Below are 46,921 nucleotides of genomic sequence, written 5' to 3' on the forward strand. Positions count from 1 at the left end.
CTGCAGGCCCTGGCCGACTGGGCACCGGGCGCAGGCCATGCCACGCTGGCAGCCACCTGCAAGGCCTTGGCCGATGCCGCGGTGGCCGGCCTGGCTTGCACCCTGCCGGGTCCCACGGGCGAGCGCAACCAGTACACACTGGCGCCCCGCGCCCGCACGCTCTGCCTGGCCGACAACGACAGCGATCGCCTGATCCAGCTGGCGGCGGTGTTGGCGGTCGGGGGCAGCGCGGTGTGGCCGGCGGCCGAAGCCAGCGCCCTGCATGCCCGGCTGCCCGCCAGCGTGCAAACACGCGTGGCCTTGGTGAACGACTGGCGCAGTCCCGGCGTGGCGCTGGACGCCGTGCTGCACCAGGGGAGCGCCGAAGCACTGGCGGCACTGTGCCAGCAGATGGCACAGCGGCCGGGCCCCATCGTGGGCATTACCACGCTGGCAGCGGGAACCACGGTGGTGCCGCTGGAGCGGCTGGTGATTGAACGCGCCCTGAGCGTGAACACCGCAGCGGCGGGCGGCAATGCCAGCCTGATGACCATGGCCTGACGCGCGGCAAAGGGGCCCATGGTCAAAATGGCCTCCAGAGCATGATCGACTAGGGCATATTGCTATAAATTTAATAGCAATCGATTGTCAGCCGCTAATGGCCACGCGCGGTCGAAGCCCGCGGTGCGCGGGCTGCCGGCCTACCGCTGCGGCACAGGCTCATCCTGCGGATGCGCCAGCCCTCGCATGATCTGAACGACCTGTGGCTGGTCCACCAGCACGCACGGTTTGCCCGTGCGCTTGCAGTGGTCCTGCACCCGCCAATAGTCGTCATGGCCGACGCAGCCGGTCTGGCAGATGACGAAGTCGGCGGCGATCAGGCTGGCTTCCAGCGCCGCATTTCCGCCGGACAATGCGGCGGCGCTTTCTTCCACCGCCGCTTCCGGCTTGCGGCCCACCGGCTGCGCGATCAGGCTGCCCGCGGCATCCGGCGCAATGCAGACCACGGACCGCATGGCCCCTGGCGGGGCCGATAGCGTTTCACTCGCCACCGCCCGCAACGCCATGGCAGGCACAGGCATGGTGTGATGGGAGCGTGCGGCCCGCCACTGCCAGTGCAGCACCTCGCGCATCAGCTCATGAATGCGCTGCCCCAGGGCTTCGATCTGCCGGCCCATGGCGCGCCGCCGAGCCGGGCATTGGAGCGCAGCGGCGTTCCCTTCGGCGGCTTCCTCGCGGGCGAATGCCAGCGCCGTCTCGGCCACGATGGCCCGTGCCCGCAGGCGGATGGCCTGGGCCTGCAGACGCTCGATCTCGGTGGCCTGCATGGCCAGCAGGCGGCTGCAGCGAATCTGCGCCCGCCCATACCCGTCCAGAAGGACCCGGTGTTTCTCAATGAGATCTTCCAACGGCGTGGCGGTCATCTGCGCTCCCTTTTTCAAACCGATGCGGGACGAGCCCGATGTCCAGCGCGGCGCATCGGGCTGCGCCCCTGCTCGACCCGCAGTGAACTGCTGAGGTGCCGCTGCGATCGCGGCATATTTGATTGATAACCATTCTCATTTAATGATACACTGGCGTCAATCGTTGACCAGGGCCTTCGGTGGCTTCTTCTCAGAATCCACCGCCAAGCCCGGTCAGCCCCCAACCGGTTTCATCGTGGGGCGACTCCCGGACTCTCCGTCCGACGGGTCGTTTTTTGCCAGCCAACGGGCGTGCTCGCGTAGCCAGGCTTTTTTTGCGATGAATGCATCCGTTCGAACGAATGAACGGCGTCCTTTGCAGACTGCAAATGCCGCGCGGCCTTCACCGGCGTGTGAGCGCCTGCCGCCAGCATCATTCCCTCGCCCTTGCCGGCAGCCCTGGGGCCGGCGCCAGCCTCCATGGCCCCTGCGCCAGGGGCCATGGATCGTCGGCATCAACCGAACACGATCTCGAAATCGCTGTCCGATGCGCTGAGCTGGATCTGGCGGATCACGTGCGCGTCCACGGACGATTGCAGGAACTGCATGGCCAGGCGCGGCAGCAGGTTCTGCGTGATGATGCCGTCCACCATGCGCGCGCCGGATTCGACCTCGCTGCAACGCTGGCGAATCAGCTGCACCGCGGCCTCGTCGAACGTGAACTGCGCGTTGTGCCGCTCCAGGATGCGCGTCTGGATGCGCTGCAGCTGCAGGCGGATGATCTGGTCCAGCATCGCGTCGGAGATGGGGAAGTACGGCACCACCACCAGCCGGCCCAGTAGCGCGGCCGGAAACTTTTCGAGCAGCGGCTGGCGCACGGCCTTGGCAAGCGCCTCGGGCGGCGGCACCAGATCGGGGTCGCGGCACATGCCGGCGATCAGTTCCGAACCCACGTTGGAGGTCAGGATGATCACCGTGTTCTTGAAGTCGATGTAGCGACCTTCCCCGTCTTCCATCCAACCCTTGTCGAACACCTGGAAGAACAGCTCGTGCACGTCGGGGTGGGCCTTCTCGATCTCATCGAGCAGCACCACGCTGTAGGGGCGGCGGCGCACGGCCTCGGTCAGCACACCGCCTTCGCCGTAGCCCACGTAGCCGGGCGGCGCCCCCTTCAGGGTCGAGACCGTGTGCGCTTCCTGGAACTCGCTCATGTTGATGGTGATGAGGTTCTGCTCGCCACCATACAGCGCCTCGGCGAGCGAAAGCGCGGTCTCGGTCTTGCCGACGCCCGACGGACCTGCCAGCAGGAACACGCCGATGGGCTTGCCCGGGTTGTCCAGCTGCGCGCGGGCGGTCTGGATGCGCCGCGTGATGGCCTCCAGGCCGTGCCGCTGGCCGATCACCCGCTTTTCCAGCGTGTCCGCCAGGGTGAGCACCGATTTGACTTCGTCGCGCACCATGCGGCCCACCGGAATGCCGGTCCACTCCGCCACCACGGCGGCCACCACGCTGGCATCGACCACGGGCTGCAGCAGTGGGTCCTCGCCCTGCATGCGCAGCAGTTCACCGCGCAGGCCGCTCAACTGGTGGACAGCCGCGGGGTCCGCCCCATCGCCCTGCGCTGGCGCAGGTGCCGAATCGGCCGGCCCCTGCGCATCGGCGGGTGCCACGGTGCCGCCCTGCGCGGCGCTTTCGGCGGGCGGCGCAGCTTGTGCCGCGGCCTCCTTGGCCACGCGGCGGGACAGCACGGCAGCCTCCGCGTCCACGATCTGCTGCACCATGGCCTTTTCGCTTTCGAAGCGGGCCTTGAGCACCTCATGCTCCGCCTCCAGCCGCGCCAGCGACGCATTGATTTCATCGAAGCGTTCGGTCTCGCCCACGCCCAGGTCCAGTTCGCGCTGCACGATGTCCTTTTCGACCGCCAGCGACTCCAGTTGCCGGATCACGGCCTCCAGGCGCGCCGGGGTGGCATGCAGGCCCATCGCCACGCGCGAGCAGGCGGTGTCCAGCAGGCTCACCGCCTTGTCGGGCAATTGCCGCGAGGGAATGTAGCGGTGCGACAAGCTGACCGCGGCGGCCACCGCGTCGTCGCCGATGCGCACGCGGTGGTGGCCTTCCAGCTTGGCGGCCACGCCACGCAGCATGAGCACGGCCTTGGCTTCGTCCGGCTCGTGGATCTGCACGAGCTGGAAGCGCCGGGTGAGCGCCGGGTCTTTCTCGATGTACTTTTTGTACTCGGCCCAGGTGGTGGCGCCGATGGTGCGCAGCACGCCGCGCGCAAGCGCCGGCTTGAGCAGGTTGGCCGCATCGCCCGTGCCGGCCTGCCCCCCCGCGCCGATCAGCGTATGGACCTCGTCAATGAAGAGCACGATGGGCGCCGTGCTGGCCTGCACCTCGTCCAGCAGGGCCCGCAGGCGGTTCTCGAACTCGCCCTTCATGCTGGCGCCGGCCTGCAGCAGGCCGATGTCCACGACGCGCAGCTGCACGTCCTTGAGCGGCGGCGGTACATCGCCCGCCGCGATGCGCAGCGCCAGGCCTTCGACCACGGCCGTCTTGCCCACGCCAGCCTCACCGACGAGGATCGGGTTGTTCTGGCGGCGGCGCATCAGGATGTCGACCATCTGGCGGACTTCTTCGTCGCGCCCGGTGACGGGGTCCAGCTCTTGCTGGCGCGCGCGCTCGGTCAGATCGACCGTGTATTTCTGCAACGCCTCGCCACGCCCCGTGCCGGCCGGGCCTGTGGCACCACTGGCCTCGCCGGGCACGCCCGAGAGGCCGGAACCGTCTGCCGCGCCCAGGCGCGATTCCGGCGAATCGGGCAGCAGCCGCGCGAACGCGTCGCTCAAGGCCGGCTCCGTCAAGCGGCCCAGTTCGCTGGAGATGGCCCGCAATTCATTGGCCAGGGCACGCGTGCGCACCATGCCGGAGAGCCAGTAGGCACTGCGGATCTGGGACTCGCCGAACATCAGCGTGGCATAGACCCAGCCGCGCTCGATGGCGGTCTCGATCTGGGCCGAGAAATCGCTGATCGAGGTGGCCCCGCGAGGAAGACGGTCCAGGCTCTGCAGCACGTCGGCCGCGAGCTTTTCGGCATCGATCTCGAAGTGCCGGAACACGCGCACCAGATCGGAATCGGTTTCCTGCAGCAGTTGGTGCAGCCAGTGCACCAGCTCGACATACGGGTTGCCGCGCAGCTTGCAGAACACCGTAGCGCTTTCCAGCGACTTGAACAGCAGGGGATTCAATTTTCCGAAAAGGGCTTGCCGGCTAATTTCAGACATGGGACCTCGGTGAGTCAGTTTTTAAAAAGGGAGCGCATCAGGCGTGCGCGGATGTGGGTGGCGAGGTGGCGCGGCGGGCAGCGCCCTTGCGCAGGGTCAGCCAGTGCTCGGGGTCCAGGCGGAAGTCGTCCGGATCGCGGGTGGCGGGCGCCGACAGGGACCATGTCGTCCACCCCAGCCGCGTGGCGCCGCCGAGCTGGCAGGGGGGCACGTCTTCGCGGCGCAGCACCAGCTCGAAGTCCCACGCGAACTCGATACCCAGGTAGTTGCGCACCCAGTCCACCAGCGCCTGGAAGTCTTCGCCTGAAGGCAGGAAGCGTTCGTACTGCGCCAGCGTGAGCGGCCCGATCCGCAACCGGAATTTGCTCTGTGCATCGGGCACCCGGCTTCCGACCACGGTGTCCACGCCCAGTTGTGAATTGCAGGCATTGCGCGACAGCCGCGTCTGCTGGCGGGGTTCGAGTTCCAGGTAGTGCAGCGCGTATTCGATCAACTCCACCGGCACGCCGAAATACAGGCGAATGGCCGCCGTCAGGCCTTCCGGGTTGCGCGTCCAGCGGGTGAGGTGGCCCGCCATGTACTGCTTGGCGTGGTCCGGCACCGCGTCGCGGGACCGCTGTGTGGGCTCGCCCAGCCCCACCAGGCTGCGCACGTGCCGGCCGAAGGAATCGTCGCCCGCCCGGTCCAGCGAGGTGGTCGGCTGCGGGTCCGACCAGGCCCGAAAGAACAACAGCAAGAGCCGGTGGTGGAAGATGTCCGAGAAGCGCGCCAGCGTCGGGTCGTCGTACTGCCTCAGGCGCTCGCGCACGTATTCCGTGAGGTGTGTGGGCATCGGCCCGTTGGGCCCGTAGAGCCCGAAATTCCACACCATCAGCCGCTCTGGCTGGCCCGCCACAGCGGGCAGGACCTCCGCGAGGGTCGCCGGCGCAAAGGCCAGAGACGGGTCCTGGCCCAGGCGCAGGGACTCGCCCTGGGGCCGCAGTGCCCGGCCGAACCGGGGAAACTCGGGCTGGCGGGCCTGCAGCAGCCGCAACGTGAAGAACAGATCGAATTCGTGCGGGTTATCTTTCAGCTTCTGCCAAAAGAGCGCCACCCCGGCCTCGCTCGCCGGCCGTGCAATCCGCGCCTGCCGGGCGTCGCCCGCGTCGAGCGTGGGCAAACGGCTCATGTGCAGGGCCTTTGGCCAGGCCGCACGCGCCACTGCGCGATGCGGCCGCGCTGGCGCGAATCGAGGGCCAGTTCGGTGTAGCTGTTCACTCCCACGTGCCGCGCGAAGAAGCGCTCCAGGACGGCCATCAGCGGCCAGGGGCTGACACCGGCCAGGGAGCTTTCGTCCACGCCGACCGAGACCCCCACGCCACGGCCATAGACCAGTTGCCCATGCTGAGGCAGGCGGCGGGTGATGGCGGAAATGCCCACGCCCTTGATGCTGGAGACCTGGCCGGACAGGTCCTTGTCGCCCAGGTCGAGGTACAGCCGCAGCAGATCGCGCAGCGTGGCCGCGCCCTCTTCTTCCGACAGGTCGGTCATCGCCAGGTAGTTCAGGGACAGGTGCGAGATGAGGCGCCAGGTGATCTCGTTCTCGGCCACGCTGGACGTGGGCCGCGTGGGGCCCGCGACAGTGCGAACGCGGTCCACCGGCACGGATTCCACCGTGGTGAAGTCGCCCTCGCTGCTGCGCCCGCCCATCAGCAACGGCAGGTCGCGGTTGGTGCACAGGGTGCGCACGCTCAGCTGCTTGAGATCGTCCGAAAACGGGGCTTCCCGCTGATCCACGAGGGAGATGAACACCTCGCTGCCCAGGTACTGTGTTCGGGGGCCGAAGCGCGCCGCATGCTCCGAAAACAGGCGAGGCTCCCTGCGCGCGGCAAAGTAGGCCTGGTCGCTGGACCGGATGCCATGGATGGAAGAAAACAACGGCACGAACTCGCGGTCGTTGAGCTGACCCTCGCGGTGGCCGGTCACGCCCAGAACGCTGTAGACCTCGAAATCGCGAGGGCGGGTGCGATCGGGCACCACGTGGTATTCGTTGACGTTCGGCGCCACATGGATGCGGTCGGCCGGGCGTTCGAACAGGTTGATCGCGGGCACGCAGTGCAGCAGGAACTTGTGCCGATCCACCTGGGCTTCCAGCGCAGGCTGGGCACGGCGCAGCAGCAAGGTGATCGCAACGGCCTTGGTCTCGGCCTTGGCCAGTGCGGTTTGCAGCCCGCGAATCGAGAAGAACCGGAACCGCGCCGGGAACGCGAAATACTCATGGAGCAGCCGGTGCCCCTGGAAGCTGCGGTGCGAGTACGGCAGCAGGGCCTGCGACTGCTCGTAGCCTTCTGCCTGCAGGGCGTCGGCCGGCAGGTGGGCCCAGACCCGCGAGGGGTCCTGCGCATCGTGCACCACGATGCCGATCAGCGACTCGTGGATCAGCTCCTGCAGATGCGATGCCACCGCATCGCCTGCCGAGATGTGCACCTCCAGCCGGTCCAGGCGCAGGTCGCAAAACCGCAGCGCTCCACGGGTGGACAAGTCGATGCGCAGGTGTGCCGCTGGCTCTTCGGGCAGGCGCAGCCGCGACAGCGGCAGATCCAGCGGCGGGCCGCCGAGACGGGCCTGGGTGAGATCGATTGGCCACAAAGTAAGCTCGTGCCCGGTGCGGAAGTCGCACGGCGTCTGCTCCTCCGCCGTCTTGCGCGCCCTCAGCACGCTGCCCACCGGCAGCGTGTAGCCATCGGCCAGGCTCCCTTCGCTCGCGCTGGGGTCCATCTGCACCACCACCATCGACGGCGTGGGGGCCAGATAGTGCGGGCAAACCATTTCCAGAATGCGCTGGGAGAGCCGGGGAAACTCCGCATCCATCTTCATCTGGATGCGGGCGGTCAGGAAGCTGAACCCCTCCAGCAGGCGCTCCACATAAGGGTCGGCCACCTCCAGTTCGCGCAGCGACAGGCGCCCCGCCACCTTGGGAAAGGCGGCCGCGAATTCGGCACCCAGTTCCCGCAGATAGCTGAGTTCTCGGTTGTAGTACTCGACCAGGCGAGGATTCATCGGGACATGCCCTCCGGCACATGGAGGACCGGTCGGATGGCGCAAATATGCATGGCCTGGATCACTTCACCGTAAATCAGAGACGACCACCTGCCCGGTTTCCAGGTCCAGGCTGGTCTTGAGCAGCAATTCCATCGGATAAGGCGCGGACCAGAACTGGCAGCGGATTTCGAACTGCAGCGTGTTGTGGTGGCTGAACAGCTTGCTGGAGGGGGCCAGGGCCACCGTCAGCGTGTCGCGAAGGATGCGGGGCTCGTGGGCCAGGATGGACTTGCGGATGGCTTTCTCGATGTCCTTCCAGTCCAGCTCGGACAGCAACTGGCCTGCCAGTGGCGTCATGCCGAAGTTGATCACCGACCGTTCTGCCTCGGGAAGGCCTTCGAAGTCGATGTGCGAGGTCGCATCCGAAGCGTTGAGCAACCAGTTCAGATCCCGCAACAAGGCCTGGCGCAGGCGGGCCTCGGTGACATAGACGGCATCGGCACGCTCGGTGCGCTTGCTGGGCTCGTGGTCCGTCAGGCGGTCCAGCAGGGCCGGCTGCAGGCGGTCCTTTCCGTTGCCGAAGTTGTCATTGGGGCGCGTGGTCGCCATGGATCGGATCAGCCCTGGGTCGATTCGGCCGTGAACTTGATGCGGCGCACGTCCAGCAGCGCATGGTCTGCCTGCTCGGAAATCCACACGCGCTGGCCGAGGCCAGCCACCTGTTCCTGCCCCAGATCGCTCCACTCGGTGGTGCGGGACAAGCGCACGCCATCGAACGCCACGCTTTCCGAGCCCGGGTACCGGGTGGGAATGAAGCCGAGCATCTGCCCGCCGTTGACCAGCGTCACCTCGCAGGCTGACCAGACCAGATCGCGCAAGTCCTGCGGTTTTTCGAAGTTGATCTGCTGGATCGCGGTGAAAGGAACCCAGTAGTACCCGCCGTTGGCATACAACTCGCAGACCGGGCCCAGCCGCGCATCGGAATCCGCCAGCCACTCGAAGGGGGTTCCGTCCAGTTCACCCGGCGAAGCAGGCGCCTCGTCGAAGGCACTGCTGCGCAATTCGGCGGCCTTTTCGGCCTGCCCGTCCGCCGCGCACTGGAGCGCCTCGACCATCCAGCCCAGCCAGGCCGGTGGGTCCCCCAGAATCTGCGGCGTGCGCCGGCCGGCGAACACGTCCCGCCGAGCCACTTCGCAAAGAATCACCTCGCGATAGGCCTTGGCCATCGGCGCCGTCTTGCTGTCCAGTTGCGCGCAGATCTGCAACTGGTCGAGCGCCTTCTGCCACTCGCCGAACAGCACCAGCATCTGGAAGTAGTAAACGCGCAGAGACGCATCCGCCGGATCCTTGCGAATCGCCTCCTTCAAAGAACTTAGCTGCGTATCCAACGGAAGCTTGGAATCAAAGATCATGGGATGGGTGGGACCTTGGAACGAAAGGGGGCATGAAGACAGCGCCGCCGATGCACCCTCCCTGCAGGATGCCAGCGCAAGACCAAGGCAGATGCCATGACAGGCACCCCTTGGTTTGCGCCCTTCGAAAGTCAGCGCTGCGATGGTTCGACAGGCGAGGGAGTCATGACCCCCGACGCCTGCCCTCTACAGCGCTGGATCAGTTGCCGGCTTGCTTGACCGACGGCAGCTTGGAAACCAGGCGCAGCGAAACGGTCAGGCCTTCGAGCTGATAGTGCGGGCGCAGGAAGAACTTGGAGGTGTAGTACCCCGGGTTGCCCTCAACCTCTTCCACTTGCACTTCGGCAGCCGCCAGCGGCTTGCGGGCCTTGGTTTCCTGCGAAGAATTGGCGGGATCGCCATCGACGTAATTCATGATCCAGTCGTTCAGCCACAGCTCCATGTCGGAACGCTCCTTGAACGAGCCGATCTTGTCGCGCACGATGCACTTGAGGTAGTGCGCAAAGCGGCAGCAGGCGAACATGTAGGGCAGGCGCGCGGACAGATTGGCATTGGCCGTGGCATCGGCGTCGTAGTACTCGGCCGGCTTGTTCAGCGACTGCGCACCGATGAATGCGGCCACATCGGAGTTCTTGCGGTGCACCAGGGGCATGAAGCCGTTCTTGGCGAGTTCCGCTTCGCGGCGGTCGCTGATGGCGATTTCGGTCGGGCACTTCATGTCCACGCCACCATCATCCGTCGGGAAGGTGTGGGCAGGCAGGTTGTCCACCGCGCCGCCGGACTCGACTCCGCGGATGGATGTGCACCAGCCGTAGTACTTGAACGAGCGGTTGATGTTCACGGCCATCGCATAGGCCGAGTTGGCCCAGCAATACTTGCTGTGATCGCCGCTGGCTGTTTCCTCTTCGAAATCGAATTCGTCCACCGGGTTGGTCTTGGCGCCGTACGGAAGCCGCGCCAGGAAACGCGGCATGGCCAAGCCGATGTATTTCGAATCATCGGACTCGCGCAGGCTGCGCCAGGCGGCGTACTCGGTGTTGGTGAAGATCTTCGTCAGGTCGCGGGGATTGGCCAGTTCCTGCCAGGATTCCATCTGCATCATGGCGGGCGAGGCGCCGGAAATGAAGGGGCAATGCGCCGCGGCAGACACCTTGGCCAGTTCGCCCAGCAATTCCACATCGGTCGGGCTGTGGTCGAAGTGGTAGTCGCCCACCAGGCAGCCGAAGGGCTCGCCACCGAACTGACCGTACTCCTCTTCGTACACCTTCTTGAAGATGGGACTCTGATCCCAGCCCACCCCCTTGTAGCGCCGCATGTTGCGATGCAGTTCCTTCTTGGAGATGTTCATCACGCGGATCTTGAGCATCTCGTCCACTTCGGTGTTGTGGACCAGATGGTGCAGACCGCGCCATGCCCCTTCCAGTTGCTGGAATTCGCTGTGGTGAATGATCTGGTTCACCTGTTCGGACAGCTTGCGGTCGATTTCCGCAATGATCGCCTGCACCGTTTGATAGGCGTCATCCGACAGCGTGGCGGAGGCCGCCAGGGCCTGCTGGGCCAAGGTCTGTACCGCGGCTTCGACGGCCTCGCGTGCCTGATCGGTCTTGGGCTTGAATTCTTTTTGCAGCAACGACGCGAATTCGTTGCCTTCGAGTGTCTGGGCGGCTGGTGCCGCTTCCATTTGGCGTGCGTTCATGGTCGGGTCACTCCTCGCTTATTTCACGTCCGTCGATGGTTCAGCGCTGTCGGCCGGCTTGGGCATGGCAGCGAGCGATTTGAGCAATGCCGGATCCTTCAAGACCTTGCTGATCAATTCTTCGGCCCCTTGCTTGCCGTCCATGTACGAAAGCAGGTTGTGCAACTGAGTGCGAGCCTCCAGCATGGAGTTGAGTGCACCGACCTTGCGGGCGATGGCCGCGGGCGAAAAATCCTCCATGCTGTCGAACGTGAGCTCGATGTGCAGGCGGCCATCGCCAGTCAGGGTGTTGGGCACGTTGAAAGAGACGCGGGGCTTAATGGACTTCATCCGCGCATCGAAATTATCGATGTCGATTTCCAGGAATTTGCGGTCGGCAATCTCCGGCAAAGCTTCGACAGGCTTGCCGGACAAGTCGGCCATCACGCCCATCACAAACGGGATCTGCACTTTCTTTTCAGAGCCGTAGATTTCCACGTCGTATTCGATCTGGACCCGGGGCGCGCGATTGCGAGCGATGAATTTCTGACCACTCTTGCCCGTTTTGCTCAGTGTCATGATGTAACTTCTCTTTTCCTAGGATTTATAAAACGTGAGCGTAGGGTCTTGTGAAGGCATCGCAATTACAACGACTTCGCAACAACACCAACTTACAAATTCATAACAAAATGGAACGCCCATTTCTTTAGGCACGCCGCATCACCGTTCTTGGTCGGCTGGATCACCACCCCGCTACCGGAACATACCGCAGAGATGGTGCGCAGATTCAGGCTCAAACCCATGAATGGAACTTTGGACAGGCTGCAGTATCCGCACGACTCACCGTCCCGCAAGTATCTCCAGCCCTTCGCGCTTAGATGCTACAAAACGTTTACAGAGGGCTCTTCACGCCAGTGATATTTTCTACTTGGGCCACGCTGTCTGGAGACAGTTCACGAAGAATGTCAAGAAAGTCCAGGCCCATCAGTCGCACGGCCCTTCGGATCAGCAAGGGAGCAGGATTGGTGGGCTCCGTGCGTTCCAGAAATTCAGCAATCTCCATCAGGCGCGACACGGCATCGGACCGCGTGCGCAGCGCAAATCCCTGGTTGGATGCAGTAGCCAGAGGAGTTTCAACAGGTACGCCCCCCGCCTCTTCCACCGCGTCCGACACCGGCGCGGCAGCATCGGCATCCTTGGGAATCAGATCGCGAAGCACGCTGAACACGCCGCGAATCTGCTCCAGATCAGGTCGTTGATCCGCGTCGAGCCGATCACGGAAGATGGCTTGCATCGACTCGAAAGCCTCGCTGGCCACAACCCATGCGCGAAGCGTTTCGTTGCCCTGCCGCCACGCATCGAACACGGCGCCACGCAACTGATCCAGCGACATCTTGATGGTGCCGTCGGCTGCCGTGCCGCGTGCCAGTGCTTCCGCGTCCCGGACATTGATCGCACCCGCAGCAGACCGCAAGAAATCTTGTTGGCGAATATCCCGCAGTTGTCCGGTCACGTCGTTCAGCGAAGCCACCGCATTCATCCGCATGAAGTGATCGCCGTCTTCCGGCAGCGGATGGAGGTGATCCCAATGCTGGCTGAACATGGCCGACATCAACTGCACGCCCTGGGACATGCCGCGCACGCCCTGTGTGTTGGTCAAGGCATGGGACAGCTTCGCCACCACCCGGATGTCTTTGGTGCGGGACAGAAGCGCAGTGGAGCGTTTCTCCACTTCACGCCAGTCCGGCGGTTCCGCCGGGATCACGGTCTCGCCAAATTGCTGCTCCGGCTTGCCGTTCGCGGCGTTTTCCAAGGCGAGAAACTCGGCGTCGTACGTCAGATCCTCACCGCACGGTGGGGCATCGCTGGTGGGCGCCAGCAGGGCGTCAAGATCAATCATTCAAATACCTGTCTGTTCGCATCGAAGAGGCTCGCTCGGGCTCAACAAAAGAAGAACGAAGGGCACCGACACGGCTAGGAAGCCTTTCTGAAAAGCCGAGAGAACAGATGGCCATCAAAGGCGCCGCCGTGCTCCACCATTTCGTGCCCCCCAGCCGCATCGGACCACCAGACGCTGCGCGCCTGTTGCGATCGCAGGATATCGCGCCCGGCGCTCCAGGGCCGGCCATTGACTGTGCTGCCACTGGACGATGGACTCAGCCCCAGGTCCGCCAGGATGCCCGCCATCGAAGGTGCAGCCGCTGGTGCCGACTGGTCTGCGTGAAACGGCCATGGCAATACGGAAAGCCTTGCATCCAACTCTTCCGCAGGCAGGGCCAGCCTGCGGGCCTCGATGATGGCGTCCCGCGTGCCGAAGAAGAACCGTTCCAGCGTCGGGTCGGATACCAAAGCGCTGGTCCGATCGGTGGCGATGGCCACTGCCGTGATGGGATAGCACCGCCCGATGCGGTCCGCACTGGGGGCCAGCACGCCGCACACTGGCGAAGTTTTCCCGCCCAGGCTGGCAATGAAGAACCACAGTGGCGACTGAATAAAGCCAGGCTCCCATTGCCCGGGTCCCTGCGCACGCAGTTGGTCCAGCCCACGGCTCACCCAAGCGTCCCATTCGTCACCGATGGCGCGGGGCATCCTGCGTCCCACGAAATCGCCCTGCCCCGGCAGCTTTCCAAACCAGGAGATGCGGGACTGCACTTGTGGCGATGCTTGACTCACAGGTTGCCAGGACACTCGAACTCCTCCATGGCTTTGAGACGGAAAGGATTCAGCACACTGCCTGTGGTGATTTCGAATCGCAGGCGCCGTCCGTCGATGTTGAAAGCGGCAATGAAGCGCTCGGGTGCGTTGCCGGGAAGAATCTGCGCCCGGTCGAAGAACCGGTGCAATGCCCAGGGCCCCTCGGTGACCAAGCCAGTGTTTTCAGCCCCCGATCCGGTCAATTGCAACCGGACCTGCCCCGTGCCACGAGCTCCCGGCCAGTTCACCGACTTCGGAATCTGAGGTCCATGCTGGTAGCGCAGGACTTCGCCATCAACATCCAGCACCATTTGCGTGATGGCAGCATCCATCTCCAAGGGCTTGATGTCCAGCCGGATCGACGGTGCCTTGCCCCCGGCCCGGAAATAGACATCCCGAATGACGGAGGCACGCTGGAACGAAGCCAGCGCAGCAGAGCCGCCCACGGGCGAACCGTCCACACCCTGCTTGAAGCTCCAGGGATTGGTGGAGATATCGACCATTGGCTGCAGCGTAGTCCGGAAAAATTCATCCATGGTGCCGCCCACGGAGAACAGGCGGGCGAAGTCATCCGTCGTCACATCGCGGCCAGCGCTGCGCGTGAAGGGATAGCGACCCAGGATCGCGCGCCGGCAAAAGGCACCGATCGTGGCGTTGAGATTTCCGCCCACAGCGGCCCGCACGTCGCGCCCCACGAAAGCCGAAGTGGCTCCCGCCAGATCTTCGTACATGACGTTCAGGGGCGGCGGCACGCGCTTGGCTTCCGTGCGCACCCGCTCCAGCGTGGCGGACAGCGAAGGCGGCACGGTTCCACCGGCACTGACCTGCTGCCGTGCCGATGCGATCACTGCGGCCGCCTCGTTCAGCACCTGCAGGCTGGCGGTCATGGGAGAAGGGCCCGAACCGTTCGAGGTGGCCAGCCGCCGATATTCGCGGAAGCGGAAATCGACCAGATCCGCCTCCAGCGTACCGCTGGAGGTAAGCCCCCCCACATTCACCTGCTTGCCCGTCAGGCGGCTCAACTGCTCCTGCTCTTCCTTGATGCGGTTGATTTTCTCTCCCAGCCAACTGCTGGTTCCTCCCCCTGCAGACGGACGCTGGCCAAGGGTGGTTTCCTTAGCGACGGCGCGAATGAACTGCTCCAGGCTGGAATTGGCGGCAGAGTACAGGCGAGCCTGCTCTCCCGCCTGATCGAGGGAGGCGATGCGCACCGGTCGCACATCGGCCAGGAAGTCCTCCCATAGCTTGGCGTACTCCATCAGGTAAAGCCGCTTGACCTCGAGCGCCAGCTGGCCGGTCAGCACTTCGTTGGCCGTGCTGCGCCGCCCATCGGCCTTGCCCAGCACCCAGCTCTCCTCCTGGGACAACAAGGCCGTGACCTTGGGCAGTTCCTGCGCGAACGCCCCGTAGTACCCGTCATAGGTGAAGAGGCCGGAAATACCCTGGGTCAGCGGACGGCCACTGCGGCGGGAGAATACCTGCGGCGCCTCGGGCCCGCTGGCGCGAACCACCGTGAATTCAGGCGGCAAGGAATTGCCCGTCAGCAGCAGTTGCTTGAGCCGGCTGTAGGCCCGTTGGGCTGGTGACATCTGGGCCAGCCGCTGGCGCACTTCGGCCACCAGTTGCTGATCCATCGGCACCGGTGCCACCAGCGCGCGGTCCTGCATCAGATTGTCGAGGTGGTGGGCCAACTGGTTGACCACGCCAGATTGCACCAAGCCAGGCGGAAGAGACGTTTCCCAATCGTTGACCATCCATGCGCGGATGGCCTTGGGATTGAAGCGCTCGGGCTCGTACAGCATCAGGTAGACCTTCAGCGCTTCGAAGCTCGCCTCCGGGTTGCTGGTGGACGTCTGCTGCAGTGACCGGCGCAAATGCCGGGACAGGCGCGGAAGCCAGGCATCTTCGAGCAGGCGCATGTAGGTGGCGTCCGCAGCCGTCTGGACCTTGGGCACCTGCAGCAGGCCCTGGCGCCAGCTCAACGGGGCAGAGTCGCCCTCGTAGCGCTGGCTCACGGCCAGGGTCTCCGCATTGTTCAACAGCGGCAGCAAGCTCACCATGTCTTCCGGGTCGGCGTCGCGGGCGTCGTTGACCGCCTGCTTGAGTGCCGGAACCCGGTCTTTCACTTCTCCGATGTAGGCGACGTTGTTGTCGTGGCTGACGGTCCATGCGACGGTCACGCCGACCAGGGCCAGAACCAGGGCAATCAGCCCTCCGGCCTGGGCAAGGCGCAACTGACGTTCTTTCTTGGCATTGCGGCCGGTCAAACCCGCTTCATTGAACATCACGCCTTTGAGCAGCGTTTCAATGAAATAGCTTTTCCCGCTCTTGGCTCCCACCGAAGCCCCTGCGGGCGAGGGAACCGCGAACCGGCGCGAGAGTGCTGAAAGCACCCGGTCGAACGGCATGCCCTCTTGCGTTCCGCTGGTGAAATACACGCCGCGGAAAAGCGGCTTTTCCTTGAACCGGGACGATGCGAAGATGGTGGAAAGCGTTTCCTGCAACACATCGCGCAAACCGACGAATTGCTGAGGAAGGCCGTAGATCAGCCCCCGTCGCGACAAGTCAGGCTCGGAAAGCAGGCGCTGCGGCAAGAGGCGGTTGATCTGCCCCGCCAGTTCGTCGAACTCAGCACGGAAGCGGGCTGCCGGTTCCTCTTGCACGCCCCCTTCGTTGTACGGGCTGGTGAAGCCCCAGACCTGGGCCCGCTCCTCTCGGTTCATGTTGCCGAAGAACTCGTTGAACCCCGCCAGCAAGTCGGTCTTGGTGACCAGCACATACACGGGGAACTTGATGGCCAGCTCTTCGCACAGCTCGCCCAGGCGCATACCAATCAGCCGCGCAAGGCGTTCACGCTCCGCGTCGGTGCTGCTCAGCAACTCCTGAACACTCAACGTGACCAGCACGCCATTGACAGGCTGCCGCCCCCGGAATCTGCGCAGCAAAGACAAGAATCCGCCCCAGGCGGCCTTGTCTTGCGTCTCATCGCTTTCCTGGGTCGTGTAACGTCCTGCGGTGTCCAGAAGCACCGCCTGATCGGTGAACCACCAGTCGCAATTGCGCGTGCCACCCACGCCCCGAATCGAAGCCTTTCCGAACTGCGCCTCCAGCGGAAAATCCAGACCGGAATTGACCAGCGCCGTGGTCTTGCCGGAGCCGGGCGAGCCGATGATCAGATACCAGGGCAACTGGTAGATGTAGCGGCGATTCAGCCGTCCGAACCAGCCTTGTTCCGTTTGTCCAAAGCGCGTCTTGCTCAAAACGCTGATTGCTTCCTTGAAGCGGGTTTCGAGTTCGGCGACTTCTTCTTCCCCTGGACCGGCTTTTTCAGCCGGCCGGTCACCCGTGCCGAACCGGGCCAGTTGGGACAGCAGGCGAGCGTTCATCTGCTTCGCACGCCACCACTGGACCAAAAGCTTCAAGAACCAGAACGCGAAGATCGCAAAGATCAACCAGCCACGGACCTGAGGGCTTTCCAGTGGTTGGTATGGCTTGATGTAGATGAGCGGTCCGATGAACCAGATGACCAAGCTCAAGAGCACCAGCCCCAGCAGGACCAGCGTGAACCGGTTGAACAGGAAATCGAATATCTTGCGGAACATGCTTATTTTTGATTGGTGGCGCCGCCCTGGGGATTTGCACCCGGGGTGAGTTGCAGCTCGCTGTCACGAGTCTGCGGGGCAACATGCAAAACGATCTCCACGCGGCGGTTGAGCGCCCTGCCTTCCGGCGTAGTGTTCGGCGCTACCGGATCGCTTTCTGCACGGCCTTCAGCATGCAACCTGCGCCCATCGGAGACGCTCTTCGTCAGCATCGTGGTGACAGCCTGCGCACGCTCCTGGGACAAATGCCAGTTGGAAGGAAACCGGGCGGTGCGGATGGGAGAGTTGTCGGTGTAGCCATTGACCACGACCTTCCCGGACACCTCGTTCAACGCAGCCGCAATGCGCTCGATCACGCCGACGTACCGAGGCTTGACCACCGTGGCCCCGGCATCGAACAACCCATCGCCGCGCAGGATGATGATGCTTCGATCCGCCAGGTCGTTCACCTCCACCAGACCCTCTCGAATTTCGGGCTCCAGGAACTGGCGCAACCTGGGCTTGGGCGCGGCGGCGATGACGGCAGGGGCCTGCGGAAGCCGGATACCGTTGATTGATGCGAACAGATCGTCGGATCGCGATGCGAGGCGGTAGTTGAACCAGAGAAAGATCAGAAACGCGATCAGCAAGGCCAGTGCGGCCGCCACCCAAAAGGGAATCAAGGTCCACGGCGGCACCGCCGCGCGCTGAACGCCACGCCAATGCAGCGACAAGGCGCCGCTGCGGTCCCCCCTCGCCCCTTCGATGACTTGAAGCAGACGGGCCTTGAGGCTCTCCAACTGGCTCTTGCCGTTTTCGACGACGTGGTAGCGGCCTTCGAAACCCAGCATCAGGCAGAAATACATCAACTCGATGAGGTCGATGTGCTGGTTGGGCGTCTGCACCAGCTTGGAGAGCAACTGGAAAAACTTCTCGCCTCCCCAGGTTTCGTTGTGCAACGCGACCAGCAGGCTGTATTTGGGCCAGACACCCGAGCCACCCCAAGGGGTCTGCGCCGCCGCTTCGTCGATCGCCGTGCAGATGCAGTACCGGGCACCGATGATGGTCTCCATTGGCACGCCGGTGTTGCCGGCCCGGCTTTCGAATTGCCGGATGTTTTCCAGCAGAAACTGCTGAAATCCACCAGGGTCGCCATTGGTGGCCATGGCCCGGATCTGCGGGATCAGATTGAGCAGCGTGTTGGAGGCAGCCACCAGCGGATTACCGCCGCTGACCACATCTGGAAGCGCTGTTTCGCGCACCGCGCCGCCAGGGGTGTGAGGTGCCGTGGTCCCGGCCCGTGGCGCAGCGGCTCCAGTGCCCGTATCGAAGGCAAATACATTGCCAGAGGTTTGAATGGACATATCGGTTCTTAACGGCGAATGGCCCACATCTCAAGCTGCAGTTCAGGAAACTCGCCGGAGACGTGCAAGGCCAGGCCGCCGGAGTTTTGAAGTTGGCGCCACAGGTCGTGCGCTGTATCCAACTCGAAATACGAGTAGCCGGCGTGGTAAGGAATTTCGCGGGGAGCGACCGGCAGGGACCGCAGAGTGACGCCAGGCAAATGCAGATTGACCAAGTCCCGAATGCGCTCCACCGGGCCCAGTTTGATCTGGGTCGGAAAGTGCGCCCGCAGAAACTCCACCGTCGCCTGCGAATGGACCGCCAGCACGAAGTCGCAACTGGTCAGGAGTTCGGTGCTCGGGATCAGTGCGACATGCACGCCATACTGGCGTTCCTGCAGTTCGATCTGGATGGCGTTTTGTTCCAGCACTGAAGACAAGCCACGCCGCAGCTCCAGCATCAATGGCAGGAAAGAGCTTCGCAAATCGTCATGGTCATAGGCAGGCATGGGCGCAGGACGCCGCTGGTCGCGCGTGAAGGTGGCCAGTTCGCCCGCCATTTTGAGCAGGTCATCGAACAGCCGCTCAGGATGGATGGCGCGGATCCGAACCCAGTGCTCCACCGCCGGCTCCCAGCGGTTCAGGAACTGGAGCATCAGGAAGTCGCCGACCTCCCCCACGCCGCCGCGCCCCGGCTGGGTCAAGCGCTCCTCCAACGCAGCGCCACGCTGGCGCAGCAGGCCAAACAGCTCACGGCAGAACACCGCAAGGTTGGACATATCGGCATTGGTGACGACCGTGGGTATGAAGGTGGGATCCAACAGCAGCGAGCCATCTGCGCGGCGCTCCACCACCTGCACCAATGGCAGACTGACCCAGCCATCGGCAATGTCGTGCGATGCACGCAGCGCGAGCTTGATCTGCCCGACCTGCACCTCGGCAGCCTGCGCTCCAACGTCGTTGGAATCCGCCACTTCGATCACTTCTGCAGCGTAGCGCACGAGTGCGCTCGGCTCGGATCCCAGAGACACTTCAGCAGCCATGCGCCTGCGCATCGGCAAAGCCAGATGAATGACCGTGTCTTTGACGTCTTTGCCGATGCTCAACGCAGGCGGGGGCTCGTCGTGGTGGGGAAAGCTGAAAGGCGTACCGTCCGGCAACACCCCTTCGGCAGAGATCAAGCCGATCTTGCCCAACGCGAGAAGCTCCGTGTCCAGGACGAGGCTCGAAAACCCCCAGAAGAAGAACTGCGTGGGCAGCGTACGTGCCTGCACCAGAAAATCGGTGAATCGATCTTGCTGCTGAAAATGCTGAGGGCGCAAGAACATGCCCTCCGCCCATACGACCTTGCGCTGCCAGACCATGATAGTTACTGCGTTTTTTCTTGGATTTGAACTTTGACGGCATCTTGGGAGACGGTGACCAGATAGCGCACGGGCTTCAGGCGTTCAGTCTCACCCAGACCCCACCAGCGCCGGCGCATCTCCACCGAATTGGGTGCCGGCGCAGTGGCGCGCCAAGTGCTTTTCTCCAGGTCACGATAGCCCGCGAAGAATGCAAAGGCACGGACCTCGGCACTTCCTTTTCGCTCAAAGACGCGCCGCTCCCCTGGGACCACCAGAAACTCTTCACGGCGCACGAAGTCGCTTGCCAACTGCGCTTCGTCTTTTTCTTGAAGGTCCAGAAAACTGGCTTTGTCGAACGCAGCGGTGGCACGCAATTCGTACATTCGAAGCAAGATGGGCTTGGGAGCGCCATGCACATCGGGATTGAGCTTGGCGTCGGCAACCACTTCGAACACGGCTGGAGGAACGGCCGTAGGGGCTTCCTGAGGACGGTTCATCGAACTGATGACTCCGCACCCAGCGAGACCCAATACGCCAACACCCACGGCCCCTCCGAGCAAAGCACGGCGCAATCCATAAACCCGATCAAGCATCGTCGATTCCTTTGTTGGTAGAACTGGTTTCACAGCCCGTCTTCACTGGGTGACACCCAAATGGCGAATGCGCTGAAGTTGTCCTGGTGCGGCTTCCCCTGCGCGCGCAGCGTGGTCTCCATGTGCTCCAGCCAATCTTCCGGGTTCTGGCTGAGCCGCAGTGCCTCTTCCATATCGTCTTCATGAATGCCTTCCCAAAGTCCATCCGAACACAGCAGGAAGGCATCTCCCGCCACCAGATCGACGGCTTTGGAAAGCACGGTGGGAGGAATCTGCGATTCGGCCCCGACAGCGCCCGCAAGAACGCTTCGATTGGGAAGGTCCCGGGGGTCCTCGTTGCGATAGACCCCCGCATGCAGCAGTTGCTGCACTACGCTGTGGTCTTCCGTCATGCGATGCACTCGCTGGTCCCTGAACCAATACAGCCGTGAATCGCCCCAATGCGCCCAGAGCGCCCGACCCTTGGCCAAGTCCAGGCACAGCAGGACCACCGTGGCACTCATGTGCCTGCGGGAAACCGACAACGGTTGCTCCACCGCGACCGTATGCTCGGCCATCGAAATCAACGAGGCCAGGCCTGCGGGGGCGAACAGCGGGTTGTGGCGAAACCCATCAAGGACCGCGTTGACCGTCAGCCGCGCAGCCAATCCGCCGTGACCGTGGCCACCAGCCCCATCAGCCAATGCGCAACAAAACCCGCGGCCTCCTACATCCACCATTCCCAGGAAATCGTCGTTGGTCGCGCGCGAGCCCCTGTCCGAGAGCGACGCTGCGGTGAGACGGAACCGGTACTGATCGCCAACAACATGTGCAATCACAACTTGGCCTTTGCAGCGGCTTCCGCGTTCTCATAGGCTTCCAGAAAGGCCTGGCCAGAGAAGGCAGTGAGATCGTCCTCCGCGTCCCGACGGATGGCATCGAAGTTTTTCTTGTATTCGTCCCACAAAGCCGCCTTGCGGCCGATGGAGGAAACCTTTCCAAGCATCCCGCCAATGGAAGCGGCCTGCTTTTCCAGCTCGACCGGGTCAAAGCGTGCCAGCGCCTCGGCATAGGCCGCCCGAATACCGGCCATCAATGCCAACTGGTGCACACACAGGTCCTGGTAGGCGTCCTTCATGGCCGGAACTGGCTGCATGAACCCCGGAAAATTCTGTCCGATCATCTGCATGATGACGCCATCCGGTGTGGGCAAGAACTTCAAGGGGTTGTTGGCACCGGAGGCGATCACCGTGACGCCCGCGCGGAACTCCCGCTTGATCTCGGAGCGGGCTGCCAGCAAGTCAATGGTTCCCTGCACCGCGACACGGAACGCCTCGCCAAAAGATCGCATGAATTCCGGCGTGAGCGTGGGTTCCAGCTTTTTGGGCAGCACCCCGGCGCCGTCCAGAAAAGCGGTGACCAACGCGCTCAACTCCGCGGGAGGCATGCCCGCCAGGCCTGGCAAAGTAGCCGGTGCAGGAAAGTCGGAAGAAGGCGAAGGCGAAGGCGAAGGCGAAGGCGAGAGTGCAGGTGCAGGTGCAGGTGCAGGTGCAGGTGCAGGTGCAGGTGCAGGTGCAGGTGCAGGTGCAGGTGCAGACAAATTGGACGGTGGAAGCGGCTCCAAAGGTGCCGCAAAGGACATGATTTCGTCCCGGTGTTGCACTGTCCGATCCTCCAGGAACGCCGGCGGGACTGCACTTTTTTCCAGGACCGGAGACACCGGCTCAATGGGAGGCAGCCAATCGGAATCCGCTGCAGGCAATCCACTTCCGAAACTGTCCAGGTTCAGCCCCTCCACCTTACGAAGGCCTGGCAAAGGCGCTATCACAGGCTCGTTCGGTAACGGTATCGCCAGATCGGGGGGCACGACCTTGGCCTTCGTGGAAGACACCGCCGCATCGACGCTGATGGCCTCGATGCCCAGCGCCCCCACAGGGAGACGCTCGTCCGTACCGCTTCCAGCAGCCGTACTCTTCGGCATGCTGAAAGCCTGCGATAGATCGCATCCAGGCACTGCAAGTGAAGTGTCTTGAAGGGCTGGCGATTCGCGGTCCTGCTGAAACAAACGCAACGGGTCCAACTCGTTGCGGGGATCCAGCGCCTTGGGCAGGCCTGCATGGGCAGGATTGTCCATCTGATGCTCGAAGCGTCCGGAAACCGGCAACGCTTTCAGCAACTCGTCATGACGAAGATTGGCGACGTCCGTCAGACTCTTCGTCTGCAAGCCACCGGCCCAGGGGTCGCCCTTTTGCGCCTGCTTCTTCGGGTCCTGTGCAAACAGATCGAAATCGTCCGGGATGACCAGTGCCCGATGCGCAGCTGCCGGCGCGTTCCGAGGCATTGGGGTATCGTCCCATCCGGAAGGCAGCGGCGCAGTGGCAACACCTGCAGTTGGAGATAGGTCTGCCGGCAGCACAGGCACTTGCAAACGGGTGTCCCAGGACGAATCGGAGACCAGAGGCTCGGCCGGCACACCAGGAGGCACCCCGGCAGCGGCCACCTCTTCGTGAGGCATCGCCATGAACGCAGGCACGGTCGGCGGTTCCGCGTCGGAGGATGCCTCGATGGGGTCTGAAACCAGGCCCAGGATGGCAAAAGGATTGGTGTCGCCCGCATCAGCCGGGGCTTGCAACTCCTCCAGGAGGTCGCTTGCCGGCGTTTGCGGAGCGGCAGCGGGTGCGACCTCCAGAGGAGCGACCGGCGCAACATCTGCTTTAACGGCAGGTGCCACTGGAGCAGGCAAGGCCTGCCCCGGCAGCAACGCGTACAAGCGATAAGGGCCGATGACCACTTCATCACCGATCGCCAGCGGCACCTCTTCACCAGAGCGTACCTCCTGTCCGGCTACGGTGATGGAGCGGCGTTCGCAAAGGTTGGCGATGAAAGCCGCCTCGGACTCCATGCGGACCATCGCATGCACGCGGGCCACACTGGCATCGGAGTCGGGCAGCACCAACTTGTTCTGCCCTCCTCGGCCGATGGTGCCTCCGGCAACGCCGAAAACTGCAGACCAAGTCCGATCTACTGCAAGATCGGCCTGTTGAGCGACTCTGAGTTCGACTTTATCCATGGACGGTGCCTGACTGATCCGCTTTGCTTAAGGGGCTTTTCGATTGCTGCGCTGCTTTGCACGGGCTGCCGCAGCGCGCGCCGCATTGAACTCCCGGCCCCAAACGGGGTGCCCCTTTTCCGCCTCGGTCAGCTGAAAGGTGGGATCCTGTTCGAGCGCCAGATCGAAATGCTGGCGACATTGCCTGAGCCGGCCCATCGCACAGTGGCTGAAGGCGATGAACTTGAGCACTTTTACCTGAGAGGCCAGCGGAAGTTCAGCAGCGCCGATCAAAGGGGTCAACGCAGCAATCGCATCGTCGTAACGACCATCTGCATACACATCCAAGGCACGCGCCAGCGCTTGCTCCTTGGCAGCCACAGGATCCTGCTTGGCAGGTTCAGGCACGGCCGGCTGCTGACTTGCGGCATCCGCTCCCGGCGTTGCCGTGGCCTGAGGGGGCGTCTGGCAGGCAGTCAGCAACAGGCCGAGCATGCACTGGCCAACGATCAAAGGAAATCTGTATTTCATGCTACCTCGCATCAAAATCATGTTCGATGGTGAACGTCTCACCATCGATGACCGTGATCACTTTCTTAACGGTTTCAAAGCCTGGATTAGACAACTCCAGCGAATGGGAGCCAGCCGGCAACTTCAACTGGGTCAATGGAGGACTCACCCCCATCGCCTTGCCATCGACTTGCACGTGCCCCCAGGGCGACAGCCGAATGCGGACATTGAATGCAGCGTCTTTCTCTGCAGTCTTGAACAGCGCGCTGACCGGCACGGAATTCGATGTCTGAGCGGCAGTCACCCGGGATGCGGGAACCGCAGCTGCAGTGACCGCCTCCGCCGCACGGGCAGCACCCGGGGTTTTCCCAGGGTCTACAGAGGCATCCAGCACCGGTTTACCGCAGCGGGTGGCCCATCGTGCCTGCGAACGGAAGTAAGCGCTGCGCCAGGGCGTGTTGTTGAGTTCATAACCATCGATCTTGAACGAGGGACGTACAGCGAAAGCCGCGTCGAATTCCGATTCGCAGCGCTTTCCCTCTCCGTTCGTGCAATAGATGAATGCCAAATACTTATGCGCTGATGCGCGCTCCTGTCCATCCGGCAGGCCGGCGAACAAGGCCGATTGAAACGCGCGCTCGGCGGTCTGAAAATCTTTGGCGTCAAACAACGCAATGCCTTGACCCAGATATTGCCGGCCGGTGTTGACCGGGGCCGTCTCAGACCTGCCGGGTGCGGGTTTTTCGTCGCAATCTGCAGCGGCGTGAAGCAACGGCGCGTGACTCAGCGCCACCAGACAAGCAACGCGTCCAAGCGCAATGAATGGCCTGAAATGCATCATTCGAACTTGTGCGTTAAAACGACCGACTCGCCCTTTTTCACCAACACCATCTGTGTCACGGTAGGCGCAACCGGGTTGGAGATATCGATGCGGTGAAGCCCCTCGGACAAGGTCAACTGGGTCAATGGCGGAGTCGTTCCTGCCGGCACCCTGTCGACCGATACGTTCCCCCATGGCATGACGCGCAAAATAATCTTGCCTTTGTTTTCGGCATCTGCCGTGCGGGTTACCTGCGCAGGTACCCGCACGGCCTCCTCAGACGTGGGCAGAGCACTCGGCGCTGCAGGAACCGAAGCCGCCGGCGTCGGCACGGATGCGGGAGGCAGCTTCGCGGGTGCAACATCCGCCACCACCGTGGGTGCCGATGCCGCCATCACAGGAGCCGAAGCCGGGGCCTGCTGCGTTACGGGAACCGAGGCCGGCGCCATGGCCGACGTCAGCGCAGCAATTCGTTCTTCGGCTTCAACACGGTGCACACCATTGGGGAAAAGACTCAAATAAGTCCGCAATGAATCGGGCGTATTGATGCGGGCCGCCAGCATCCATTGGTCCGATTCCTGGGCATCTTGGGCCACGGCCGCTGTCTTCGCAGCGTCATCACCACTGGTGATCCACCATGCGCCACCTGCCGCAACAATCAATGCAGCGAAGCCCAATGCAGGGATCAGCCACACGGGGCGCTTGGTTGGCGGGGCATGTGCGGCACCTTGTTGGTTGGCCGCAGGTTTGGTTTTCCGGGACTGCGCTTTCGCAGATGACTCTGCAGAGGGCGATGGCGGCGCATGCACCGGCGCACTGGCAGCCTTGGAGGGCCGAACGTCAGTGGATGGGCGTTGCTGGTGTGCGGTGTCCAAGCCAGACACAACGGGGGCATAAGCCTCGCTGGGCACGGCGCCATGCCGCGCATCGGGGTGAGGAGCGATTGGCGCAACGGCCTCTGCAGGAAGCTGCGGTGCAGTAAATGCCGCTGGAGCCGCAACCGCCGATGGGACGTGCACGGGCTCATCCATTGAAGGATCACTTTCTTCGGCCACACTGAGACCCATCAAACCGGAACTGGGCCATGACAAGGTGACCGTCTTCAACCCCAGGAGGTGCCGCAGATCGCCGATGGATTGCGGGCGTCCTGGGGTTTGATCGCCAAAGCGTGATGCACGCCACTGAGGAATCTGGCACTGAACCCCGGACAATTTTCAGGCACGAGGGTGGACACTGGATCGTTGATCATCCGAGCCACCGACGTCGCAGGCGGACGACCGGTGATCGAGAGATAAAGCAACGCGCCCAACTGGTAGATGTCCGTCCAGGCGCCTTGGGGCATGGCGCCGTCATCGACGTACTGTTCAATGGGTGCAAAGCCCGGCTTCAAGACCATGGTCAGGGCCTGGGTCATGTCCCCGATGATTCGCCGCGCTGCGCCGAAATCCAGCAGCACCGGCATGCCGGAAGATTGCAGGAAGATGTTGTCCGGCGCGATGTCCCGGTGGTAGCAGTCCGCAGCGTGCAGCATCTCCAGCACATCGAGGATGGGAGCGATGATGGTCGACAGCCATTGTTCGTCCATGGCCTTCGGCTGCTGATTCAAAAACGTCCGGAAAGTCTGACCTTCGTAATACTGCATGACCATGTATGCAGTACCGTTTGCCTCAAAGAAGCGATAGACATGCACCAGCGCAGGATGCGAGAACTTCGCCAACAGACGCGCTTCGTTGATGAAACTGCGCAAACCTGCGTCGAAAGCGCCACGGTGCTGGGAGCGGACGTGGATCTGATTGGACTCCTTTCGGCCCGCCAACGTCGATGGCATGTACTCCTTGATCGCCACGATGCGATCAAGACTCAAGTCTCTGGCCCGGTAGACGATGCCAAAGCCGCCCTCTCCAATGACATCGCTCAGTCGGTATTCACCAACCTGGACACCGGGAGCCAGGCAGTTCGCCGAACCACTTATTTCCTTGTGCATGTTTTCACGCTTTTGCGCATCTATGTCGTGGAAGTTGAAGAACGAATCAAGTCAACTCTGAGTGCCCTGCGCACCGAGCCCCAAGGCAGAGATGAAAAGCAGGGGCACTTGCCGCCAAACAGGCCAAGTGGGATTGTGGACGGGGTTCCTGCACGCACGACCCGGGTCTAGCCCTGGCGTGCTGCCGCAGCATCATAGAACAGCGACAGGCCCGGGACGCTGTAGACCCCTCAGATCGCAGCATCCAAACAAGACCCCTTGCCATCACGCCATTTTTTTTGGAAGTGGCGAGTCTACCTTCACATGCGGTAAACCCGTTACCTATGGAAGCCAATTCAAACTGCAAAACAAATTGTTTCTTCTGTTTCTTTGGGGCGCCAATTAGTCCGAACTTGCATCACCGAAATGACATGCGGCACTCTTATGATCGCCGGCAGATAAACAGATCACGGATCGGCATCGCAATCGCGGTCCAGAGGGAGATCGCCGCACAGGCATTTATTTTTCCTCTTGCTGCCTTTCTACACAGTGACTGTTTCTTCAGGTCAGCGCGTCCCGTCTGTTGAAGGGCCCGCAGACTTTTCATTGACTTTGCGTACCAAACATCGCAACTACAGGAGAAGCAATAATGTCAGTCGATATGTTCATGAAGGTCGAAGGCGCCAGCGGTGAGTCGCAAGACTCCAACCACAAGGGCTGGACTGACATCAACTCGTTCACCTGGGGTGCCACCCAGCCGAACTCCATGGCCAGCGGCGGTGGTGCCGGCGCCGGCAAGGTCACCTTCCATGACCTGAACATCGTGGCCGCCATCGACAAGTGCTATCCGGCCGTGCTCAAGCACTGCTCCACCGGCAAGCACTTGGGCCAAGTGGAAATCTCTCTTTGCAAGGCCGGTGGCACGCAAATCGAATTCGGTAAGATCACCCTGACCGACGTGATGGTGACCAGCGTGACCGTCAGCGGCACCGACGGCAGCGACTCTGTCCTGGTGAACTATGCCTTCCAGGCAGCCAAGGTCAAGACCCAGTACTGGGAACAAACCAACCAAGGCGGCAAGGGTGCGGAAAGCCAAATGGGCTTCAACATCAAGGAAAACAAGGAAGCCTAATACGCTTCTTGGCCAACAAAAAAGCCACATTCGTGTGGCTTTTTTTATGGCTTAATTTTTTCTTCGACGATCCATTATTTGGAGTCGGACCCACCTTATCGCGGGCTATATCCATCCGCGGCCGACCGGTATAAATTGTTCCCTGAATAAAAGTCAAAGCCGCAAATCGGAACCAAACGCCAGCGGTTCAGATGCCCCCGGCAATGGGACATCCGCTCCATCTGCCATCGAGGAGACGCCAGTTCATTCCCACTCCATCATCAACAGGCCGTCCAAACCCGCATGGTTAAAGGGAATGGCTGGGATCGACATGGGGCCTTACCGTCGCTTTTACCGTCAGAAGCGCACATCTTTTTGCTGGCGCGGGAAATGGAGCGATTTGCGAGGAAGCGACTTTCTCGACTTCATTGTCAATCATCTTCAATCTTACCCGCCCCCACCGATTCGAACCAGCCGTCTCCCGACAGGTTGGGCAGTCCTCCGATATTGCCATGCTCATGGCGTCTCAGAAAACGCTCTCAGGAGAGCCTTCCATGAGCAAGGCCCACGCAACTCGCAAACCCTTTGAAACGCCACAAAAGTCGGCGCTGGGCGGCCGCGTCTTCAAGATCTCGCTCAAAGGGATTCCACCGGTCAATGCCAAGATGTGGGCACAGATGGTCTCCCACATTTTCTATTTTCAGCCCCACAACATGCCCGCGTTTTTATCATCGCAGAGTGTTGAGCCTGGCCGGATCTCGGCCCAATGAAAAGCCATCTGGGCTGGATACCAATGGGATGAATTTCCTATGACGCAGAACAATGGTGCAACTCCATTTAACCTGTCTCTGCTTCAGGCAGTTAGTGATTGGCAACGTGGCGGCGACGCGAAACAGAATCTGCGCCGTGGTCAGGTGTTGAAGGACGCATGCTCTTACCTCCCGGATCGCTACCGTACTGGCGCTTTGGTTTGCTTTAGGCAGATTGCTTTGAAGAAGGGTGGCGTTTGGGACCTCATCGGGGAAGATCGCCTCCCTGAAAAGGTCTCTTCGTGGACTTTCGACATTGAGGTCGCCAAGCAGTTTAAGAATGGCGTGCCGCCAGAAGGCCAGGGGTATCAGGGTGTCATCTTGTGCATCGCGCCCCCGTTCCAAAGTCCAGTCATCGTCAATCTGCGGGAGCTATACAAGGACCAAGCGTTCTGCGACGCGATGGAGCGAAACAAATCAGCGATTACAGGCTTTTCGGATGGAGCGGGTCGTTACTGGGGTAGTCAAAGCGAGGTTGTACTGGAGATCGACGCAGTCTCCCAAGACGATATCTACTCGGTGGGCGGTCACTCAAGCCCGTTCGAACAACTTGTAGACATGGCGGCTGAAGTGATCTACGGGCCCGAGGCGACGCCTGCGGAGCGGGCGGCCTTGTTGCTGGAAGCGGAGCAAATCCGGTTTCACGCAGGCCCAAGTTGGTTGACTCCTGACGCTACCAAGCGCGTTCTTGCTAGGACTAAGCCTAAGGCTGAAGCGTTAGTCGGGATCAAGCGCACTCAAGATGCTCTGGGGCTCGATATTGTCGGCAGGCGCTGAAAACAAGAAACCCGCCATCACTGGCGGGTTTTGGGTCTTAGGTGAGGCCGCTCAGATCGAAGCGTCGGGCACTTCGGCGATCTCTGGATAGCGCCGGTCCTTACTATGCGTGCGTGCGGCAACCTTCACCTTCGAACGCATGGAAGAACAGAAGGATTCGGCAATGAATGCGACCGCGTTCACCGTCGACTTCCTGCGCCGCAAGGAGACGCAAGCGTTTTCGCCGGCCATGTGCATCAGCAAACGCGAAGGCGAAGGCGACATCTTCCCGGTGCAGGCCGAACGCGCGCAGGAATTCCTGAGCTCGCCCCATTTCGAGCAAGTCATCGTGGGGCTGAACGGCCGCACGTCGGTGCTGCGCACGATTGATCCCAAGACCTTCGTCGAGTTCAAGCACTGGATGAGCAGCCTGCCCACCAGAGATCCGCTCAAGCGGCACCGCGACCAGCGCCAGGCGCTGGCCGTGGAGGAACTGCTCTCGCTGGGAAAGCTGCTGTCCAAGCGGTAGCAGTCCTCGGCGCCACCGTCGCGCCCCGTCCCCTGAAGACAAAGCCCACCGGCGAAGCGCCCTCACCGCTGGACCAGGACTTCATTCGCGCGCGCGGTAGCCGTCCACGTAGTGGTCGTGGTGCTCGCTGCAGAGAAATCCGAGTTCGACCTCGAACTCGGCCGGCTCGTTGCAGAACTCGCACCGCGCACAGCGCAGGCGCACCGCCTGTTGGCAGGCCGGGCACCGCGGCGCTGCCTCTTCGAAGACGTCATCCACCAATTGAAAATCGGCGAGGCCTGTCACCACACCACAGTCGAGACAGGCGGCCTGGGATTCTTCGTCGGTGTCCAAGTCATCCGCTTCAGGATGGGGCCCGCTCAGAGGCACTGCCGGGGCGCCCCACAAGAATATGCGCAGCGGATCAGACATGACCACAGCTCCGCCGTTGCAGCATCGCCAACATCTCCCGGTCACGCTCCTCGGGTGTGGGAATGCGCCACTGCGGGCGGTGTTTCATCGCGAGCGCGTGGAAATCGGGAGCGATGACCTCGTGCACGAGCGCGTACATAAGCGGACGCACTGGCCCCTGGTCGATGACGACCATGCCGGTAGTGAACTGGGTGATGCGGTCGATGAGGTCATCGGCCCAGTCGGCACCCGCATCCAGCGCCAGCAGCGCCGTCTCAAGCGCCTGGGCGAAGTAGCGCTCCACGAGCATCAGCTCTGCCAGCGTTGCCAACGCGTGCGGGAAGCGGCCTTCGTGCGCGGCGAGCAGGTGCTCGACCGCGGCCTCCGTAAGCGGCTTCTCCGAGGTCAGCAAGAGCGCGGCGATCCAATGGGCATAGACATGCCCCTCGTTGGCGATCGCCACCATCTCGGCCACTGTGCTTTCGTTGGCCCAAGAATCGAGCGCTGGGAACGCCTGCCGCTCCAGCGACGTGCGAGCACTATGAGCAGGGTGGATCGACAGCACCTGGTCGAACGCAGCGACGAAGCGACGCACTAGGCCCGCCTTCAGGTCCGCCACGAGGTCGGTGTAGGGACACCCGAAGTGGGCCCTGGCGTACGCGTGGTAGCGCTTGCTCAAGGAGCCGATGTCGGCGAAGGCCAGGCTGGCCTGCTGCTTGAGCTCGCCGATGGTGCGGGCCGGCGAGGTCGCACTCTCGGGCAGGCGCAGGTGCTGCTCCATGACGATCTGCGAGGCCCGCTTAAACTCCTCGGCCATGGACATGACCTCCAACTCGTAGGCGCTTCTGGGCAGCAGTGCGTTGAAGACGTGAGTCACGGGCGCACAGCCCGCCTGTTCGGGCGGACGCATGAAAGTGCGCTGGAACGCCGGCGCGTCGAACCGTCGGCGGAAGACGGCGTGGCGCCTGGACAGCGCCGTGATGGTGAAAGTGCTTGATTTGGCCATGGGCCCTCCTGGAAACGATGCGTAGCCCCAACCACTCGACAGAGATCGAGCGGACGCGTTCAAGATGCTGGGGGCCGAACTTTTCGACAGGGGGCGCGCTAGCGTTGCTGGCAAGGGACTGGCGAGGACCGGCTACCAATGTAGCACAGCGGCAGTACCAGTAACAGAGCGAAGGCCACTCATTTCAGCGCTGGCGCCTGAGCCAGCGCGCTGCGCGACCGGCCTCCTCCTACGCGCATTTCGGGGTGGCCTGCGCGCCCGCAGCCGGTTTTGGTCTTACGGCAGCCGCCCGTCCCCCACCATACTGGCCACGCCGCCGCAGACATCGCGTCTGCACCGCCACCGTCGACACGCCCCCGGCACATCCGGTGCCCAACCTTCGCTGGCGTTGCGCACATCACGCGCCTTCTGATCCTTGCGCTTGCAGCGCCCTCCCCGGCGGATGGCGCTGTGCGGGGCCCGGCTTGGGTCCTGGCTGCGCTGGACACGCTGCTGCCGCGGCCCCCCAGCGACGACGAAGTCCGCTTCTTCCACCGCGAGTGCGGTGATCGAGGACTGCGCGCGGTCAACCTAGCCGAGAGCGGCCATCTGCACCTCCAGATGCAGGTAACCGACCTGTCCGCGGAGTTCGAATCGGTGGTCGACTTTTGCCGGCACGCCCTACATACAGCGGGCCAGCATCCAGTCCTAGATTTGCGTGCGGGGCGAGTACAGTGCGATCCCGTGCGTATTCGCCAAGCAATGCTCGCGCTACTGGAAAACGTCCGGAAGTACGCGGTGCCTGGCTGGATTCTGATCCAGACGCGACAGGACAATGAATGGTGTTATCTGAGCGTAGAAGATGATGGGCCAAGCCGACCTGACCTATGACACCCGCAAGCTGATTCCAGACCTGATCGGTGACAGCAGCGATCTGCCTGCCAGTCGCAGCCAGGCCGGTAAATGGACGCAGACCGTGCGCAGTCGCCTTCCCGAATGGATCGCGCAGCACGTGCAGCCATTGGTCCAAGAAGCTCTGAACCGGGAGCGCCTGGACGCGCGGCTCGAACTCGGTGGGCCGGAAAAGGACAAGCTGTTCTTGCACTACCTTGCCCTGGCCCAAGGCACTGGCTATGTGGCTCTTGCCGTCACGCTGGAATTCGGTGGCTGCGCGACTGGAGAGCCGCATCAGGTCTTTCAAGTGGACTGTGACATCGCCGCGCACCTGCCCGATGTGTCTTTCCCGACTGTCGCGCCGGTGGTCATGAGCATCGCACGCACCTTCTGGGAGAAAGCCACGGCCACGCACGTGTTCTGCGCGCAGGGCCGCATCCGCGGGGATCGCTATGCAAGGCACTGGCACGATCTGGCCGCGATCGCACGAAGTCCGCATTTCGCGGCCGTAATGGCCGATCGTGCAGTGGCAGGCGTTGTCGCCCGCCACAAATCCTTTTTCTTCATCGAAAAGAACACGGACGGTCAGGTCATCGACTACGCGGCGGCCACAACGGGGCACCTGAGGATCGTTCCTGAAGGCGAGGCCAGGGCCGCGCTCGCCAAGGACTATGCGGGCATGCTCGCCGATGAAGTAATGGTAGGCAGTGCCCTATCCTTCGACGAACTGCTAGAGGCATGCGCCGGACTCGAAGCCAAGGTGAACCAGACCGCTGTGTGAGCACAAGATCGACAACGTTCTCTTGTGGAAGCCCGGCGCATCGGTCTCTGCCTGGCCATGGCGCATGGCCTGAACACCAACGCAGTGCACACGTGGCTCGCGGGCGGCAGCCTCAAGCGTATGGGCGACGCAACTGCTGCGGCCGGTGGCTGCGTGCCTGGCCTGGCGTTCGTCCTTGTTGAGTTGCCGCGCCCCGCGCTCGTGGCAATCGCTCCCGAACCCCAGGCCGAGATCCGCATCGAAATTCAGTACGGCGGCCTGCACGTGACGCTCCAGTGTGCCGCCCGTACGGGCGCTGTGTACGCTGCGCAGTTGCAAGCGCTGGCCGATGCACTGTGTGCCGCCTGAGGAGCCGCTCCATTGATCTACATTGACACCCTGTGGCTATGTACCCAGCCGCAAGACATGCCTTCACCCGCTGACACGGCGGTCAGAGTTCCCTGACGCTCGAGCTTGCGTCCCTGGAACGGCAGCCCCGCCGAGACACCTTCCTGGCGGGCCATCAGCGACACGCTCATGCCTGGTTCATGCATGCCTAGTCATGTGCATAGTCCTGTTCCTATCTCCACAGACAAGCGACAGGACGGGGCCGGGGAATCAGAGGGCTATCTCACCAGGCGCTTTCTTGCATGGGCTTGCACGTGCCGATTCCGGTGCAGATGTAAGCTACGATAGGTCATCCATAAAACGATTGAGGGTGACGATGGCGACGAGTAATGACACGCCTGCGAGCCGTGAACAGGCTGTCCAGGTGCTTGAGCTCATGGCAACCCGTATGTCATGGTCTACAGCGCGATCGATCATTGCCAGCACGAGTCTGCATACGAGTCGGGGTTGGGGTGAGACCATAGCCAGCGCAAAGGAGGCTACGTACAGCGATGCAATCTGGGCGTCGGCCTACAAGATCCTTGCCAGCGCGGCTCGGCTGCACACGTATGTCGGCAATAAGCACGTAAGCATGTTCGATCTGCGCGCTCTAGCCGATGACTCTCGCGAACGGATACTCAATTGGGCATGCAAAGATGCTGTGAGAGACCTCGCAACCGTACTACAGCGTAGACCATTTCGCGTTGTCGAAGCGCCGACCTCTGAAGCGTCTCTGGAACCCTACAAATCTCAGAAGCCCAAACTGATTGAGATGGGAATGCACGGGAAGCAGCTGCATATGCAGTTCTTCAGCGTCCGCACCTATGTCCACCGTGAGCCCATCTCCATATCGGAAATGACCGCCTCTCAGCGACGTGTCTTCGCCGAATACGACGAACTGATTGGAGTCAAGACGCGTGCCGTGCCGTGTTTCGATACCGTCGTTATAGATCCAGAGACTGAGCTAGTCCAGATCCGTGTGGATTTCAAGCCAGGCATGACCGAAGACAAGGAAACCCCCGCGTTCCAACGCACCGTTGGCGAACTGAATCGTATAGCTGAAAAGCATATCGGGCATTTTGCTGCGAGCGCAGGCTTAATGGACCTTCATCCCGCCATTAGCCCGCTGTACAAAGATGACCGTTGCGGCCGTGTGACTACGCTTGGTTTCGTCGCAACAGGAAAGTCCACATCGTCGAACAACCAAGGGCAGCTTCATCGCAATAGAACAAAGGATTTCCGTAAGGACGAGTTCCACTCGGGTGGCAAGGCGAACGTGAACCGTATCGATCCTTACACAATTGGCGTCACCTGGGACGCAAAGCCTCCGAAGAGCGATCTATACCTTGAGATTCACGGGAACGCCCGTGCGATCTACAAGAGTACGCTGCGTTCGGTCACGGTTGCGACCATCGTCGGATGCACCGACGTCGCTGACTTTGACTTTGTTGCTGGCCAAGTGCTGAGCCGCCTCAAGCGCGCGCCCAAAAAAATGACCGTGGAAGACCTCATCCGTGGCGATTGGGCTTCGGAGCCCAGCGTCATGGATGCATGTCTGAACATTTGGCAGACGCTGTCGGAACGCGAGTTTCAGCTCGATCACTACACATTCGGAGAACTCGTAGAGCTAGCGAAGTCGAATGACGAGGCGGTAGCTTCAAGAGCTTTGCTTTATCTCGCCAGTCCCAAGATTAAGGTGCTGAGTACATGTCTCATGTACGAGTTCGATGGCGGCTTTTTCGAGCTACCCAAGGAAGAGATCTCGCACTTTGCCCGGGGCGAGACTGTCATTCATCCAGAGTCCGGCAGCCCGCTTTTGGAATCAGAGCTCCTGGTTTGCTTCACCCCAGGTCCGCGCCTGCAATCGAAGGGGTGGACATGAGTCACATTACCCTTGAGCAATTCAACAGGTACGCGGGAAAGAAGGCGGTGCAGGCGGCGTTCGAGCGAGCAAGAATCAGTGAAGAAGGCACCTATCAAGAGTTCGTGGACCAGCTCTACGAGGATCTCGATCAAGCCATTTACGCACTGCAAGCCTCCCGAGAGATGCGGCAAGAAGATAGCGAAGATCGCATCACCGCCGACATATTGGCGCGCCTGAACGTCGTTGGCTATGGAGCAACACACGACACCAAAACTGGGGGGCACGTCGACCTTTCTATCCGTCTTGGCGATGATCATTCGTGGATTGGTGAGGCAAAGAAAGACGGCAACTTTCAGGAAGGCTTCTTGCAACTGACTTCACGCTACGTACAGGCATCGGGAAACTATGCTCACGATCAGGCCGGGCTGTTGTTTTACCTGATTGAAACGCCTGACGCACTTGGAAGACTTAACGGATGGCGTAGCAAGCTCACGGAGGATGGCAGCGTGGCTGAGGACTGTTCGAAAAACTCCCTGGCGTTCTATTCAACCCACAAGCTCGCTGGTTCGGGGACGAAATTGAAAGTGCGGACTATGGGTGTTTCTCTCTATCACAAGCCTCTCGACAAGTCCGCGAGAGCGTCGGCGGCAAAAAGAGCTGCCAAGAAGACGTCCCCGCCGATGAAGAAGAACGCAGTAAAGGCCGGCGGATCGTGATTTATGCCCCTCGCAAGTGAATGGGCTAGCCGCAGCTTGACGTCTGATGCGTGAGCTCGCGCCAGATCGTCACTGTAGGCAACTCCAGTTTGCCTTTCGGTAATTTGAGACCGTGACTGTTTCGACAGCAGGAGCAGTCAGTCGGCTTTGCGCACCGACTGTCGGCTCACGCGGCGAAGCCGCCGTCGACCAGATGAGAGCTGCTTCAGGCTGATCTGAGTCGTTCGCGGTCCGGAGGCTTAGCGACACAGACTCAGCTAGTAAAGAAATGATCTCTTGACGCTTACAGCTAGTCTGCAGAGCTCTCACCAGCTGCCTCCCTGATTCTGGCCCATGAGCCCACCCGGCCGTGAGTGAAATAGCCTATGCAATGGGTGCCACTGCAACCAAGTGGTTTGAGAAACTAGTTTCGGTTTCACATCGCCAAGTTGCCCAAAGTTTGCACCCCTCGGCGGATCCAATATCCAGTTCCAAAGCGAGCCAGTTGCGGGCCGCCATGACATGCGTGTCATGGCCTGGAAACGTCATAACCTCGGCGACATACTGCACATCGATGTTTTGAGGTTTCTTAGCATTGGAGTTCAACCACGCAAGAAACAACCGCTCCGTCACCCCCATCAGCGATGGGTGAACAACGGCAGACGAAGTAAATTGGTGCATCTGCGACCATGTTTCCGAAGCGGGCAGGTCTTTGCGGTAGGCCGTTCCCCACGCGGCAACATGCACGTCCCCGGAGACCAGGGAAACTCGAATCTTCTTGTCGCGAGCAAAACTAGATAGAACTTCGAGCAGTCGCTTTCGCTCTCCCTCGTGGTCATCATGGGACCAGTGATCTTTGAGGTCGTCGGCGTTGCTATCGGTGACATGGTCCTGCCCGAATTTATCCAAAAACAGCTCTGCCAATGGCAGCTTTGGGTGCACCACCGGCACGGAGGACATGAACAGCAGGTGCTGGCATCCAATCTTCGGTTGCGGTCCCGCGCCTCCAGATTTCAGGTTGCCTGTCCATTCTTTGATTTGCCGCCAAGCATCCGATCCCATGACTTGGGTTCGGGAGCGCTCCGTGCGCAAGTCGGCAGCGACGATGGATACTGGCCCAATCGAATAGGCAGACGTAAATCCTGGCTGGTTGTCGAGCAGCGGGAGTGCCAGCGCATCCTTGGCAAGCACCTTGCTCCACGGAATAGGCTTTAGCAGAGGGTCCTGACGGGTGAATCCTGCGGGTGTTGTGTCTTCCAACTCAGGCAGATCTTCCAGCGCATGTTGCATCTGAAACACCCAAAACGCCCTGCGCGCATGGCGGAAGAGTGTTTGAAATAGCTCGCAGTTCTGCATCTCGCAGCTGTATGACCCCCAGCCGTCAAAGATGTCGTGGTCGTCCCACATCATGATAGTTGGCATGGACGCCATCGCTGCCCCCGCATCAAGCGCAGCCGTCGCGGACGACCATGGCTGCCTCTCAATGGGGAGCCATCGTTGTTTGTACAGGCCGAGGTAGTAGGCTTCTATCTCACGTTCGAGAGGCTTGCTGACTTTGAAATCCAGCTGGGCCTGGCGAGGCAGGCCAACCCATTGCCGCAGCGCTTTGATGTCTTCCCAGATAGAGTCAAAGTAGATCTGGTCACCGCCCATGAGCATCAGGTGAAAACGCTGCAGGCCTTTGTCATGAATGCGCCTCTCATGCCACAACTGTTCTTTGTCCAGCAGCTTGACTTCTCCCTCCCCAGGCTTTCTGCGCAGTTTGCGATCATGGCTGTAGAGCAGGTCTTCCCACACCGCATCTGATGTTCGGATGATTTTTCTCATCACCGCAGGGTCAGAGAATCCGTTGCACGATACATAGGCCATGCGCGGAGAAAAATCCTTGCCGGGCACTGTCATGTTCCAGGTCAGCCCGCCAGGAATGCCATAGCTCACCGTGCGCTCATCCTTCAAGACTTTGCAGGAAACGTCGTAGCGCAGATAGCGCTCGCCACGCGTTGACCACAGCTCCTTAGGTGCTGAACATACCTTGCCATCTACCTGGAACTCCGGAATCTCCGCACCTGTCTTGAGACCAATCAGTGCCGTTACTCTCCAGGCATCGCCTTTGCCGGTGCCCCGAAACGACAAGACTGGTCCTAACAGAAGATCTTTCTCATTCATTGTCAGTCCCTCCTTCAAGAATTCATTTCTTTCGCAACCACCTTGACGATCCGCGCCCGAGATACCGCTCTGCGCGCCACCAATGTTGCCTCCCCTGTTTGCTGCAGCCATTCAAAGAACCGCTGACTGGCATGGCGCGTCTGTGAGTCATCACGGCAATTGGCAAGGAAAGCGAACTGGACCTTCTGCACATCATCTGCCACAAAGACTCCAAAAGGACCGCTTACTACCGTAGCGTCGGGGAACCCCAGCAGCGAGGTCGCTTGGGTTTCAGTTGCCCCACGGTGACAAGCAATTAGATGCAGGGGCCCATGTGCCGACGCCAGCAAGTTGACGCGTTGATGATCTTCTAGGAATGGGCGCCCCACGAGTTCTCGTGCCGCGGCTACACTCAGAGAGGCTGGAATAGCGTGGACGACCACCATCACGTCTTTGCCATCCAGACTGACGATTGCGCCATCGTCCACTGCCCTGGCACCCTTGATTCCACTCAAAGCAGTTTTGAGCGTGGCTTCCATGGCCTTCTTTCTTTGTCGGAAGTCCAGGCGCGTCCAGTCCAGCGCTGCCCCGATATCAAAACGTGTTGACGCCGTGGCCTGCACGCCTCGTTGGGTAAGCGATATCACCGCATCCGACAAAGCTTCGAATACGCGCTTCTTCGCATCGGCAAAGGTCTTTACTTCACCGCCTCGGAAAGCTGTTTGCGTGGAAAGATAGTTTTGGAAGCGCTTGTTGCGCTCCTGCGCTGCGCCCTTCGTACCTACTACTGTTGGCAACGCTACCAAGCGTACTTTTGCTTGCGCTGAACGAAGCCCTTCCATGTACTCGGCATGGCAGATACCAATGTCCTGATCACCTGCTGCCCAACCTGCATTGCCATTCGACAACACGATCAGCACATCGCAGTCCCGGACCGCCTGTAGGCAAGCATCCCAGCTGTCTTGAGTGCCTTCAGCTGGAGGCGCGTCTTCGTTGATCCAGACCTCGAACGGCTTGCGTCCAAGGATCTGAACTGACTCGATTTCAGCTTTCAATTCCTTTCGCAAATCTGTTAGCGTGGTGCCGCTGCCCGCTGGAAACGGGTCCAGGCAACGGCTGGACAGCATGATTCGGATGAGTGATTTAGCCAAGAAGCCCTCCTTGTCGCTTTAGATTGGCAGTATGGCGTCAGCCCCCATCTACCAATTGACATGCAGTTGCATCTTTATCGCCGATTGCAGTGCTAGGAGGCAACGGATCCATCAAGGCCGACTTCAACCGCGACCCACACCAAGAAGCACGCTCGGCTGACCATTCAAGTAATTCTCTAGTCATTAGAGTCGTTTGCATCGCTCCTTCCTACGCGCCCGAAGCTCTCGTCTCCCTGTACTCGCCCGCACAAGTTGATCAGGCCTCTTCGGGAACATCGTCGCGGCACAGCGGCCGGATGAGCGCTCGCTCAAAGGGCGAAATGCCGCCGAAGTCTCTGGCTCGGCGCTTTGCAAGAGCCGCGAGAGCGTCATCTAACGTTTCTGGGTTCCTCAAAATCGGCATAAGGCGTTCGCCAAGTTGAATCGGAACCCCATATTCCTCAAGGGCGGTGATAACGGGGCTCATGAACATTGATTCAAGTTGCCCACAGAAGAAAGCGTAATCTCCGGGCTGGTAAGAGTGTCGCCGAAGAACCTCCGCCTGAATTCGATTGACCGCGCTCATCAGACGCGGGGCCTTGAAATTGACCCACTGCCGAGCGAATTCCAGGAATGTCTCGAGCGCCTCATCCGCCTCGTCCCCTGACTTCCCCTTCACCGCTTCGCTAAGCTGAGCGGTATAGCTTGGCTGGCTGCGGTACTGATTGATTCGGTAGGTGAGTTGGGCCGCGGTATTCACTCCAGCACCGCCACGCACTCCGAAGTGACGCCACGCCAGGTCGAACACAACCTTCAAATCGTCGTAACTCGGCATGCCGCGCCAAGACAGCATCGGGCCAAGCTGACCAATTTTCTCTGCTATTTCCCGTGCTAAATTGATCTGTCCCCACGGTTCAAGCCCAGCGTTCTCCTTGATGGTCTCAAGCGTCACAAAATCCTGCTCCCAGATTTGCCGCATTCGCCTTGTCGCCTCGTGCGAAAGGTCGTTCTCATCGAGCTGGATCAGTAGTGCATCCGGAGCATTGCCGTTCTGAGTGAAGACTGGGACATCGACGAACTCCAATTCCGGCTGAGGAGGTTCATTGAACAGGTAAACATGCCCAACAAAGTGCTGCCACATCCTTCCAGAACGGCCTCGGATGTTGTTGAAAGTGAAGAAATCGTACTTCCGGTTGCTAATCTTGTTGTCGGCGACAACCACGTTACGTGCCGCAGTGTTGACGCCCTCGATTAGGGTTGAGGTGCAGACAAGATAGTCCAAATGGCCATGGTTAAAAAGTCGCACGAGCATCTGTGCAACGGAGCGTGGCAGCTTGCCGTGATGAATGCCGACTCCACTCTTCAGCGATTGGACCAAGCCCCATCTAGGGCTGTAGTTCTTGCTAAGCCAGTCGATGGCAGCCTGCAACACTTCACTCGGCTCGAACTCTGCGTGCACTCCTGCAACGGCCTTGCCGAGGAGCCTTGCACCCTTCACGGATCCGCTGAAGACCAAAGTCGGCCCGGACAATTGTGGGACCAACTTCTTCAACCGGGCACTCGCGTCACCGCCAGCAGGCACTAGATGCGTATCAGATGCAACCGTGCTGAAGTCAGTGCGGATGAAGGAGCAGTTGTAGTTCGCGCCAAACCCGTCTGGCAATTCGTTGATGTTGGGCCCGAGCATGTAGAACTGCTTGGCCTGCTTCGCGAGTCGGTAGAACGCATGATTGAGGAGTACAGCACGTTCGTCACCTTCGCCTTCGTCAATCTGGAGCTTGTAGAACTCGTCGATGACGAAGAAGTCGATGTTCTCGATATGGGGGTTCTCGACCACGCGCTCCTGCGTATGAATGAAGATATTCCTTTCGGCCGGCACCTGGCTAAGGTGAGTTATCACCTTGTATTGGCCACGGAATCTCATTAAGCGCCGACGCGTCTCGTCTACCAAAGCTAGTGTCGGGACGACGACGACGATGTTGCTATGACGGCCGCTGGCGATCATCGCATCAATGATGAGGCTCTTCCCAAAGCTGGTTGGTGCACTCAGGATCACGTTCCGGCCCGCCATCAGTGCTCGGTACACCTCGGCCTGCTTGGTCGTGAACACAATGTCCTTGGGCATTGCATACGGCCGGTGGGTCTCGGTCGCGATGAGCGTTGCGACATCCGACTCGGATGTGTCTAGGTATGGAAAAAGACCTACAGTGCGCAGCAGCGTCTGGACTATGGGGGCATACGGCTTGAAGACAGCTTCACAATCGAGAATGCGGATCAGCAGGTCGCGCGCTAGTTGCAACTGGTCTTCATCGGGCGCCAGCGAAGCAAACGTCGACAACTCCGCAAGGAAGGTAAATGCATCGAACGATTTACCTCGGCCAGCGCCATCGAGCAATGCACGCAACCTCTTGTAGTTCATAGTTCCCTGGCTGCTTGCAGGCGTTTGTTCAGACGAACCAGGAGGTCGTTCTTGCTGGCCATGGGGAATAAGAAAAGCTCGATACGAACTTTCGTTAGCGTATTCTTGGCCGCAAACTTCTTGTGATTTTCTTGGAGCTCCGCTTCGAGAGCGGCCTTGTAAGCCTGCGATGCTTCTGTATAGCCTTTTGTTGTAGCACTGTCATACGTCAACAGGACTGGCACAACAATGGAGCTCACGACCTCATCTAAGGACCTGTTTCGGTGCAATAGGTCGGTCACCCGATCAGTACATGACCAGTTCGGATCGAGCTTGCCAGTAATGAGGATGAACTCCTTACGGAGGTAGTCATCTTTGAAGTGAGCCTCTAGCTCCGGTATTACATCAGCAATCGCTTTGGTGATGCTCTTGTAGAACTTGACCTCGCCAATCCAGAGTTCAAGTCCTTTTGAGGTGTTGAGGACATGCACAGCGTCAAAGCCCTTGACCGTGGCATTGACAGCATCCTTGAAGAAAATCTTGCTGATTGCGGGCTCTGTCCCAACGGCTTCCCGCATCAGGGCATGGAGGAGAAGCTCACCGAATTCCCCCCGCTTGTCATACTTGTCCGTGTCATAAACAACTTGCGCCGCCTTGCGGATCTGTGCGACCGAGTTGGTGTCATTGATTGACTTGCGTTCCGTATACGAAAGAGAAAACTCTGGCAGCCACTCCATGAGATAGCGGGAAAGCTGGTCGGCACGCCATTTTCCGGACTCATATCCCGCACAGACGCCGTGCAGCTGTGGCCGCAGTGAGAGCTGGTTGCAATGGACGCTAAAGAATCGAGCCATTCCCTGTGAATGCTAGGGCTGCTGGCGATTAGAAGTGCAACTATTCGCCTCCCAAGCGCTGCCGGCCCCACCCCTTCGTGTTTCTAGTCGTTACAGCATACATCATTGGTAGGCGTCTACGACCACGTTGTCTATAGCGACAGTCTTTTTGCGACGCGGTTGGCCATTTGCAACGATGACCGCATTAGGCGCGAGACTGAAAGCTAGATCAACCTCACCGAGCGGCCAAACATGCGACAACGTCGACTTCAAGCGGCGGATTCAACCGGTCGATGCAACACATGCGTCGAACATTTCTACAGGTGTTCTGAACCCCTGGGTCTTGCGGGCCCGTTGACTCAATTCCATCGCAATGGCATCCCGGCGCTCGTGCGAATAGCCTGACAGGTCCAGGCCTTTGGAAGGTACTGCCTACGCAGTCCGTTTGTGCTTTCATTGCCCCCCTGCCTAGACTGATGCAGGTCACAGAAGTAGACCTGGATGTCGGTTGCCATGGAGTAGCGCTTGCGACCCGCCATTTCCGTGCCGCGATCCCAGGTCAGGGAGCGATAGAACTCCTGCGTTCATGCCAAGGCCGCGGCTTCGGTGTACGAGCCCTTGTCCGCCAGCTTGAGCAGCGTCACGTACCGTGCTTGCCGCTCCACGAGGGTTGCGATCTGGCTGTGGGCATCGCCGAACAGAAGGTCGCCCTTCCAATGGCCCAGCACTGCCTGGTCCTCCACATAGGCTGGGCGCTCGCAGATGAACACGGCATCGACGATCCGGCCATGGATGGCGGTCTTCTATGTGTAGTGGCGCGAACGGCGCATGCCCCTCGTACGCCGCAAGTGCTCCAAAAGCTCTTTCTTCAAGGCACCGCGCGCCTGGACAAAGAGCGTGCGGTATCTTTATCCGGCGAGTGATCAACCTGTGCCCAAGTACACAGCAGGCTGACCACTTACACTCAAACCTCTTCTCTAGCGAAGGCGGCATTCGCCTTTCTGGCAGCTGTACCAGCAGACGCGTTGCCTGTCCTGAACGCGCGGTCCCGCGCCATGAACGCCTGCAGCATATGAGGAATCAGCACTGTCGCGTTCACGGCCTCGCTATAGGTCTGTTCATGCAAAGCTGCGTAGCGGTCGAGGTCTGCCTTGAGGCTGGCCGGGCAGATGAAGGTCATCTTGATGCTCTCGGTTTTGGGCAACGGCCCTAACCGTAGTTTCTTGGTTGTGCTCATCGCATCTCCCTCCGATCAAAAAACATCGGCTGGTACGGCCGCAGCACCAGGTCCCGGTTCACGATGACCCGCACCGGCAGCCCCGGCCGCGCCGTAAGCGTCGGCTGGATGTTCATGCTGCGCCGGGTCATCTCCTGCCCTATCTGGTTCACGCTGTCCTGCACGCTATCGCGCCCGGCAATCACGATGCGGTTCCCATCCTGCCGGTTCTCGGGCGCAGCCAACTCGGCCCCCACACCCAGCAGCGTGGTCAGCGCCGCGCCGGCCACGATGCGCGCCCAGTGCCGATCCACGCCGTCCTCCAGCCCGGCATAGCCCGCTGGGTCGGTGCCCATGAGGTTGTCCAGCGTCAGCGACGAGGTATCGGGCAGGATGACCCGGTTCCACACCATCTGCACCCGGCTCTGCCCGTAGCTCACCTGGCTGTTGTACTTGCCCAGGATGCGAGAGCCCTGTGGGATCAGCAGGAATTTTCCCGTGGCCGTGTCATAGACCGGCTCCGTCACGGTGGCGATCACATCGCCCGGCAGATCGGACTTGATGCCCGTCACCAGCGCCGCGGCAATCACCGTCCCTGCCATGACCTGGTAAGGGGACGCCGGCAATTGCAGGCTGCCGGAATTGCGGGTTTCCGCAGTTCCGGCTTTCTGGAATCCCTCTTTCTGGTCCTGCCGGTTTTGCACAGCCGTTGGGTCAGAAGGCTGGGCCGCCGTCGAGGCGGGCCCAGCCGCGAGCGGGTCAAACCCCGCCAAGCCGGCTGCCAGGGCACTGGGTGCCGCGGCACCCTGCCCCGCCGGCACAGCAGCGGCACGCTGATGGGCCGAGCGGAAAAACACCGACGAAGCCGCTGCCGCCTCCGCCTCCTTGCGCAACGCATCCTCGGGATCATGCCCCGGTGGCCCGTACACGGGCTGCTGCGACTTCACGATGGCCGACCCCAGATCGCCTGGTAGCGGTGGCCCCAGTTCAGGCACCTTCCGTAACTTCGAATAATCAGACGGAAGCTGGTCCAGACCTTCCGACTTCGAGACGCGATCCACGTTGAACAGCTCGGTCTGCTCGCCAGCGCCGCGCCGATGCGGCTGCAGCGACCAGATCATGGCGCCGAGCACGGCGACCGACAGGCTGCCAGTCAACATGGCCAGCGTGCGCCGGTTCAGGCGTGTCACCGGCCGAGGCTGGGCGCGCAGCGTCACCGCTTCAGGCGCTACCTTGCCCGGCTGTGCGGCGAGATCGGAAGTATCTTCTTGGCTCATGCTCAGCCTCCCCTCTTGCCATCCGTGCGCTCGATCCGCACCACCTCACCTTTGTCCCCGCCCAGGCGCAGCTCCGCCGCGCCAAACAGTCGGTCCACGATGTAGTACGGTGCACGAAACCGGTAGTTCACCAGTTGCCCATCGCCCTGCGTCCCGATCACGAACAGCGGGGGCAACTCACCTTGCGCAATGCCCTGCGGGAACTGGATATAGACCTTCTCGCCGTCATCGAAGGCCCGCAGTGGCTTCCACGGCGGATTGCTACCGCTGACCGCATAGCGAAAACGGATCTTCTCCAGCGTCAGGCCAGACTCCACCGGTGCCGCAGCGCCGGCCGCCTGCGCCTGGCGCTGCAGGGCCAGCATCTTGTCCTTGGGATACTCCCAGGACACCGATGCCATCCAGGCTTTCTCGGTCGAGGTCAGCTCAACCAGGTAGGTCCTGCGGTTGGTGGTGATGACCAAGTTGGTCTTGAGTCCCGAGCGGATGGGCTTGACCATCACGTTGACGCGCAACGCATCGCCCGCGCCACTGGAGGTATCGCCCACGATCCAGCGCACCGTATCGCCAGCGGCCACCGTCACCAGTTCCTCGCCCATCTGCAACGAGATCACCGTCACGCGCCCTACGGCCGCATAGACCTGGTACAGCGCGCCATCGGTGAAGGGCCAGACCTGGATGGCGTTGACATAGCCCTCTCGCGTGGGCGCAACACGCGCCTCGGCGTTGGCCCGGGAGACCCGTTGCTTTTCATCGGGGGACTCGGACAGTGCCTTGGCTTCACCGTCCGCCAGGGGCTTCATCTGCCCCGGCATCGGCAACACCTTTGGGACCTCCACCACTTCGACCGGCCTGGGCGGTTCGGACAATGGGCTGGCCTGCACGGCCTCATCGAGTGCGATGTTCGGCGGCGGCTTGCCTTGCGTGGCGCAGCCCGACAGGACTGCGGCGACCACGAATACACCGATGTGAGAAAACAGTTTCAAGGGATTCATCATTTGGTTCCTTCGTTTGCATCCAGCTCCCGGCTCCACGACAGGCCGTTGACATAGATGCCCAATGGGTTCTTCCGCAGCCGCTGCTCCGTACGCGGGGCTTGCAGCACCGTGGAAACCACGGCGTTCCAGCGCTCCGTGCCGGCGGGCGCGCCGTTGACGAAGCGCTGCTCCGTCCAGCGCACGTTGAACGAGGCATCGCTCGCCCGGACCACGCTGGTAATTTGCACCGACACTGACTCCTTACCGATGCGGGTGAATGGATCGTTCACCCGTGCGTAGTCGTTGAGCACGACCGCACCCTTGTCGGTGGTGTAGTCGTAGGCGTCGAGCCAGTTCTGCCGCACCACGATGGGATCGATGGACAGCGAGCGCACCAGGCCGATGAAGCGCCCCAAGTGGTAGGCCACCTGCGCATCGCTCGGCCGGTACGGCGTGGCCGCTTCGCCCACCGCGCGCACCTGCCCGACCTCGTCCACCTCGATCACATAGGGGGTGACGATGGACTGTGCCGAGCGCCAGACCAGCCCGCCAGCCATCAGCAGCGCCAGCGAAAGGCAGCCAAAGGCCATCAACCGCCAGTTCTTTGCCTGCACGCGGGCCGAGCCGATGCGCTCGTCCCAGACCTGCGCGGCCGATTGGTAAGGTGTCGCAGGCTGCGGCGTATCGCCATAGCGCACCTGCGGTCGTTTGAATCGCATGGTTTGTTCTCCTTATGAGTCGGAATCGCGCAGGCTCGGGCCGCTGCTTGAGCCGCCGCCGTCACCGCCGCGCAGCGAGTGGGCTGCGGTCGTCGCGGCATGGGTGAGCTGCTGCCTGCGGTGCAGACGCTTGGCCCATGCCGGTTGCTCGGTGGTTGCGGCCTCGGCACTGCTGTCAGCGGCAACGCCACTGGATGTCGGGGGCGCATCCTCGGTCCGGAACGCGGCAGCTGCACGCTCCTTGAGCGAGCGCGCCCCATCCGCTACCTTCTGCCCGGCCGCTTGAGCACCGGCCTTGGCGACAGTGCCCACGCCGGCCGCAGCGCCCCGGACGCCGCCACCCGCAGCCGCGGAGCCTTCGTCGAAGGCCGCCTTGGCGCCGCGCGCACCGCTGCCC

The 46,921-nt window shown here is 61.4% G+C and carries 38 protein-coding genes and 4 pseudogenes; 9 read left to right on the top strand and 33 right to left on the bottom strand.

What is annotated here, in order from left to right:
* Window positions 1-540 (top strand): annotated as a pseudogene (locus AC27KI_RS03405) (trifunctional transcriptional regulator/proline dehydrogenase/L-glutamate gamma-semialdehyde dehydrogenase); the annotation flags it as partial.
* Between the two features lie 140 nt (window positions 541-680).
* On the opposite strand, the gene AC27KI_RS03410 reads toward AC27KI_RS03405, so the two are convergent.
* The 20 genes from AC27KI_RS03410 to AC27KI_RS03505 form a co-directional block, all read right to left on the bottom strand.
* Window positions 681-1,403: a DUF2325 domain-containing protein gene (locus AC27KI_RS03410; protein ID WP_487088452.1), complete on the bottom strand. Its 723-nt coding sequence runs from the start codon at window positions 1,401-1,403 to the stop codon at window positions 681-683.
* Window positions 1,404-1,897: 494 nt separating this feature from the next.
* The gene (tssH, locus tag AC27KI_RS03415; RefSeq protein WP_487088454.1) at window positions 1,898-4,663 is read right to left on the bottom strand and encodes a type VI secretion system ATPase TssH; all 2,766 of its coding nucleotides are present in this window, start codon (window positions 4,661-4,663) and stop codon (window positions 1,898-1,900) included.
* Window positions 4,664-4,700: 37 nt separating this feature from the next.
* Complete coding sequence (gene tssG, locus AC27KI_RS03420) at window positions 4,701-5,831, bottom strand: type VI secretion system baseplate subunit TssG (RefSeq protein ID WP_487088456.1); 1,131 nt, start codon at window positions 5,829-5,831, stop codon at window positions 4,701-4,703.
* Window positions 5,828-7,702, bottom strand: a complete 1,875-nt coding sequence (gene tssF / locus AC27KI_RS03425; RefSeq protein ID WP_487088458.1) for a type VI secretion system baseplate subunit TssF — start codon at window positions 7,700-7,702, stop codon at window positions 5,828-5,830. The genes tssG and tssF overlap by 4 nt, the downstream gene beginning before the upstream one ends.
* Window positions 7,703-7,768: 66 nt before the next feature.
* The gene (gene tssE, locus AC27KI_RS03430; protein ID WP_272552281.1) at window positions 7,769-8,293 is read right to left on the bottom strand and encodes a type VI secretion system baseplate subunit TssE; all 525 of its coding nucleotides are present in this window, start codon (window positions 8,291-8,293) and stop codon (window positions 7,769-7,771) included.
* 8 nt (window positions 8,294-8,301) lie between these two features.
* Window positions 8,302-9,096: a type VI secretion system accessory protein TagJ gene (locus AC27KI_RS03435; RefSeq protein ID WP_487088460.1), complete on the bottom strand. Its 795-nt coding sequence runs from the start codon at window positions 9,094-9,096 to the stop codon at window positions 8,302-8,304.
* A gap of 199 nt (window positions 9,097-9,295) precedes the next feature.
* Complete coding sequence (gene tssC, locus AC27KI_RS03440) at window positions 9,296-10,792, bottom strand: type VI secretion system contractile sheath large subunit (protein WP_272563858.1); 1,497 nt, start codon at window positions 10,790-10,792, stop codon at window positions 9,296-9,298.
* Window positions 10,793-10,810: 18 nt separating this feature from the next.
* On the bottom strand, window positions 10,811-11,350 hold the full coding sequence (tssB, locus tag AC27KI_RS03445; RefSeq protein WP_272563859.1) for a type VI secretion system contractile sheath small subunit: 540 nt from the start codon (window positions 11,348-11,350) through the stop codon (window positions 10,811-10,813).
* A gap of 313 nt (window positions 11,351-11,663) precedes the next feature.
* Window positions 11,664-12,671 carry a type VI secretion system protein TssA gene (tssA, locus tag AC27KI_RS03450; RefSeq protein ID WP_487088463.1) on the bottom strand — a complete coding sequence of 336 codons (1,008 nt, stop codon included), beginning with the start codon at window positions 12,669-12,671 and terminating at the stop codon, window positions 11,664-11,666.
* A gap of 74 nt (window positions 12,672-12,745) precedes the next feature.
* On the bottom strand, window positions 12,746-13,459 hold the full coding sequence (gene tagF, locus AC27KI_RS03455; protein ID WP_487088465.1) for a type VI secretion system-associated protein TagF: 714 nt from the start codon (window positions 13,457-13,459) through the stop codon (window positions 12,746-12,748).
* Window positions 13,441-17,067, bottom strand: coding sequence for a type VI secretion system membrane subunit TssM (gene tssM / locus AC27KI_RS03460; protein ID WP_487088467.1), 3,627 nt, complete (start codon window positions 17,065-17,067; stop codon window positions 13,441-13,443). The genes tagF and tssM overlap by 19 nt, the downstream gene beginning before the upstream one ends.
* A gap of 2 nt (window positions 17,068-17,069) precedes the next feature.
* Window positions 17,070-18,410 (bottom strand): DotU family type VI secretion system protein, encoded by a 1,341-nt coding sequence (locus AC27KI_RS03465; RefSeq protein WP_284430792.1) that lies wholly within the window; start codon window positions 18,408-18,410, stop codon window positions 17,070-17,072.
* A gap of 8 nt (window positions 18,411-18,418) precedes the next feature.
* Window positions 18,419-19,753, bottom strand: coding sequence for a type VI secretion system baseplate subunit TssK (gene tssK / locus AC27KI_RS03470; RefSeq protein ID WP_284430791.1), 1,335 nt, complete (start codon window positions 19,751-19,753; stop codon window positions 18,419-18,421).
* Window positions 19,754-19,758: 5 nt separating this feature from the next.
* Window positions 19,759-20,328: a type VI secretion system lipoprotein TssJ gene (gene tssJ / locus AC27KI_RS03475; protein ID WP_317358671.1), complete on the bottom strand. Its 570-nt coding sequence runs from the start codon at window positions 20,326-20,328 to the stop codon at window positions 19,759-19,761.
* A 29-nt stretch (window positions 20,329-20,357) separates the two neighbouring features.
* Complete coding sequence (locus AC27KI_RS03480; RefSeq protein WP_487088470.1) at window positions 20,358-21,146, bottom strand: PP2C family protein-serine/threonine phosphatase; 789 nt, start codon at window positions 21,144-21,146, stop codon at window positions 20,358-20,360.
* The gene (gene tagH / locus AC27KI_RS03485; RefSeq protein WP_487112584.1) at window positions 21,143-23,377 is read right to left on the bottom strand and encodes a type VI secretion system-associated FHA domain protein TagH; all 2,235 of its coding nucleotides are present in this window, start codon (window positions 23,375-23,377) and stop codon (window positions 21,143-21,145) included. The genes AC27KI_RS03480 and tagH overlap by 4 nt, the downstream gene beginning before the upstream one ends.
* A 27-nt stretch (window positions 23,378-23,404) precedes the next feature.
* Window positions 23,405-23,887, bottom strand: coding sequence for a TssQ family T6SS-associated lipoprotein (locus tag AC27KI_RS03490; RefSeq protein ID WP_284430787.1), 483 nt, complete (start codon window positions 23,885-23,887; stop codon window positions 23,405-23,407).
* A gap of 1 nt (window position 23,888) precedes the next feature.
* Window positions 23,889-24,707, bottom strand: coding sequence for a PEGA domain-containing protein (locus tag AC27KI_RS03495; RefSeq protein WP_487088474.1), 819 nt, complete (start codon window positions 24,705-24,707; stop codon window positions 23,889-23,891).
* Window positions 24,704-25,381 carry a hypothetical protein gene (locus tag AC27KI_RS03500; RefSeq protein WP_487112586.1) on the bottom strand — a complete coding sequence of 226 codons (678 nt, stop codon included), beginning with the start codon at window positions 25,379-25,381 and terminating at the stop codon, window positions 24,704-24,706. The genes AC27KI_RS03495 and AC27KI_RS03500 overlap by 4 nt, the downstream gene beginning before the upstream one ends.
* Before the next feature lie 407 nt (window positions 25,382-25,788).
* Entirely contained in the window at window positions 25,789-26,670 is an 882-nt protein-coding gene (locus AC27KI_RS03505) for a serine/threonine protein kinase (RefSeq protein ID WP_487112588.1), read from the bottom strand.
* A gap of 628 nt (window positions 26,671-27,298) precedes the next feature.
* On the opposite strand from AC27KI_RS03505, the gene AC27KI_RS03510 reads away from it, so the two are divergent.
* The 4 genes from AC27KI_RS03510 (at window position 27,299) to AC27KI_RS03525 (ending at window position 29,854) form a co-directional block, all read left to right on the top strand.
* On the top strand, window positions 27,299-27,781 hold the full coding sequence (locus tag AC27KI_RS03510; RefSeq protein ID WP_284430784.1) for an Hcp family type VI secretion system effector: 483 nt from the start codon (window positions 27,299-27,301) through the stop codon (window positions 27,779-27,781).
* A 533-nt stretch (window positions 27,782-28,314) separates the two neighbouring features.
* Entirely contained in the window at window positions 28,315-28,530 is a 216-nt protein-coding gene (locus AC27KI_RS03515; RefSeq protein WP_487112590.1) for a hypothetical protein, read from the top strand.
* Window positions 28,531-28,569: 39 nt separating this feature from the next.
* The gene (locus AC27KI_RS03520; RefSeq protein WP_487112592.1) at window positions 28,570-29,346 is read left to right on the top strand and encodes a hypothetical protein; all 777 of its coding nucleotides are present in this window, start codon (window positions 28,570-28,572) and stop codon (window positions 29,344-29,346) included.
* Between the two features lie 109 nt (window positions 29,347-29,455).
* The gene (locus AC27KI_RS03525) at window positions 29,456-29,854 is read left to right on the top strand and encodes a GSU2403 family nucleotidyltransferase fold protein (protein WP_487112594.1); all 399 of its coding nucleotides are present in this window, start codon (window positions 29,456-29,458) and stop codon (window positions 29,852-29,854) included.
* Window positions 29,855-29,935: 81 nt separating this feature from the next.
* Here the strand turns inward: AC27KI_RS03525 and AC27KI_RS03530 are convergent, their stop codons facing one another.
* Together AC27KI_RS03530 and AC27KI_RS03535 are read right to left on the bottom strand one after the other, a co-directional pair.
* Window positions 29,936-30,187 (bottom strand): hypothetical protein, encoded by a 252-nt coding sequence (locus AC27KI_RS03530; RefSeq protein ID WP_487112596.1) that lies wholly within the window; start codon window positions 30,185-30,187, stop codon window positions 29,936-29,938.
* 70 nt (window positions 30,188-30,257) lie between these two features.
* Window positions 30,258-31,250 carry a hypothetical protein gene (locus AC27KI_RS03535; RefSeq protein WP_487112598.1) on the bottom strand — a complete coding sequence of 331 codons (993 nt, stop codon included), beginning with the start codon at window positions 31,248-31,250 and terminating at the stop codon, window positions 30,258-30,260.
* Window positions 31,251-32,094: 844 nt separating this feature from the next.
* Here AC27KI_RS03535 and AC27KI_RS03540 point away from each other — a divergent pair.
* Both AC27KI_RS03540 and AC27KI_RS03545 read left to right on the top strand, forming a co-directional pair.
* A complete protein-coding gene (locus AC27KI_RS03540; protein ID WP_487112600.1) occupies window positions 32,095-32,904 on the top strand; it encodes a nucleotidyl transferase AbiEii/AbiGii toxin family protein in 810 nt (269 codons plus the stop codon).
* Between the two features lie 57 nt (window positions 32,905-32,961).
* Window positions 32,962-33,252 carry a hypothetical protein gene (locus AC27KI_RS03545; protein WP_487112602.1) on the top strand — a complete coding sequence of 97 codons (291 nt, stop codon included), beginning with the start codon at window positions 32,962-32,964 and terminating at the stop codon, window positions 33,250-33,252.
* Window positions 33,253-33,308: 56 nt separating this feature from the next.
* On the opposite strand, the pseudogene AC27KI_RS03550 reads toward AC27KI_RS03545, so the two are convergent.
* Window positions 33,309-33,434 (bottom strand): annotated as a pseudogene (locus AC27KI_RS03550) (IS3 family transposase); the annotation flags it as partial.
* Window positions 33,435-33,862: 428 nt separating this feature from the next.
* On the opposite strand from AC27KI_RS03550, the gene AC27KI_RS03555 reads away from it, so the two are divergent.
* The gene (locus AC27KI_RS03555; RefSeq protein WP_487112604.1) at window positions 33,863-35,152 is read left to right on the top strand and encodes a hypothetical protein; all 1,290 of its coding nucleotides are present in this window, start codon (window positions 33,863-33,865) and stop codon (window positions 35,150-35,152) included.
* On the top strand, window positions 35,149-35,850 hold the full coding sequence (locus AC27KI_RS03560) for a hypothetical protein (protein ID WP_487112606.1): 702 nt from the start codon (window positions 35,149-35,151) through the stop codon (window positions 35,848-35,850). Before AC27KI_RS03555 ends, AC27KI_RS03560 begins: the two co-directional genes overlap by 4 nt.
* A 363-nt stretch (window positions 35,851-36,213) precedes the next feature.
* On the opposite strand, the gene AC27KI_RS03565 is transcribed toward AC27KI_RS03560, so the two are convergent.
* The 10 genes and pseudogenes from AC27KI_RS03565 to AC27KI_RS03610 form a co-directional block, all read right to left on the bottom strand.
* The gene (locus AC27KI_RS03565; RefSeq protein WP_487112608.1) at window positions 36,214-37,995 is read right to left on the bottom strand and encodes an alkaline phosphatase D family protein; all 1,782 of its coding nucleotides are present in this window, start codon (window positions 37,993-37,995) and stop codon (window positions 36,214-36,216) included.
* Window positions 37,996-38,009: 14 nt separating this feature from the next.
* Window positions 38,010-39,125, bottom strand: a complete 1,116-nt coding sequence (locus AC27KI_RS03570) for a DUF4062 domain-containing protein (protein ID WP_487112610.1) — start codon at window positions 39,123-39,125, stop codon at window positions 38,010-38,012.
* Window positions 39,126-39,381: 256 nt separating this feature from the next.
* Complete coding sequence (locus AC27KI_RS03575) at window positions 39,382-41,523, bottom strand: DEAD/DEAH box helicase (RefSeq protein ID WP_487112612.1); 2,142 nt, start codon at window positions 41,521-41,523, stop codon at window positions 39,382-39,384.
* Window positions 41,520-42,356, bottom strand: a complete 837-nt coding sequence (locus AC27KI_RS03580; protein ID WP_487112614.1) for a HamA C-terminal domain-containing protein — start codon at window positions 42,354-42,356, stop codon at window positions 41,520-41,522. The genes AC27KI_RS03575 and AC27KI_RS03580 overlap by 4 nt, the downstream gene beginning before the upstream one ends.
* Before the next feature lie 261 nt (window positions 42,357-42,617).
* Window positions 42,618-43,240 (bottom strand): annotated as a pseudogene (locus tag AC27KI_RS03585) (IS30 family transposase); the annotation flags it as partial.
* Between the two features lie 59 nt (window positions 43,241-43,299).
* Window positions 43,300-43,572, bottom strand: a complete 273-nt coding sequence (locus AC27KI_RS03590) for a DUF2274 domain-containing protein (RefSeq protein ID WP_487112616.1) — start codon at window positions 43,570-43,572, stop codon at window positions 43,300-43,302.
* Window positions 43,569-44,828: a TraB/TrbI/VirB10 family type IV secretion system protein gene (locus AC27KI_RS03595; RefSeq protein WP_487112618.1), complete on the bottom strand. Its 1,260-nt coding sequence runs from the start codon at window positions 44,826-44,828 to the stop codon at window positions 43,569-43,571. Before AC27KI_RS03595 ends, AC27KI_RS03590 begins: the two co-directional genes overlap by 4 nt.
* A gap of 2 nt (window positions 44,829-44,830) precedes the next feature.
* The gene (gene trbG / locus AC27KI_RS03600; RefSeq protein WP_487112620.1) at window positions 44,831-45,823 is read right to left on the bottom strand and encodes a P-type conjugative transfer protein TrbG; all 993 of its coding nucleotides are present in this window, start codon (window positions 45,821-45,823) and stop codon (window positions 44,831-44,833) included.
* Window positions 45,823-46,524, bottom strand: coding sequence for a conjugal transfer protein TrbF (trbF, locus tag AC27KI_RS03605; RefSeq protein ID WP_487112622.1), 702 nt, complete (start codon window positions 46,522-46,524; stop codon window positions 45,823-45,825). Before trbF ends, trbG begins: the two co-directional genes overlap by 1 nt.
* 12 nt (window positions 46,525-46,536) lie before the next feature.
* Window positions 46,537-46,921: pseudogene (locus AC27KI_RS03610) on the bottom strand (P-type conjugative transfer protein TrbL); the annotation flags it as partial.

This window comes from Acidovorax sp. KPB24-03, assembly GCF_057546605.1.

Coding starts and splice junctions, on each gene's coding strand:
- AC27KI_RS03410 (WP_487088452.1), bottom strand. CDS start 1,403: ATGACCGCCACGCCGTTGGAAGATCTCATTGAGAAACACCGGGTCCTT.
- tssH (WP_487088454.1), bottom strand. CDS start 4,663: ATGTCTGAAATTAGCCGGCAAGCCCTTTTCGGAAAATTGAATCCCCTG.
- tssG (WP_487088456.1), bottom strand. CDS start 5,831: ATGAGCCGTTTGCCCACGCTCGACGCGGGCGACGCCCGGCAGGCGCGG.
- tssF (WP_487088458.1), bottom strand. CDS start 7,702: ATGAATCCTCGCCTGGTCGAGTACTACAACCGAGAACTCAGCTATCTG.
- tssE (WP_272552281.1), bottom strand. CDS start 8,293: ATGGCGACCACGCGCCCCAATGACAACTTCGGCAACGGAAAGGACCGC.
- AC27KI_RS03435 (WP_487088460.1), bottom strand. CDS start 9,096: ATGATCTTTGATTCCAAGCTTCCGTTGGATACGCAGCTAAGTTCTTTG.
- tssC (WP_272563858.1), bottom strand. CDS start 10,792: ATGAACGCACGCCAAATGGAAGCGGCACCAGCCGCCCAGACACTCGAA.
- tssB (WP_272563859.1), bottom strand. CDS start 11,350: ATGACACTGAGCAAAACGGGCAAGAGTGGTCAGAAATTCATCGCTCGC.
- tssA (WP_487088463.1), bottom strand. CDS start 12,671: ATGATTGATCTTGACGCCCTGCTGGCGCCCACCAGCGATGCCCCACCG.
- tssM (WP_487088467.1), bottom strand. CDS start 17,067: ATGTTCCGCAAGATATTCGATTTCCTGTTCAACCGGTTCACGCTGGTC.
- AC27KI_RS03465 (WP_284430792.1), bottom strand. CDS start 18,410: ATGTCCATTCAAACCTCTGGCAATGTATTTGCCTTCGATACGGGCACT.
- tssK (WP_284430791.1), bottom strand. CDS start 19,753: ATGGTCTGGCAGCGCAAGGTCGTATGGGCGGAGGGCATGTTCTTGCGC.
- tssJ (WP_317358671.1), bottom strand. CDS start 20,328: ATGCTTGATCGGGTTTATGGATTGCGCCGTGCTTTGCTCGGAGGGGCC.
- tagH (WP_487112584.1), bottom strand. CDS start 23,377: ATGGATAAAGTCGAACTCAGAGTCGCTCAACAGGCCGATCTTGCAGTA.
- AC27KI_RS03490 (WP_284430787.1), bottom strand. CDS start 23,887: ATGAAATACAGATTTCCTTTGATCGTTGGCCAGTGCATGCTCGGCCTG.
- AC27KI_RS03495 (WP_487088474.1), bottom strand. CDS start 24,707: ATGATGCATTTCAGGCCATTCATTGCGCTTGGACGCGTTGCTTGTCTG.
- AC27KI_RS03505 (WP_487112588.1), bottom strand. CDS start 26,670: ATGCACAAGGAAATAAGTGGTTCGGCGAACTGCCTGGCTCCCGGTGTC.
- AC27KI_RS03510 (WP_284430784.1), top strand. CDS start 27,299: ATGTCAGTCGATATGTTCATGAAGGTCGAAGGCGCCAGCGGTGAGTCG.
- AC27KI_RS03515 (WP_487112590.1), top strand. CDS start 28,315: ATGAGCAAGGCCCACGCAACTCGCAAACCCTTTGAAACGCCACAAAAG.
- AC27KI_RS03520 (WP_487112592.1), top strand. CDS start 28,570: ATGACGCAGAACAATGGTGCAACTCCATTTAACCTGTCTCTGCTTCAG.
- AC27KI_RS03535 (WP_487112598.1), bottom strand. CDS start 31,250: ATGGCCAAATCAAGCACTTTCACCATCACGGCGCTGTCCAGGCGCCAC.
- AC27KI_RS03540 (WP_487112600.1), top strand. CDS start 32,095: ATGGGCCAAGCCGACCTGACCTATGACACCCGCAAGCTGATTCCAGAC.
- AC27KI_RS03545 (WP_487112602.1), top strand. CDS start 32,962: ATGGCGCATGGCCTGAACACCAACGCAGTGCACACGTGGCTCGCGGGC.
- AC27KI_RS03555 (WP_487112604.1), top strand. CDS start 33,863: ATGTTCGATCTGCGCGCTCTAGCCGATGACTCTCGCGAACGGATACTC.
- AC27KI_RS03560 (WP_487112606.1), top strand. CDS start 35,149: ATGAGTCACATTACCCTTGAGCAATTCAACAGGTACGCGGGAAAGAAG.
- AC27KI_RS03565 (WP_487112608.1), bottom strand. CDS start 37,995: ATGAATGAGAAAGATCTTCTGTTAGGACCAGTCTTGTCGTTTCGGGGC.
- AC27KI_RS03575 (WP_487112612.1), bottom strand. CDS start 41,523: ATGAACTACAAGAGGTTGCGTGCATTGCTCGATGGCGCTGGCCGAGGT.
- AC27KI_RS03580 (WP_487112614.1), bottom strand. CDS start 42,356: ATGGCTCGATTCTTTAGCGTCCATTGCAACCAGCTCTCACTGCGGCCA.
- AC27KI_RS03590 (WP_487112616.1), bottom strand. CDS start 43,572: ATGAGCACAACCAAGAAACTACGGTTAGGGCCGTTGCCCAAAACCGAG.
- AC27KI_RS03595 (WP_487112618.1), bottom strand. CDS start 44,828: ATGAGCCAAGAAGATACTTCCGATCTCGCCGCACAGCCGGGCAAGGTA.
- trbG (WP_487112620.1), bottom strand. CDS start 45,823: ATGAATCCCTTGAAACTGTTTTCTCACATCGGTGTATTCGTGGTCGCC.
- trbF (WP_487112622.1), bottom strand. CDS start 46,524: ATGCGATTCAAACGACCGCAGGTGCGCTATGGCGATACGCCGCAGCCT.